Source organism: Acinetobacter guerrae (assembly GCF_009372255.1).
GTDB lineage: Bacteria > Pseudomonadota > Gammaproteobacteria > Pseudomonadales > Moraxellaceae > Acinetobacter > Acinetobacter guerrae.
The window spans coordinates 1-57,671 of record NZ_LXGN01000011.1; the positions used below are offsets into that span (position 1 = coordinate 1).

Below are 57,671 nucleotides of genomic sequence, written 5' to 3' on the forward strand. Positions count from 1 at the left end.
TATATTATTCGGAATAGTTAAAACACCTTTTAAAAATCTGTTCTGATTTTTTAGGCTTATCCTGCTTCAAGTGATAAGCCTTTTTTTTTATTGCATTTTTTAACATTTTACTTACAAATAAAAATCGTTATCTTAAATATATTATGAGTAAAATTTAACGATCCAAATTGTTCTGGATGCCACAATTAAAAAGGAAATACACAATGAATAAGTTAACGATGATTATCGGTCTTGCTGCGACCGTTGCCCTTGTCGGCTGTAAGAAACAAGAAGCGCCAGAAACTGGAGCAACTACAGGTGAACATATCGAAAATGCTGCAACACAAGCAAGTCATGATGTTGAACATGCAACCTCAGATGCTGCTGCAAAAATTGATGCTGCAACAGATAATGCAGTTGCGAAAATAGACGCGGCAGCTGACCATGCAGCAGCGACCACCGAAAATGCTGCTGATAAAGCTGAAGCTGCAACACGAGAAGCTGCTCACGATGCGGCGGCTTCTGTTGAAAATACAGCGAAAAATGTGAAAGAAAGCACTCACAATTAATTAATGAACAAATAAATCCCGCTCATTAAAAGCGGGATTTTTTATTAGGGAGATAATATTTTATATAGAACATGCATTTGTAAAGGACTTTTCTCTGCCCAAAATCCCCACCCTGTTGTTCAATCAACTTAAAAACTCTGAATGCAAGTACGTCACTTTCAGTACGAGTCAAAGGATGAGGAAAATATTTCATCACCTCTGGATCTGAATTAAGCACAAAAAAAAGCTCAAGATCAGTTTCAATCTTCCATTGTCTTAAAATCAAGCGTTCAGTTTCAATTTTTTGAGTAAACAGATCATAACTCATTAATATGAATAGAACTATTTTTGTTCATCGCGTTTAAATACCAGTTCAGATTCTGTAGAATTATCTTTATCAAAATAATAACCATCGCTATTAAATGCCTTTAAGTCTTGCGCTTTTTCCAGTTTATTTTCAATGATAAACCTTGCCATTAAACCTCTGGCTTTTTTGGCATAAAAACTGATGACTTTGTATTGACCATTTTTCTGATCTAAAAAGACAGGCTTGATGATTTGTGCATCAATACGCTTTTCATTAACCGATTTATAGTATTCATCTGAAGCAATATTGACCAAAATATCAGTTTTGGTATGTTCAAGATCTTTAATAATCAATTGAGTAATTTGATCATCCCAAAATTCATACAAATTATGCCCACGTGGATTTTGCAATTTCGTTCCCATCTCCAGACGATACGGCATCATCAAATCTAATGGACGTAGCAGTCCATATAGACCCGATAACATGCGCAGATGGCTTTGGGCAAACTCAATATCTACTTGTTTTAGGCGATATGCATCTAGCCCAGTGTAAACATCCCCTTTAAAGGCATAAATGGCTTGCCTTGCATTAGCAAGTGACAAATCAGAAGTCCAGTCATGAAAACGATCTGCATTGAGATTTGCAATCTTTTCACTCACACTCATTAGACTGGCAATTTGCGATGCCGATAATTCACGACAAACCTCAATCAATTGCTCAGATTGATCCAGTAATCTTGGTAAAGTATGTTTATCTGTTGGTAATGTTGTTTCGTAGTCTAAAGTCTTGGCTGGAGAAATGACTGAAAGCATAAAAACCTCAATAAACCTGTGAATTCATAAGAGGTTAGACTATAACACTTTCACGATGAAAGCCAATTTGCGATTTTGCTTGTCATAATCGTTTATATAAATCCGAGCCTGCCAGTTAAGAAATAAGCCTCTACATGGTTCTGGATAATCAATATCAATTACCCAGAATGATCTATACTATTTCATACTTTGCAAAGCGGTGACTAATAACGTCCAGCACTTTTCTACTGTATCCACTTTGACTCGCTCGCCGGGTGCGTGTGCGCCCTGAATATCTGGTCCAAAAGACACCATTTGCAAATCAGGATAATGTTCAGCAATGATGCCACATTCCAACCCTGCATGAATCACTTTCAAATGTGGCTCAATATTAAACGCCGTCTGGTAAGCCTGCTGTAAACATTTTAATGCCTCAGACTCAGGATTGGGTGTCCATCCAGAAACCAATGGGGTAAATTCGGATGCAATGCCTAATTTGCTAAAATGTGCTGCGATCTCTTGAGCAAAAGCCTCAGCTTCACTATTGACCATTGAACGCACCATAATTAAGGCTTTGGCTTGTTGTCGGTTAAGTTGAACCACACCAATATTATTAGATGTTTCGACCACATTATCCAAAACATCGCTCATGTTTTTGACACCATAAGGGCAAGTTGCCAAAGCACTTAACCATGAACTTTGCTGCTGTGGATGAATGACTTCTGTTAATGTCTGGTCTTTAAGTTCAATCGTTATTTTTAAAAAATCATCGATCCCTTTTAAATTGTCCAAACAATGCTTTTCATAACTTTGCACATATTTTTGTAGAGATGCTATTTTACTTTCATCGATCACAATCAAGGCACGAGCTTCACGAGGAATCGCATTACGTGCACTTCCGCCACTGAACTCGACCAGATAAGCATCTAACTCAAATAAACGCTTATGCAAAAACTGACTCAAAATAACATTGGCATTACCACGCCCTAAATGGATATCGACCCCAGAATGGCCGCCTTTCAGTCCAGAAATTGATATTTCGACTGTTTTTAAACCAGATCTAGGAACTGCAATATAAGTCAGCTGTTGTTGTGCCTCAACATCCTGACTGCCTGCACAGCCAAGATATAATTCACCCCATTCTTCGGTATCAATATTGAATAACCATTTACTTTGTAAAATACCACTTTGCAATAAACGAGCACCACTCATGCCTGCTTCTTCATCTACAGTGAGTAAAACCTCAAGTGGGCCATGTGAAATATCATTAGACTCGAGTACTGCCAGAGCTAGTGCAACACCAATGCCATTATCAGCACCTAATGTCGTATCTTTGGCGATCAGCCAGCCTTCTTGCAATATAGGTTGAATCGGATCTTTATTGAAATCGTGGATCGTATTTGAATTCGCTTGCGTCACCATATCCAGATGCCCTTGCAAAACGACCCCTGTCACCTGCTCTTTACCCTGACTCGCAGCTTTACGAATAATCAGATTACCAACTTGATCAATATAAGTTTCCAAGTCTAATCGCTCTGCCCATGCTTGCAGATGATCACGTAGTTTTTGTTCTTGCTTGGATGGTCGCGGAATCGTGCACAGCGTCTGAAAATGTTTCCAGACCAATTTTGGAGAAAGTTGAGTAAGATCGACAGATTGCATGTATTTATAACTCTGAAAACATCTATAGATACATGAAAATATACACCTCTGGTTATGTAGGGAGTAGCATTTATTGTGGTATTAATTTTTCCATTCAAATGCTGTAAACGTATGATCTGACTTCAAGCTATTTTCAACTGCCTGTGCCAACTGGCGAATCACACTCTGAGTTTCTATTTTTTCAAACCAGTCTTGTTCTTCTTTGGGATTTGCAGTGATTTCACACATCAATTGACCGTCTTCATTTTTTTGTGAACAAGTTACAGACAAAGGAAGTTGATGATTTTCTATATTGACTTCAACTTTTTGATGTTCGTGCGCAATATGCTGTGCCTCAAAGCCATACTCACCAAGTTGCTTGAACAAAAGTGCAGCAACATATTCCTGAGTAATACGGCACTCATTGACCTCATGCCCTTCGTAGTGATTAGGACAATTTGCAATAAATTGAAGTTTTCTCATGTTGCGCATCCTGCATTTATAGTTATTACTGCCATTTAGCATAAATCAATAAACAAACAGCAGCCAAGCCGAAACTTCGCTGCTGTGTCGCTTTTATGTTAAGCAGTATAGCTGAGGATACGTTTTAACTTATTGGCTGACCTGAATGCTTAAGCCTGCACGATTAGCCAACTCGGTAAATGTTGGAAAACTTGTCGCAACCGTTTCTGTACCTACAATTTTAATTTCTTCAGAGGCACGTAATCCCGCCATACTAAAACTCATGGCAATACGATGATCATGATGCGATTCAATTTGACCGCCAGTAAAAATAGCGGACCAGTCGCCTGCTTTTCCTTTGCCTTCAATGATGATCCCGTCATCCGTAGGAGTACAATCGATGCCCATGATTTTTAAACCGTCTGCCATAACTTGGATACGATCAGATTCTTTAACACGCAGTTCTGCCGCGCCTGTTAAAATCGTTTGACCCTCTGCACATGCAGCAGCAATAAATAATGCAGGAAACTCATCAATCGCAAGTGGTACTTGATCTTCAGGCATATGAATGCCTTTTAAAGTACGTGTCCCCTTGATATGAATATCTGCAATTGGCTCGCCACCTGCAATACGTTCATTTTGTACGCTAAGGTCTGCACCCATCTGTTTTAAAATTTCAATCACACCTGTACGCGTTGGATTAATCCCCACCGCTTCAAGAACCACATCTGCACCTTCGGTAATGGCAGCACCGACCATGAAAAATGCGGCTGATGAAATATCGGATGGTACTTGAATATTTGTGCCTACCAATTTACCACCACCGACCAGTGAAATCCGATTTTCTTCAGTTTTTACCTCATAACCAAAAGCACGTAACATACGTTCAGTATGATCACGGGTTGGTTCAGGTTCAGTCACAGAGGTTTCACCCGCTGCCCACAGACCTGCGAGTAAAATACCTGATTTGACTTGTGCAGATGCCATAGGTAAATCGTAATGGATTCCCTTTAATGCTTGCGCACCTGTAATGCTCACAGGAGGTGTACCTTTTTCACCCGTCGTCTGAATTTGTGCACCCATTAAACGAAGTGGCTTCGCGATACGCTCCATTGGACGTTTTGATAGTGAAGCATCGCCTGTCATCACCGAATCGAATTTTTGTGCAGAAAGCATCCCTGAAAGCAGACGCATACTGGTTCCCGAATTCCCCATATACAAAGCACCAGCAGGGGCTTTTAAGCCTTGCATACCAACCCCATGGATGGTCACTTCACCATTTTTAGGCCCTTCAATGCTTACCCCCATATCTCGGAAAGCTTGTAAGGTGGCTAATGCATCTTCGCCTTCCAGAAAACCCGTTACATGTGTCGTTCCTTCTGCAATCGCACCAAACATAATGGAACGATGTGACACAGATTTGTCACCCGGTACGGTAAATTTACCTTGAAATGATTTTTTCCCCGGTAGAATACTAAATTGCTGTGTCACCTTATTTTTCTCCATAAAGGGTTTCTGGGCTAGCATATGATTAAAGTGTTGACGAGCTGCCTGAGCATGTCCGAGTAACCCCATCAATGCATGTGAATCTTCGCTTTCAATCAGTTGTCGCAGTTGAGTCAGTTGTTGTTCAAAACCATCTACGGCTTTGAGTATCGCAGTTTTATTGGCAAAGAAGATATCATGCCACATTTGTGGATCACTGGCAGCGATACGTGAGAAATCCCGAAAACCACCCGCCGCATAGCGGAAAATATCCAAATTGTCTTCACGATTGGCCAATTGCTCAACCAGATTAAAAGCCATGAGATGTGGTAAGTGACTGGTATGTGCAAGCACTTCATCATGCTTTTCCACATCCATGCAAATGACTTCAGCTTTAGCTGCTGACCAGAGCTGAATCAATTTCGCAACCGCCCAATCAGCACTACTTGGGAGCGGTGTTAAAATGACTTTATGATTGGCAAATAAATCAACTTTACCTGCATGCACCCCTGTATGTTCACTGCCTGCAATCGGATGTCCTGGTACAAAACCTGTTGGTAAATGATCACCATAAACAGATTTGGCAGCAGCAACCACATTGCCTTTGGTGCTTCCTACATCAGTTAAAACTGTATGTTCACTTAAATAGGGTTTGATCTGTTCCAAAATATTTTGTGTGGCACGAACTGGCAAAGCTAGAACCACTAAATCAGCTCCCTGCACAGCCTCAACTGGATTTTGATACCCGCTATCAATCAAGCCTAATGCTTTAGCGTCATCCAGTGTTTTTTGAGAACGCGCCGAAGCAACAACCGACTTTGCCAGATTTTCTGACCGAATAACACGTGCCAGACTCGAACCAATCAAACCGAGCCCGATAAATGCAACTTTATGAAATAAGGGTTGAGATATCATGTGCTTTAACTCTGAATCTGTGGTGCAATATAGAAAAGTACAACGTCATCCAAATGTAATGACAAAACTATAATACTGCCACAGGATAAGAGCCCAATACACGCAGTTCTTTGACTGTTGGACGAATATCATTTAATGCTGCTGCAACATTTTCTTGCTCGATATGCCCTTCTAAATCGATAAAAAATACATAGGCCCATTTTTCAGGCAATGCAGGACGCGTTTCAATACTGGTCAAGCTTATACCGTGTTTGGCAAATGGCGCCAAAATATCCAGTAAAGCACCAGCACGGTCATGTGCAGAAATTAAAAGTGAAGTTTTATCATTGCCACTTTGTGGAATTTTTTCACGACCAATTACTAAAAAACGAGTCGTATTTTCTGGGTTGTCTTCAATATTGCTATGTAAAATTTCAAGATTATAAAGTGAGGCTGCAAGATCTGACGCAATTGCAGCAGAATGCCATTCGTTACGAATACGACGAGCAGCTTCCGCATTAGAGTTTAATGCCACACGTTCAACACCCGGATAGTGTGCATCCAGCCATTGACGGCACTGTGCTAGTGTTTGCTGATGTGCATAAATCTGTTTAATGCTGTCTTTACGAGTATTTTCAGACACTAAAAACTGATGGTGAATGCGAAGCTCTACTTCACCAATCACATTAAGCTGTGAAGTTTTAAAACAGTCTAAGGTGTGATTGACTATCCCTTCAGATGAGTTTTCAACAGGAACCACACCATAGTGTGCACTGCCTGCTTCCACTTCACGGAATACTTCATCAATTGTCGGTAACGGGCGCACAATGGCATCTTTACCAAAATGTTTAAGTACCGCAGATTGGGTAAATGTCCCTTCTGGACCAAGAAATGCAATACTTTGAGGCGCTTCCAATGCCAAACAAGCCGACATAATTTCACGAAATAAGCGTGCCATTGTCGTATCAGAGAGTGGGCCTTTATTACGCTCCATGACTTTACGCAGAACCTGTGCCTCACGTTCTGGTCGATAAAACAACGGATTTTCTTCGGCCGCAAATTTTGCTTTAGCAACCGCTTCAGCCAGACTTGCACGACGATTAATGAGTTCCTGAATCTGTTGGTCTACAGAATCAATATCATTGCGAATTTGTTGTAAATCGAGAGAAGTTGACGAGTTCTGATCATCATGGATCATTGTAATGCAGCCTCTGCAAATGGTTTGCAACAGTATATCAAGACTTGTCATGTTTGCTATAGCATCAAGATCAGTCAGATGGATAAAATCCTGATTTTCACTTCACATCTTTCTTTTTTATGCTTTAATACAAATGATTAAGAATCAATCTCATTTAATAATTCATTATGCTAAAATCTTTCGTTTGTACCTTACTCACCCTATCACTTTGTGGATTCAGTGCAGTTTCTTATTCACAAACTAATCTCTCTACTTCTGCAAAAATGACGCAGGCACAAGGACCACGTCTGGATTTACAGCGTAAAGGAACCACTCAACAATTTACGATGAAGTCAAAATATACGCCCAATGAATATTTTATTCAGGTCTATATTCCTTATACTCCTGCTCCCAAAACGGGCTACCCTGTTTTATATTTGCTAGATGGCAATGCTGTATTTAACAGCGCCAGCAGCATCGCTCAATCGATTGGTGGCGGTTCTGAAAAAATGGGACTTGATCCAGTGGTTATTGTCACCATTGGCTACCCCACGGAAACACAGTTCTCTGGTCAACAACGCGCACTAGATTACACACCTCTCCCTAAAGACTCTCCAGAAAAAGATGAAAGATACCAATACGGTGGCGCAGAAAACTTTCTGAAATTTATTCAAAATGAATTAAAACCGCGCATCCAGCAAAGTATCCAAATTAATACTCAACAACAAACCTTATTTGGGCATTCCTTTGGTGGTTTATTTACACTCAATACTTTCTTTCAACATCCACAAAGTTTTAATCGTTATGTCGCAGCAAGTCCGTCTTTGTGGTTTGATCAAAATGTATTAGCGAAACAATTACAACAACTCAAACAGAACAAGGCTGAGTTCAAATCACCTATATTAGTGATGACTACGGTTGGGACAGCAGAAGGACGTGGTCGCCCGGCTAGAGGTTCTCAACCAGAAAATAGCAACTCCAACTTTTTTGCAGATTTTGAAACCTTAAAATCAGCTCAACTTAAATATTGGCATTTTAGTCATCCTGCCGAACAACACATCACCAATATGTATGCAAGTTTGCCTAAAGCAATTTTATTTGCGGCATGTAACAGCACTGAAAATTGTGAAAAATTATTTAATGAAAATTAAACCATGAAAGATCAATAACTTACATTTCAAGTTTACAATTAATGACGCTTTAACTACAAAGCGTCAATGTTGTTTTTTTAATCAAACCGTATTGTAATAAGTTCCTATAAAAACCTTCCTGAAAAAAGGGAGTTGAACAATGTCAAAAACAATTGCCACTTTAGTGACTCATGATTTTGAAGATCTCGAATATTGTGAAACCGTACACGCCTACCGTGCTGCGGGTCATAGCGTCATTAATATCGAGCATCATGAAGGTAATATTGTTTATGGCATTCAACGCAAAACATCAACCACCATTGATTTAGGAATTGATGATAGTGATGTGCATCAGTTTGATGCTTTGCTCATTCCAGGTGGTGAGTCACCAGAACTGCTAAAAAATGATGAAAGATTTGTGTATTTTGTTCGTCGTTTTGCCAATCTGCAAAAACCCATTTTTATCTGTTGTTATGCACCACAACTATTAATGCATGCAGGTGTAGTGAAAGGGCGAAGAATTTGTGTGATTCAAACCATTTTAAGCGATTTAGAAAATGCAGGTGCCGTCTGTCTTGACCAAGATGTCGTAAATGACAATAACTTATATGTTTCTTCTCGCAGCCCAGATTTATTTCCTCAATTTGTTGATGAAACATTGAAAGTGTTACGCCTGTAATTGCGTTTAAAAATAAAAAAAACGGCAATCTTCTTGCCGCTTTTTATGGACTAGCGTTTAGACCTACGCCTTACCAATGATTCCACGAGCAACAATCTCTTTCATAATTTCGTTGGTTCCACCGTAAATACGCTGAATACGGGCATCAACAAAAAAACGTGAAATCGGATACTCTGTCATATAACCATAGCCACCAAATAATTGTAGTAAATTATCGGCAACTTTCATTTGCATGTCTGTACTAAAGCATTTGAGAGCTGCTGCTGTTTCTACATCCAGTTTGGCTTGTTGATACAAAGCAAGATTCTGATTATAAAAAGCAGCCGTTGCCAATTCATCAATTTTCGCCTGTGCCAAGACAAAGCGTGTGTTCTGGAAATTCGCAATCGGCTGACCAAATGCTTGACGTTCTTTGACATAAGTCGTTGTAACATCAATTGCACCACGAATTGCACCGAGCGCTGTAGCCGCAATTGCAGTACGCTCACGTGGTAATTCCTGCATGAGATAGGCAAAGCCCTGACCGGGTTGCCCTAAAAGTTGATCTTTAGGAACTTTCACATTGTCAAAGAAAAGCTCAGACGTATCTTGCGAATGTAACCCGATTTTATCAAGGTTGGTACCTTTCTTAAAACCGTCCAGATGAGTATCTACCAACAGCAAAGAAACCCCTTTGGCACGTGCTTGCGGATCTGTTTTAACCGCGAGTACCACTAGATCTGCATGCTGACCATTTGAAATAAAAGTTTTAGAGCCATTTAGGACATAATGATCATCTTGTAAAATTGCACTGGTACGAATTGCTTGTAAATCAGAACCTGCACCTGGTTCAGTCATCCCAATTGCACCAACAACTTCGCCACTGACCATTTTTGGAAGCCAATACTGTTTTTGCTCTTCACTGGCTATATGCAAAATATAAGGTGCTGCAATCTCTGAATGACATGAAATTGCAGTGGATAAAGCACCATAACCCGCACGTGCAGATTCTTCTACCAACATTAAAGAGTAATGTGTTGGAACACCATAGCCTCCATAGCTTTCAGGTACATCAACACATAGATAACCATTTTCACCCAATGATGACCAAACTGAACGTGGCATGATGCCTTCTCGTTCCCATTGATCATAATGTGGTGCAATATGCTCATTCATATAACGTTTAAAATTATCACGAAATAATTCCAGATCAGCATCATAAGCTAGCATTCATACTTCCTTTTCGATGTTGTTGTTCTATCTTTTAACGTAAAGATGCTAATAATTTTTACACTAAAAATCATGATCTATTGTTCTACAGTTGAGAACTTTACAGTCAGATGTTTATCAAAAATATGATTTCTTTCTAAAATGTCAAATAAATCAATGTATTTCATTGCTATTATAAATAAAAAATCCCTGACTCATTTTTTATGTATCAGGGATTTTTTTCAGGTTTGCTTATTTTTTCTTACGTATTTTTTGATATTCCTGATAAGACTCATCGGCAAAACGTCGCAATGAATCACCAATCGCTGCATATTGGTATTCATTTAAATTTGCCAAAGATGCACGTGCAGATGGATGCTGTACTCCAAAACCAGAACCCGGCAATAAAACTACACCTGTCTCATCCGCAACACGGAAAAGTAATTCTGTCGGATTCTTGGTTTTCATCACCCAATCTGCAAAGTCATCGCCATAAAGTTGACGAGACGTATTTTCCAGATTGACTAAAGTGTAATAATCGACAGCATTTGGATCTTGTGGAACGTCCACACCCAATTGGCGATATAGCGCAGCATCACGTTCACGAACCACAGATTTAACAGCTTTCTTATAATCCTGACGCGAATCCATCATGTTAAATAATGAAAATAACACCATCTGTACTTGTTGAGGTGTAGAAAGACCCGCAGTATGATTCAAAGCAACATTACGACTATCTGCAACGAGTCGATCAATAAATTTGATACTGGCAGGGTCAGTCGTCAATGAACCATAACGTTTTTCCAACTCAGCCTTATCTTTTTTTGATAATGCTGCAATTTTTTTATCCAGAACATTTTCTTTGGCGGTTGCAATCACCCCTAAACGCCAACCCGTTGCTCCAAAATATTTGGAATATGAATAAACTAAAATAGTATTTTCGGGACAAATTGCAAACAAAGATTTGAAGTTATCTGCAAATGTGCCATAGACGTCATCTGTCAGAAGAATCAAATCGGGACGTTTTTTTACAATATCTGCCAAAATAGCCAAGCCCTCATCACTCATTTTGACCGAAGGCGGATTACTTGGATTGACAAGGAAAAAAGCTTTAATTGATGGATCTTCAAGTTTACGCAACTCAGATTCAGGGTATTGCCATCCAAGATTTGGATCCGCATGAATCAGCACTTCTTCAAGCTGATAGTCATTTAACTCTGGAATTTCAAGATATGGCGTAAAAACAGGGACGCCAATTGCAATCTTATCACCATAATCAATCAGCTTATTTTCTTTTAAAGAATTAAAAATATAAGCCATTGCAGCAGTTCCACCCTCAACTGCAAAAAGATCCAATGATTCTTTTGGCATACCTTTAACGCCCATTTCACGCAAGATATATTCTTTTACAATGGATTCACTAATACGCAACATACGGTCAGGAACTGGATAATTACAGCCTAAAATTCCCTCTACCATTTCTAGCAAAAATTTGTCTGGATCTAAACCCAATTGATCCCGCACATATGAAACAGCCTTACCCAAGAACACTACGCCTGCCTTGTCACGGTTCTCAAGTACAAAATGATCAAAGCGCTGCTGTAAACCTACTGGTCGGGGAAATCCACCCAAACCTTCTGGCATGTAGGAAAATGAAAACTCTGATTCAGTGGCTGAAAATAAACCTAATTGAAAAAAAGCGCGACGTGGAATCGTTGCCAGAAAGTTAGGGTTACCACGACCAGCATTAAGCATCATACGGTCTGTTTTACTTTGTGCTAAAGCAATCAATTCATCTTTTAATTCAAATGGACTTAGTTTTGCATATTTAGAATAATCAATTTTTGCCATGAGGAAGAACTCCTTAATTTTTGTAAATCATTTAAAATTTTTAAGATTAGGTGATCAGGCCAAGCCAACAATCACTGGGCCGAGTAAAGTTAAAAATACATTTGCCAACGCGTAGGTAATCGCAAAGGGAACTGTAGGGATTGAGTTTCCAGCTTTATCCAAAACTGCGCCAAATGCAGGATTGGCACTTCGCGCACCTGAAAGCGCGCCAGCAAACACTGCAACATTGTCATATTTGAGAACATAGCGTCCAAAAAGCATGCTGAGAATGAGTGGAACCAATGTGACAACAACCCCAATCAGGAATAAAGAAAGTCCACTTTCTTTCACTGTCTGAATCGCTTGTAATCCAGATTGCAACCCAACTGCTGCGACAAATCCAGCAAGTCCAAGGTCTTTTAAAAGCTGTGAAGCTGCAAGGGGCATATTGCCGTGAATTTGGTCGCGACTACGTATCCAGCCAAAAACCAGACCTGAAAGTAACGCACCGCCACCAGCACCCAGAGTTAATGGAATATCACCAATACGAACAACAATAAGTCCGATAATCAAACCAATGGCGATCCCTGCTCCATGAAAAACCCAATCTGTTTTAAGGCTTTCTGGAAGTGCCTGACCTGCTTCTTTAATCACACGATTCAGATCACTTTGCGTACCATAAACAGTCACAACATCTCCACGATGAAAAACAAAATCATCGGTAAGTTCAACAGACTCGCTATTGCGTTTGATTCCTAAAATATAAATGCCATGTTTTAGATAAGGTGGCGTATTCGCTTTTAAATCACCAAGTGTACGATTGATATATTTAGAATTTTTCAGGATGACATCTGTCGTTTCCATGATTAATTCCATACCTTCTGAAGATTGTAATTCTTTACCTAGGCTACTGGCACTTTCTACAACACCTGTGCGTCGCCCTACCACCAGAACAACATCATTGGTTTTTAAGACAGTCTCGGCAGTAATATCAATCAATCGGTCATTACGCTTTACTTTTTCAATCGTAATATTATTTACTTTAGATTCGATATCTTGAATCGTTTTTCCATTGGCTTGTTCAACCTGATAAATACGGCTCACAATCTCTGGCATAGCCATTTCTTGCCCTGGGGCAAGTTCGACTGCACCTTTTAAAAGCTCAGATTGTGCCTTAATTGCATCATCACGTATTTCTCGTCCCATAAACTTAGGCAACAAATTTACGCAGACAATAATTGCACCAAGCGAACCAAAAACATACGTGACAGCGTAACCAATGGCTACGTTACTTTGTAATCTTTGAATTTCTGCTAAAGGTAAATCTAAACGAGATAATGCATCACCTGCTGTACCAATAATAGCGGATTGCGTCATTCCACCTGCGGCAAGCCCTGCGGCCAAACCTTTATCCAGATGGAAAATTTTTGCCATAACAAGAACAGTTACCAGACCACAAATTGCCATAAATGCAGCAAGTAAAATTTCCTTGATTGAACTTGGCCCTAAAGATTTAAAGAATTGAGGGCCACTTTCAAAACCTACGGCATAAATAAATAAAGCAAATAAAATTGATTTAACGCCATTATCGACCGATACACCAATTAAACTTAGTATTACAGCGACCAATAATGAACCTGCAACACCACCTAATTGGAACTTACCAACCTGAAATTTACCAATCCAGAAACCAATTGCAATAGATAGAAACAGTAAAATTTCAGGACTATGTTTTAATACGCTTTGTAACCATTCCATTATTTTGACCTCTCACTTTCTTTATTATTAAGTTTAAGAGTTACTGATTTTGTATTTTTAAACATCCCCAATCTTAATTAGGAATGCCTAATCATGAGAATAATCAATATTTTTATTTAGCTGATCTATCTTTTAAATTTTTTATTCTTTTAAGGATACTAGTAAATATTGACCAGTACCCATTTTCATTCTAATCAAAGAATAATGTCTAATTAGACAATAACATTAAGATCTACATCAATATTTCCACGAGTGGCATTTGAATATGGGCAGACAATATGCGCCGCATCAACCAGTTTTTTTGCCTCTACTTCATCCATTCCTTCCAGATGAATATTGAGTTTAGCTTCAATACCGAACCCTGTAGGAATAGGACCAATCCCCACTTCACCTTCAATATAAGCATCTGCTGGAATTTTAATTTTATCGCGATTTGCAACAAACTTTAAAGCTCCCAGAAAACAAGCCGAATAACCACCTGCAAAAAGTTGCTCAGGATTAGTTACCGCTCCACCAGCACCTCCCATTTCTTTAGGAACACCAAGTTTTACATTAAGGACACCGTCTGAAGAAACCACTTGTCCATCTCGACCACCTGTTGCCTTAGCTTTGGCACGATAAACTACTTTTTCGAGAGACATACTTATTCCTATCGTATTTTTATAAAAAGATCTATCTACTCTAAAACGAAAAGATTTAGTTTTTTTAATTTATGTTGTTGGAATACGAGCTTATTGTAAAAATAAGTTTTTCAAATACAGGAATAATGAATAGTTCTATGCATATTTTACTCAGCAAATAAGGCTTAATAATTAAAAAGTCATTTATCTTAAAATAGAGTCTGGTAAAATAGTTATTTCTTTTTAGAATATACATTTAAACGAGTTTATTCAAAATTTTGGAACATGTTTATGAGTCGTAAATTACTTACTGTAGAGGGGTATCAACGCTTACAAAATGAATTAAATGATCTTGTCCGTAAGGAACGTCCTGAAATTACCAGTATTGTCTCATGGGCAGCTAGCCTCGGCGATCGATCAGAAAACGCTGACTATCATTACAACAAAAGAAAGTTAAGAGAAATTGATCGTAGAATCAGATATTTAACCAAACTTTTTGAGGTCGCATATAAAGTTGAATATAGCCCTGAACAGGATGGCAAAGCTTATTTTGGTGCATGGGTTGAATTAGAAAATGACGATGGAGAAAAGATTAAATTTCGCATTGTTGGTGATGAAGAAATTTATGGACGCAAAGACTACATTTCACTTCAGTCACCTATGGCAAAAGCATGTTTAGGCAAATCTCTAGATGATGAAATTCAGGTGCAAACACCTCACGGTAAAAAAACTTGGTATATCGTTCAAATTTCTTATCCTCAGTAATATAACGCTTTTTTGGTTTAGTATTTTATTTAACACATTTCATTCTGAATTGGCTTAGCACCTTATTTAGTGAAATTTCATAAATCAATCCAACTAAAACACAACAGATGCCTTACAAGAATTATCAATTTATTCGTGATTTCGACATGTAAGAATTGTATAAATATATCTCTTTTTAAAATCATTAGTTTAGAGCGCATTCGGTATATTTTTTATGCAAAAAATTTGACATTCACTTTTAAGGTGATTATTATTCGCCCTGACCTAAATTTGGTCATTTTTTAAACTGTTTAGTTTTACTATATAGTGTCAGTTTTTCAATAGTCATTTTTTTGAATGACGTCATGACTGCCCACCCCTCTTGGATTTACCAACTTGTTGAAAATCTGGAAGCATTTTGTCTGGATTTTTAGGGCGTAAATTATCTGTAGCGGAGACAACATGCACAGTAGTTCAACCACTGAATCGAGGCCTGGCCTGAGTTCATTATTTCCTTCACTCCCATTTAAAGCCTTAGCATTGAGTACGGTACTGATTCCATTTCATAGTATCAATGCCGGTAAAACACACCAATACAATGCTGTCGTAGATAGTAATACCCTGACCGTTGTTGCAGTTGAATCTCCCACAACTGTATTTAAAAAGGGTCAGTTTTTACATGGTTTTGGCTATGACCTAACCCGTCAATATGCAAAGAGTTTAAATGTTAAGCTAAATTTTAAAACCGTTAAAGATAATGCAACAGCTTTAAATATGGTTGCTCAAGGTAAAGCAAATTTTGCCATGACCACTGCAACTTTTAAAACTGTCGAAAATAAGCAATTGATTTCATTCTCAGCAAGCTGTGGTGATGATGCCAATTTAGCTAAAAATGGTCTTAATACTCAGCTGAATTGGGTATTTAAATATGCTGATGATCCTCTTTCACAGACTGCCAGTGGGTTTATTTGCCAAAGCAAACAAAATGGTGTTACAGGTCAATTGGCATCATTTTATAATCGTAATGTCGTCAAGCCTGAAGCATGGCCAATGATTAAGCGTGATCTAGACAATCGCCTGCCTATTTATAAGGCAAGTTTTAAGAAAACCGCTGAAAAGTATGATTTGGATTGGCAATTACTTGCTGCGATTGGTTATCAGGAATCTTATTTAAAACCAAATTCAGTTTCACCAACAGGTGTACGTGGACTGATGATGCTAACGAATAATACTGCACGTGCAATGGGTGTGACCAATCGCGTCGATCCTGCACAAAGTATTCAAGGCGGAGCAAAATATTATGACCTCATGCTCAGTGAATATCAGCATATCCCATACCCAGACCGTAATTGGTATGCTTTAGTCGCCTATAATATGGGGCCTGGTGCAGTCAGTCAGATTCAAAAGCGCTTACAAAGTCAAGGTAAGAATCCTAATAACTGGCTGGTATTTTATGATTACTTAAATCGTAATAAAGCGAGTAATGGTCGCTATCGTCAGGCTGTTCAATATGTAACGCGAATTCGGGCTTATGTAGAACATATTAAAACCAGTGAACGCTGGATTGATGTTTAATTGTTCGATTGCTTTTATTGTTCTTTTGCATAAAAAAAGCTTAGTCTTCAAAGACCAAGCTTTTTATTTACATTCAAATTATGCTGTATGTTCAAGCACTTTTTTGAACAAAGTTTTTTGTTCTTGACTAGGTTTAGCAGTTTGCAATGCCATCAATTGAGACATATCGCCCTGAACTTTGATTTTACCTGTCATAAATGCCTGCATTGCCGCAGCCATATCGAACTCAAGAAATACTTTACGAAGTGTTTCAGCATCCATATTCAATGTTGTTTTTGCATTTGATGACAAACCTTTTTGGATTTTTCCGCCATCTAAAGCCAATTCGCTATTACCATTTGCGTCTGTAACAACAAGATTAATTGCCAAATTTGCCAATGCTGGTGGTAAATTCAAGTCACCTGCCTCAGCAGTTAATTGGTCGACAGTAGAAAACCAGTCATCAGTTAAAAATGCAGGCATGTTCTTTCCTCAAATGTATTTGTTCAATTCCTTGTGTTGACTAGATCAAGCATAGACAACATCTTTTTGAAGCAATTTGCTTGTGCATTGTTATAGCACGTTCTTTTTATTTTGAGCTAACCTTTTTTGTACGCGCCATTCATTTTGGATAATCTGAAGACTTTATCGGGTAAAAAAAATGCTAACTTATAAATCAGTTAGCATTAGAATGGCTTATTCAGCTGCAAAACTTAGATTAACCACATCTAGACGTTTTTTAATTTCTTCGGGATCTTTAAAATCCAATTCACGTTGTGAATCAAGAACTTCAAAGTCAAACAATTCACGATCTGCCAATTGCGATGGTGATACATTTTGTAAAGCACCAAAAATACTATGTAAACGTTTTGGATATTGTTTATCCCAATCACGTAACATTTCATTGAGCATGGCACGTTGAAGATTTTCCTGAGAACCACACAAATTACATGGGATAATCGGGAACTGACGCATTTCTGCATATTTAATAATGTCTTTTTCTTCAACATACGCCAAAGGACGAATCAAAATATTCTTTTTATCTGAAGATAAAAGTTTTGGTGGCATCGCCTTCAAACTACCGCCATGAAACAGATTTAAAAAGAAGGTTGCGATAATATCATCACGATGATGTCCAAGTGCAACTTTGGTTGCGCCTATTTCTTGAGCAAAACCATAAAGTGACCCACGGCGTAAACGTGAGCAGACTGCGCAGTACGTTTTGCCTTCCGGAGTTAAACGCTTGGTAATGGTATAAGTATCTTTTTCCAAGATATAATATGGAATCTTATTTTCTTCCATATAGCGTGGCAAAACGTCTTCTGGAAAACCTGGCTGTTTCTGATCCAGATTCACTGCAACAATATCAAAATTGATCGGCGCGATGCGCTTAAATTGTAATAAAATGTCCAGCAAGGTATAGCTGTCTTTGCCCCCAGACACACATACCATGACTTTGTCGCCATCCTCAATCATCTTAAAGTCACGAATAGCATGACCCACCTGACGGCGAAGTTTTTTTAGCAAGCGATAATATGCTGAACTGGTCGGCAGCTCAGGTTTAAAATTAAATCCCTGATCGGACTCAACTGGCGAGTACATAGACACACGTTACCATAAGAAAAATACCGCACAATTTTATCTGATTCATCCATGAAGCGCACCTAAAGAATTTTTAATTTCTCTGCTTTGTCATTTTTACGATTTATACTGGTCTGCTTTAAAGAAAAAATTAAGCATGATTGTGTAAGATTTCGCCAAGATGCTTATATTTTGGACTTTTCCACAGTTTTCCACAAAACCTGTGGATAAAATTGTGGATTTCTTTAGGCTTGACAAAGTGTTCTGATGTGAAAATAAGGCTTTTGTTTAAATTGTTCATTTTTTGATCAATTATTTTTATATATAATTTTCAATAACTTATTTATGTCAAGATGACTTTTCTAAAATATTTTTTTAATTTTTTTTGATTAGGATTCAGACAAAATAACTTGATTTTATTTGTCAAACAGGTTTAAAAAAACTTTCATCAAATCTAGTTAATTTACTTTTTTTTGTTACACTAGGTAGCGTGGCATTATACATTTTGATAAAGCGAATAATTTACAATGAAAAAGAGTGTGCATTTTTCTTTACATTTTATTTTGGGGTCAGTTATTGCAGGCGTAATGACTGTATCAAGTCATGCTGGTCAAATGTATGTTTATAAAGATCGAGACGGTGGAACGCTACTGACCAATCGCAAAAGTTCAGATCGTTCCCTCACCAAAGTAAAAGCCACTTACTATTCAGACAGTAATATCCACGCTTATCGTAATTGGGGCAATTCTGAAGCTGCAGTCCTGCCCAGTTATAGTAAAAATAAAAATGCCTTTGATCATATTATTCGGCAAGCTGCTCAACAACATGGCGTTTCTGAAGGTTTAATTAAAGCAGTCATGCATACTGAATCGGGTTTTAATACCAATGCCCGCTCTCCAGTTGGAGCGCAAGGGTTAATGCAATTAATGCCTGCAACAGCCAAACGTTTTAATGTTTCTAATGTTTATGATCCTTACGAAAATATTTTTGGGGGAGCCAAATACTTAAGCTGGTTACTTAAACGCTTTAATGGCAATACACAATTGGCTTTAGCTGCTTATAATGCAGGTGAAGGTAATGTAGATAAATATGGCGGCATTCCTCCCTTCCGTGAAACACAGGATTATGTACAACGTGTGACCAGTCGCTTGAACAATCTTTATGCCTCAGGTGCCAATACGAACTCCACAACACCGACAGCTCCACAAATCATTGCTCAGTCGGCCAATTACACTTCTACAACAGCGTCAAACACGCCTACCGAAAGTGCACCAAAATACAATCGTCAAATTATTTCTGTTTCCAATAATAGTTTTACTGATGCACCGGGAACGTATGTCACTGATAACGCAACAGCCTATGCGAGAATTCACTTTGCAAATTAAAGGTTTAATTTACCTACAATAGTTAACTTAAAAATTCCTTAAATAAAATAATATGTCTTGAAATTTTGAGAAAAGGCCCTCATATTTAGCCTAATGATTTTAGGATCATGTTCTATTTTATTTTAATACCCTGAAAGAGGATTTACTCAATGATGCGGATTGGTTTGTTTTTGCTAACCAACCTCGCGGTACTGGTTGTAGCTGGCATTATATTGTCACTCTTCGGTGTCGGTAGTTACCATGGCGCGGGTGGCTTAAATCTAGGCAACCTCTTGGTCATCTGTTTTGTGTTTGGTATGGTTGGCTCTCTTATTTCGTTATTTATGTCTAAATGGATGGCGAAGAAAACCACTGGTACAGAATTGATTGACCCGAATGCTCCACGCAATCAGGCTGAAGCATGGTTATTGCAAACGGTTGCGGAACTTTCGCAACGTGCAGGCATTCAAATGCCAGAAGTCGGAATTTTCCCTTCTTACCAGTCCAACGCATTTGCGACAGGTTGGAATAAAAATGATGCACTCGTGTCAGTTTCTAGCGGTCTACTTGAACGTATGAACAAAGATGAACTTCGTGCAGTATTGGCGCATGAAATTGGACATGTTGCCAATGGTGACATGGTTACTCTTGCCCTCATTCAGGGTGTAGTCAACGCATTCGTCATGTTCTTTGCCCGCGTGATTGGCGATTTTATCGACCGTAACGTATTTGGTCGTCAAGACGGCGAAGCACCAGGCATGGGCTATTTTGTCGTGACGATTGTACTAGATATTGTGTTTGGTATTTTAGCGTCAACTATTGTACTTTGGTTCTCACGCCAACGTGAATATCGTGCTGACGAAGCAGGTGCGCGTTTAGCTGGCAAACAGGCAATGATTTCTGCATTATTACGCTTACAGGCCGAATCTGAACTACCAGATCAAATGCCAAAAGAAATGAAAGCTTTTGCGATTGCAGAAGGTAAAGAGCAAGGCTTTAGTCTCGCTGCTTTGTTCCATACGCATCCAACAATTGAACAGCGTGTAGCTGCATTACAACAGTTGAACTATCCATAAGTGTTGTAAAGTCAATGTTAAGCAAAATGCCAGTCGATCATGATTGGCATTTTTTATGCCTTAGAATTATTGATAAGCTTGATAGAGTGACCATAAATAATGCACGCCCATCCATAGTGCGGCTGCAAAAAGCACAATAAAGACAAGTCCAATCAGATCAGGTAAGTGTAACCAGATCCAGCTCACTACAGGATTTCGCCAAAATGCAGACTGTTTTTGTTTTTGTTCCAGATGTTCATGCAAATAAGGGTGAATCACATGGGATTGGCTCTGAATCTGATATTCTTCACGAATATGATCATGTACGATATCCAACGCCTTACGACTAGGTCGAATAAATACATCGAATACTGTACCTGCGACTGGAATAAAACCAACCACCGCATCAATCGCAGCCAGTTTAATCACTGGATTGAGTTTATGTTGAGGTACACCAATTTGCTTGGCTTTATAAACTGCGTAACAGGTCAATACAAATCCAGCCACGTCTCCAGCAAAGGGAATAGTGCTAAGTGCAGCATCTGCTCCAATGCCTTGTTTGGTAAAGGGAATACGAACCAAACTATCCATGACATTGGCAAACTTAGCCAAATCCCGTTCTAGTTTAATTACTTCGTGTTGTGTTAATTTTTTTTGTTCTGGCATAGAAACTCTGATTCCAAAGGCTTCCTTCTATTTTAATGAAATCTCACTCTATTTCTTTGACTTTATCTATTTCTTTACACGTTTACATTACTCAATAACTGAGCAGCAATAAATAAATAGATGATCACTCCTGTTGCATCACAAATCGAGGTAACCAATGGCGCAGAGGCACTAGCAGGGTCTAAACCTAGTTTATCTAAAATAAATGGCAAACTCATTCCTATAATACTACCGATCAACACAATTCCTATCATGCTCAAAATAAGAACTAATGCGACCATAGCATCGCCACGAATATAGCCTAAAATTGCGACTGCAATCGCCATGGTAATTCCTAAACCCAATGCGACTAAACATTCTCGACTCAACAATTTAAACCAGTCTTTCATAACCACGTCACCTGTGGCCAAAGCACGAACCATCAATGTTGAAGACTGTGAACCAGCATTCCCTCCGCTTCCCACCAACAAGGGTAAAAAAAAGACCAACACAATATTAGCCTCAATCACAGATTCAAAATGCGAGATGCCTAAACCAGACAATAAACTGCCAAAGACCAGAATTACTAACCAGAATACCCTTTTTCGATAAAGTAAAAATAATGGTGCTTCCTTGATATTTAAAATAGGCGCAGAAGCTTCTACTCCTCCGACTTTTAAAAAGTCTTCACTGGCCTCTTCACTGGCAACATCCATTGCATCGTCATAGGTCACGATACCTAGTAAAGCCCCCTCATGATCAATTACTGGTAGTGCAAGTAAATCATAATGCGCTATTTTCTTGGCAACATCATCTTGGTCATCGTCCACATATGCACTAATCACATCTGTACTCATCAAATCTTGAATTCGCTGATGCAATGGTGCCAAAACCAGTTCATGTAAAGATACGACTCCAATCAAATGACGGTTTTCATCAATAATATAAGATTCGTAAATGGTTTCAGCATCGGGGGCTTGTCGTCTTATAGTATCCATCGCTTCAGCCACAGTCATATCCTGTTTTAATGTGACGTATTGCGAGGTCATAATCGCACCCGCTGTCTCCTCCTGATAAGTCGAAAGACGGCGTAGATCTTCGCGTTGCGCCTGAGCTAAAGCTGGAAGTAAGGCTTCTTGTTCCTGAGGATTTAAACGTTTAAATAAGTCTGTTCGTTTATCCGAGGGCATTTCAGACACAATTTCTGCCAAACTTGCTCTGGAAAACTCATGGACGAGTTTGGCTTGATAATCTGGATCAATTTTGGCAAAAACTTTGGCTCGGCGTGGTAAATGTTCTAAAAGCTGACAACTGGCCTGTGCGGGCATTTGTTCCAACACATCAGCAATATCCGCTTTTTTCAAATCAGCCAGTAGTTTAACCGCCCGCGCAATGTCAAATTGTGTAATCGCGTCTATGACTAAAGACGAAAGAGGAGCGTTCATGATATACCCTCAAAAATGGAAGCAGTGCTTCAAACTTGATCTGTTTATGTTTATAAAGTACGCCAAGACGAGAATCGCTAATATACAATTCTGTCTAGCTTGGTTTTACTTTTACTCGAATTGGCTCACCAAATACATATGAAAAAAGTAACTGTAATTTGAAAGACTGTTAAAATGCTAAACCGTACAGTCCAACTCCTCTGAGTGTAGATTCATATTTTAATTCTCATTTAGTTATTTCATTTAAATGCTTGGCTGGCTTGTATTTAAACAATGAGCGAATCAATACATACATAAATGGAATAAAAATTAATACCAGAATCGTTCCAAATAAAACCCCACCAAATACGCTATACCCAATCGCTTGACGACTCAATGCACCAGCACCAGTCGAAAACATTAGCGGTACGACTCCAGCACCAAAAGCCAATGAAGTCATTAGAATTGGGCGTAAGCGTAGACCTGCGGACTTTAAAGCTGCATCTGTTGCATTTGCCCCCTGTGCTTGCAAGTTTGCGGCAAATTCGACCATCAGAATTGCATTTTTACAGGACAAACCAATCGTGGTGAGTAAAGCGATTTGAAAATAGATATCGTTGGCAAAATTAAACCAGTAACTAAACAGAATGGTTCCACCAATTCCTAATGGAATCGCCATCATCACGACAGTTGGAATTGACCAGCTCTCATACAGTGCGGCCAAACATAAAAAGATAAATGCAATAGAGATAATATATAGCCAGATCGCTTGATGACTTGATTGTAATTCTTGATAAGATAATCCACTCCATGCCAAACCAATATCAGGCATGTCTGCAACCATGCGGCTAATTTGTTGCATCGCTTGACCTGAACTCGAACCATTGGCCGCATCAGCTTCAAGTTCAATCGCGGGATAACCCATAAATCGTTCTAATAACGGTGGTGCGCCTTGCCATTGCACCGCACTAAACTGATTAAAAGGAATCATTTCGCCTTGGGTATTTTTGACAAACCAGTAACTTAAATCTTCAGGTTTGGAACGATACTGTGCATCTCCTTGCAGATAAACTCGTTTGATACGACCACGGTCAATAAAGTCATTGATATACGTCCCACTCCATGCAGTCGATAAGGTTCGATTAATATCATTAACATTTACACCATTTGCCATTGCGATTCGATGATCAATTTTAATGTTCAATACAGCTTGGTCATCGTTACTTTTTTTATCAAGATTGCTGACTTGTTGAGTATTATCGCTCTGCTGTTGCAGATTTTGAAAAGAAGTGATCAACTGCTCACGTCCTAAGCCTTTCACATCCTGTATCCAGAAATCAACTTTATCTGAATTGCCTAAACCACGGATCACTGAAGGCATCAATACGTTAATTCGTGCCTGATTATTTTTTGAAAAATATTTAGAGGCTCTGGCACGAATCTGCTGTGCACTATTTTCATTGCCCTTACGGTCATCCCAATGTTTCAGGGAAACATAAGCTTGCCCCAGATTTTGACCTGTACCTGAAAAATTACGGCCATTAATGACCATAATGCCATTGGTATTGTTTTTTTCAGTATCTTGAAAATAATCAGAAATTTGCTTCCCTATTTCTTCAGTTTTACTCAATGGCGTACCTTCGGGCAAAGTAAATTGAACCATCAATGCGCCTTGATCTTCCTGCGGCAGAAAACTTGTCGGTAAAGCACGGTAAATCCAGATAAAACTTAGAATGAGTACAATAAAAATAACACCAGAAATATATTTAAAATCGAGGGATTTTTTAGAGAGAACAAGATAATTCGTTTTAAGTTTTTCCAGACTCGTATTAAACCACTGCGCCCATCGAAACTGTTTCTTTTGTGGTTTTAGCAAAACAGCACATAATGCAGGAGTTAAAATTAATGCCACCATCAAAGACAACGCCATTGCTGCGACAAGGGTAATCGAAAACTGTCGATAAATAATACCTGTTGCACCACTAAAAAATGACATTGGAATGAACACTGCGGTCAATACCAATGTAATCCCAATCAATGCTCCCCCAATTTCCTGCATCGATTGAATACTGGCTTGTCGAGCATCAATATGTTGTTCATGCATAATGCGTTCGACATTTTCAACCACAACAATCGCATCATCGACTAACAAACCAATGGCAAGAACCATCGCAAATAAAGTCAATGTATTAATGCTCATCCCTAAAACTGATAATATTGCAAATGTCCCTAAAATGACGACTGGTACGGTAATTGCGGGAATGAGAGTCGCTCGCCAGTTTTGTAAAAACAAAAACATGACCAATACCACCAGTACAATGGCTTCAACCAATGTAGAGACCACCTGTGCAATCGACTCTTTAACAAAAGGCGTATCATCGCGGGGATAAATAACAAAGTAACCTTCTGGTAAATTTTTCTTGAGTGTATCTACCTCTGCATAAACTGCTTTTGCGGTTTGCATCAGGTTGGCTCCAACCGCAAGTGAAATTGATAAACCCGAACCAGGATAGCCATTAAGTCGGTTAAAGACCTGATAATTTTCAGCACCGACTTCGACTCTTGCCACATCTTTAAGATAGACAAAACTGCCATTTTGATTGGCTTTAAGGATAATATTTTCAAATTGATCTGGTGTTTTTAGAAGCGAACCCGATGTAACTTTGGCGTTAAGATATTGATCATTACTGGCGGGTAATTCACCAATTGCGCCTGCTGCGACTTGGGTATTTTGATTTTCCAGCGCGGTACGAACATCGCTTACCATCAGTTGATATTGTCGAAGTTTGATCGGATCTAACCAGATTCGCATCGCATACTGTGAGCCAAAGACATTGACCTCTCCTACGCCTTCAATCCGACTTAAATTCAGCTCAAAGTTATTGCTCAAATAATCTGAAATATCAATATTGCTTGAACGACCTGAACGATCCCCCAAACCAATCACCATAAATGAATCACTCAAGGATTTTCTAACCGTAATACCCTGACGCTGTACATCATCTGGAAGCCGATTTATCGCGCCATTCACTGCATTTTGAACTTGTACCTGAGCTTCATCTGGATCTGTGCCTTGAGCGAAATACAGGCTGATTCGACTGCTACCATTGGCATCACTACTTGAACTAAAATACAGTAAATGATCAATTCCCTTGATCTGTTGCTCCAAAACTTGTGTCACACTGTCTTCAACTGCTTGCGCATCAGCACCACTATAAGTTGCTGAAACAGTAATACGTGGTGGTGCAATATCGGGATAACGTTCAACAGGCAAATTTAAAACTGAAAACAATCCCACCGCCATAACAATAATAGCAAGTACACAAGCAAAGATGGGACGATCAATAAAAAATCTGGAAAACATGGCGCTTTACTTCCAATGTAAGAGAGCGAAAATGTAAAGTAAAAATATTCGGTTGCACTGATGACCAACCTTAATAATTCATTGATAATCAATGAGTCTTTACTTAAATTCAAGCATTTTTATGATTAGTTTCAAATGTCGCAAAAAAAGGGATAAATCATGGAGATTATGTATAAAGACTGCGATTTTTAGCACTTTTCTTCATCAAAAAAGACTTAAATCGTCATCACATTGTCAAATAACAAGATGATGCTTCTCCTAGACAACACGTTTTAAAATCTGACTCTTCAAGATCGAAAAGAATTATCTATCGTCCTCATTTTGTCTTAAGCAAAATTCTTTAATCTTCAAACTATATTTTGATAATGGTAAATTTCCATGAAAACCACGCCTTCCTCCCCATTTAAAGGTCAAAACGGCATAAAGCGCATTCTCAATGCTACAAGCTACTCAATTTCTGGTTTCAAAACTGCCTTTAAACTCGAAGCGGCATTTAGACAAATTATATTGCTCAATATTATTTTATTGATTGTAAATTTAAGTCTAGATTTCATTCCAATTGAACGGATTTTACTTATTGGCGTTGGTTTTATTGCAATTATTGTAGAACTTTTTAATTCTGCGATTGAAGCTGTGGTCGATCGAATTTCACTTGAGAAACATGAACTTTCTAAAAATGCCAAAGACATGGGGAGCGCAGCTCAATTTGTTGCTTTAAATCTAATCGCGATTACTTGGTTAATTATCTTATGGGCATAAAAAAACCATACTCTTTTGTGATGAGTATGGCAAAAAGGAAAATACAAGCTAGCTTGCTTAGTATTTAAAATAATTGTGTGAACTTAAAATTAGATTAACTTTTAAACAAAAAACCAGCCCACTGGTTTTTGATCTATTAGAAAGATCTAATTTGATATAAAGAACTTTATTTCAATTCAGAATTTGACATGGGGTAAAGTGAGGGATGAAATTATAGACAAAAAAATAAGCTCTTGCATGAACAAGAGCTTATTTAGATATTTGGCGGAAGCGGTGAGATTCGAACTCACGGAGGACTCACACCCTCGTCGGTTTTCAAGTTATTGGGACTTACACTTTACTAGGCTTTATTAACATTTAGTAAGCCATGTATTCCTTTACAAAACAATGCCTTGAAGCTATATTTTGTTTTATGTAGCTTGTTTATGCTTTCCCTGTATCGCTTACAAATTGCTTACGAGTTACAGTGCAAAAAAGGCAAGCGACTACGCCAATAGCCCTTGCCTGTGGTTATATCCCTACTAGGAATCAACAAATGAATCATACTACATTTATCGCCAACTACAATGTCGGTGAGGAGTTCTATCATGCCTAAGTTGACTAAGAGCTTCATCGACAAATACCCTGCACCAATCAGCAAAGATAAATTTGAATGGGATACTGAATTAAAAGGTTTCGGTATTCGAGTTACCCCTAAAGGTCGTGTTAGCTTTATTGTGCAAAACCGTGTTAATGGTCGCTCGGAGCGTATTACTATCGGGCAGTATGGTGTCTTTGCCCCTGACCAAGCACGTGACATTGCCCGCGAGCATTTACGCACAATGCGCATGGGTACAAGCCCAACAGCGCAGGCAAAAGCACATGCATTAATGTCTATTACGTTACGCGAAGTTTGCGACTCTTACATTAAAGACAGGTCGCTTAAAGCAAGTTCACAAAGTGAAATTCGTAGACATGTGACCACAAGTTTTGAAGCATGGCAGGATACTCCTATTGCAGCAATTAACCGTGAGGATGTGAATAAACGCTACAACCAACTTAAAGAACATGGTTTACGTGGTAATGCCCCTGCACCTGCCCAAGCTAATCAAGCATTCAGCGTATTGCGAGCATTAATTAATTACGCAATGGACGAATATAGAAAGGAAGATGGCACACCATTAATCCAAGAGAACCCAGTTAATATTCTTAAAAAGAAAATGGTGAAATTAAAACCTCGTACCAGTCGTATTCCTGATTCTAAGGTAAATGATGTTTGGAAATACCTGTGGTCAACAAGGGAAACCGCTTTTAACCGTGAAACTCTAGCAAGCATTGATTTAATCATTTTCTTAATGCTTACAGGCGCACGATTAGGCGAAGCTCGTTCTTTAACTTGGGATAGGGTCAATTTGGAGGAAGCATGGTGGCATATACCCGACCCTAAAAACCACAATCCAGTCTATTTACCCTTATCAACTCAAGCAATAGAGCTACTCAAAGCTAGACCTAGAACAGACGGCTCACCTTTTGTTTTTGCTTCATGGTCAAAGTCAGGACACATTATTGACCCTAGAGATTCATTGAAACGTATGAGTGAAGTTGCTGGAACACCAATTACAGCACATGACCTTAGACGAACGTTTACCACAATAGGAGTGGCACATTGTGGTATTGATTTAAACAAGGTTGAATTGCTGACAAACCATGTGCCTAAAGGGGTTACAGCAATTCATTATTTAGAAACTACGCACTTGCAATATTTACGTCCCGAAGTTCAGCAAGTGGCTGATTGGATTGATAAAAGTAAATCATAAAAAAATCATTTGTGCATTAACATAAAACATAATATAGTTGTTTTTAACTGCAAACACCTCGCTTAATATTTACGTAACATGGGTTACATTATTAAGCTTGTATCTATCATGGGATAGAGGCTTCAAGGTTAATTTAAACTTGAGCTATCTGTCCCTTTTTTATTGCATGTCAGATAGCTCATTACTAAAGGAACTTTTGACATGACTATTTCAGCAAACAATCATAAAGATTTACTGACGACTAAAGAAGCCGCTTCATTACTTGGCTTTAAAAAGAATACCCTTGAAATATGGCGTACTAAAGGTAAAGGACCACAATTTATTAAAGTGGGATCAGATACCCAGTCACGTGTCCGCTATTTACGTTCAACCTTAATGGCATGGCTTGAAGCACAAGCCCATTCAAGTACGTCTTCGTATTCAGTTCAAACCTCCGACAAATAATTAATTTTCTGTTCTAAACCTTAAACGTATTGCGCTTATTGAAACCTGTGTCCAACACCTCTCCCGACCTAAGCCTATCGTAAACATACAATCAAAAAAAAGACTGCCGTAGCAGTCTTTTTGATAGGAATAAACTGGCATGAATAGCTTAAACCATACCCCCATTTTACCACAGCAAACTACACAAGGCAGCCAAGCCCAACAGCAATCCTCTGCCATTATTAATAATTCAAATCAATGGGTTAACCTTCCCGACGAGCTAAAAGAGCGTGCTCAATGGGTTGTAGCAGACAAGAATAAAACTCCATATCAATGTAATGGACGTAAAGCAAGCCCAACAGACCCATCTACATGGACAGATTTCCATACTGCCTGCACATACGCAAAACAGCATGACTTTAATATTGGGTATGTCTTATCCGCACATGACCCATTCACATGTATTGACCTAGATATTAAAGCAGATACCCCGCAAGAACAGCTTGATCGTGCAAGCAGTATTATAAAAACTTTTAATAGCTATACTGAGTATTCTCAAAGTGGAAAAGGCTTCCATATATGGGTTTATGGTAATATTGGAAAAGGACGCAGACGTGATAATGTAGAAATATATTCTCAAGAACGATTTATTATTTGTACTGGTAATACTTTAAAAAGTGAACCCATTAAGTATAAGAAAGACATATTAGATAATATCGTTTCACAGCTACATGATGACAAAGGACAGTTCGAACCATTGCCTGACCAACCTCAAATTGAATCGGATGAATCAATTATAGAAAGAGCTTGGAATGCGGGAAATAAAGAAAAATTTCAAGCATTATGGAATGCTGAATTAGATACAGATTTACAAGTTATTGGTCGTGACCACAGTCAAGACGATTTATCTTTGATCCAAATGCTTGCATTCTATACCAACAATAACGAACAACTTATTCGCCTGTGGCATCTGTCAAATCTTGGGCAACGCGAAAAAGCAAAGATTAATTCTTATATTGAATCAACAATTAGAAAAGCACGACAATTTCAAGCGCATGATGAGTATGAGGCACAGATTGGTAAAAAAATAGCTGACAACCTACTCGCAAGATATAACTCTCAAAAGCCTATCCGTACAAATAAATTTGTCCCAACTAATCTGTCAGATGTAATGAAACGACCTCCTATGGAATGGTTCGTTCATGGGGTATTACCTAAAAAGGGTCTAGCCACAATATATGGCTTACCTGCTACTGGAAAATCATTTCTAATGCTTGATTTACTTTTTGCAATTTGCAAAGGTGAAGAATGGTTTGGAATGAAAACAAAGCAGTCTAAAGTTGCCTATATTAATCTTGAAGATATACATGGTATGGGAAATCGCTTACATGCTTATCAGGAAAGAAAAGGTTTAATCCCTGATAATGACTTTTTAAACTATGAAATTTCTTTAAACTTTAAAGAGAAAGACCATGTAGAAGAATTAATTAATTCTATTAAAGAATATGCACCAAATTGTGGTTTAGTTTGTATAGATACCCTAGCTCAATCAGCAAATGGAATAGATGAAAATTCATCTACTGACATGGGTATGGTTATCGGTAAACTTAAGAAATTATCATCTGAATTAAATTGTTTAGTCCTTATCGTACACCATTCAGGCAAAATCCAAGGAAGTGGAATGCGTGGTCATTCCAGTTTACTTGGTGCTGTAGACTGTGCAATTGAAATATCATCTAACGGTTCTACAAAAAAATGGAATATTGCAAAATCCAAGAATGGTGCAAATGATATTGAACGACAATTTCATTTAGAACCTATTCCTTTAGGTATGGATGAAGATGGAAACCCCATTTCTTCAGCAGTTGTCACGCCAGTAATTGATATTCAGGCAATGAATAACCACAATAAGATACTAGAAGATCAAAATGAGGAAGAAAAAAGGATTTTACAAGTCATTTATGATAATCCCAACAGTAAGCAAAAAGACTGGGGAGAAATACTTGGATTCGAAAAACCATACCAAATGACAAGAACGAAAGATGCTCTGATTAAAAAAGGCTTTTTAACTGAAAATGGTAAAACAGTTACTTTGACACAAAAAGGACTAGATTTACTTAAAATATAATTATAAAACAACAAGTTGCAGAGTTGCATTAATTTTGCAACTTTCCCTTAAAAGTTGCAAGCATTTTTACCGAGTTGCAGTTGCAACTTGTACTTGCAACTTTACTATTAAACCATTGTTTTTCAATAAGTTGCATTGCAACTTTTATTTGCAACTTATTTAAAAAGTTGCAAAGTTGCACATATACCCCCCCCCTTTAGGGGGGGTTATGCTAATGCAACTCACGCTAACCACAGCAACAGCTCTTTATATTCACATTCTTCTGTTTATATAATTTCCTTCATTTCTATAACTTTTTCTTAGCTCAATAGATTACATGTTTAAAGCAATAATTATTAATACTGTGGTTAAAAATACGAATACTTGCTGATAATTAAATTATTAAACCCTTTACCCCTAAATACAGGTTTAAACATAGCGAAATTAGCACGACTTTCAGGGGTAAATAGCCTCTTTAAGCACTCGGTTGGTACAAGGGTACTGGCCACCCTAAAAACTCGCTTAAAACGGCTATTTTTGGCACTATAAAAATGCTTGTTTGTACCCCCATATAATTTGTTATTTGCTGTAAATAATTTGTATCTATTTGATTTCGTCGCCATTTTAATTTGTTTTTCGTATGTTGTAAGCAATAAGTAATTATGCAACCAGTATGCGAGTTCAAAATGTCTATATATCCTCTAATTACACCATCACTACATCCCGACAATATCAAGCACCTTCAAGGCTATGATGAAGAAACGGCTTCTTATGTTCACATTGCTGCACAAGCATTGAGTGAAGCCTACGAGGGTATCAATGATATTCATAAAGCACGTGAAGCAAGTAAGCGAAATCCTGTTTGGAATGAAGCAGCTCAATTAATCCAAACTGATGATTTTGCAACTAAGAAGCTTCTTAAAATTACTAAATCTATTGATTCTGCAAATGCAAATCTAAGTAAAAGCATTGCACATATTGAAAAGGAACTAACCACACCTTTGACAGCAGGTGCTAATGACCCTGTGGCTAATGAAATCCGCTCGCATGTTAAAAATATGAATAACAGCAAGCGTCGCAAATTCATTGAAGAAGCACAGCAGAAAAAAGACTTGCAGACACTTCAAGCCCTTTTAGGTGCTCCATCATACCTCTCAGGCTTAACAGATATTGAAGTTCAACATTACACACGTCAGCTCCATGAAATTCAAAATCCTGCTTTAGCTAAGCGATTAAAAGTCATGAAGAATGCAGCAACGTTACTGGGTGAACGTGGTGGCTTGGTATTTAGAGAAGTAGAAAAAGCAGTGGGTAAACCATCACATGTTATTCAAAAACTTCGTAAAGCAAAAAACGAAGCAGAACAAGCGTTCATTTTAAAAGACCAACGTGTCGATCTTTGAAATTGATAATTAATAGTTTAGATCAAGGAATTGTAATGACCACAAATTCAAAGACTAAAACAGCAGGAAATCCAAATTGGCGTAAGGGGATGAACTCCCCTAACCCACAAGGTCGTCCAAAAGGGATTATTGATAAGCGAATGAAAGTAAATCAATCCCTACTAGCTGATGCTGATGATATTGCCAAAGTAGTGATTCAATCCGCTCTTTCAGGCGATATGCAAGCGGCTAGCTTAGTCCTTTCCCGTATTGCACCAACACTTAAAGCTCAGACTGAAACAGTCCAGTTTGAATTAGATGCCACAGCAAGTGTAACCGAACAAGCACAATCTGTTTTACAGGCTATTGCAGACGGCAATGTTGCGCCTGATGTGGGTAAACAAATTATTGAAGCGATTAATGCTTTAAATGGTATTCGTCAAATTGATGAATTAGAACAACGTATTAATGCATTGGAGAAACACTAATGAACCTGCCTACACGAGAAGAATATGAATTTTTACGTTTTAAATTTACACAGGATATTGCACATGGCTCACCAAGTGAACGTTTGGTTGCAATGCATAATCTAATGCACATCATGGCTTTATATGCTTCTAGCGATGAACTTGAAGAAGTATTTATTAAACCGCTATTTGCAAAGCTTGAAGAAAAGCTAAATAGCCCATTACACCCATTTAGCGATTATGTACCCCCTACAGTACCAGTAACGGTTAAAACCATGCTACAGGGGCAACCGTGGGCACAATACCCTAACCCTAATTGTGGTCATACCGATAATGGCTAAGGTATTAAAAGACTTCCAAAAGCGTTTAGCTAAAGTCGAAACCCACAGAAAGAACAAAGCGACTACTATTAAATTAGTAGCCGCTTTTCCACCTATTTTGTCTTATGACGAGTGGGAAGCTATTGCTGTACCACATCAACAACAATTAGTTGATGATACTAGGAATTAATATGTTTTAGTTTTCACTCTATTTAACTCCTCAAGAAAGGCAGTAACAACATCACCATTAATTGATAAAACTTTTGACTGTTTACCCATTAATTTAATTTCAAAACCTTTCTTATGGTTTTTTAAGAATTGCTCAGTTACATCCACTCCAATTGTTTCTGTTAGAACACAACCCAAAACTTTAGATTTACAATCAACATTTGTATCAATTCTAGTTACTTTGTGGACTTGTGAATCAGTATCTTTAGAAGATGAAATATTACCCCAATCTCCAATAAATGTTAGGTCTGTATAAATTTGTATGAAGTCAACTTTTTTCACACTTGGATCATAATAACCACGTATTAAATATTTATCGAAATACTCTGTTTTAATTTCAACTCTTTTTTCAAATTTGTCATATTGAGAAGAAACACCTATGGTCTTTTTCTCAATAGCTGCCCCTAATAAATCAAAATAGTCTTTTTTGCCAATAGGTTGACCATCAGTTCGTTTAATTTGATATTCAATATCTTTTAATGTTAATCCTGGGTCCAAATAAAACTTCTTACAGTCAGAAGTAATTACTTCGGTATTAAAAGATTTATCTAAATTATATGCAGTGCCATCTAAATCAATATTTCTAAATCTATAAGAGGATAAGAAACTCTGTAAATATCTTTCACTTGGTAATGTTCTAATTCCAGTGTTGAGGATTTTAAAACTATTTTCGTTCAAAGATTGATAATCTCTTATTGAACCTTGGCTGTAATCATTCTTCTTTGGAAAAGCATCAAAACTATTAGTAACATACTTCTTAAATTGATCTGTAATTTGATATTCCGTACCAGTTAGTTCTGAATAGCCACAATCGTTTCCTGCATATACTATGCTCGTTACTGTGGAAAATAAAAAAGTTAGCAAAAATTTTGACTTCATAAGTCCCCCTAGTTGAAATTTATTTCAAATTACTTTTAATCTTGTCTGCTAAATCTGCTTCAATTAAACCTTTTGACAAGCAAGTTAGCGTCACATCAAATGTTGTGCTTCCAACTTTATATTCACCTTGAATATTACTTTTAATACTTAAAGAATTGTCATCAATAATAATATTCTGTGCTACTGTGGTTTTTGTTCGCTTATCTTTAAGGTAATCAATACCCATTACCTTACCACAATCAGCATAACTTGGATCTATTCTATAGTCCTTAGAAGCTGTGGTTATCACACCTGCATCCAAGTCTGAACTTGTTATCTGGTATCCTTCTAAAGCCAAAGCACGTTTAGAAGCTTTAAATATTTCTTCTTTAGTTGCCTCTACTCCCACCGAAACACTCTTACTCTCACCTACTGGTGGTTTATAAGCCATTGATAAAGTCGAAATGGAAAAAGCTAAAATACTCACAATTATTTTTTTCATATCATTTTCTTTAGTCTAAGAAATATACACAGTAAATTACCACAGAGAAGAACTTCAATACACTGATTTAATGAAAGATATTTATTTTTTAATTTTGTTTTTTGCTTACTACAGGCTTACGTTGCATAAACCCCAAAAACAACAAAGCCCCGATTATCGGGGCTAAGTCATTGATATTTGGCGGAAGCGGTGAGATTCGAACTCACGGAGGACTCACACCCTCGTCGGTTTTCAAGACCGGTGCATTAAACCGCTCTGCCACGCTTCCATGTGCGTAAGAATACAAAGACACTTCATTTTATTCAAGAAAAATTTTACGCTTGATATTCAATTGGATATTGTTTCATCAAAAATTAAAGTTGGGCAGCCAATTCTGCACCTTCCCTAATGGCACGCTTGGCATCCAGTTCAGCTGCCAACTTTGCACCACCAATAATATGATAATGCGCCAGTGTCGTTTCATTCTGATTCGGCATAATATCTTTAATCGATTCCTGACCTGCACACACAACGATTGTATCTACACGCAATAGCTGATCATGTCCATTTAACTCGACCCATAGCCCTTCATCAGTAACCGCTTTATATTGCACACCGCGCATCATACGCACCGCATGTTTTTTCAGTTGTGCACGATGCACCCATCCAGAAGTTTTGCCTAGACCAATGCCTAATGGAGTCGTCTTACGTTGTAATAGATAAACCTGACGAATGGGTGCTTCAACTTGGGCAGGTTGTAAACCACCTTCTGTGATGTAATCTGGCTGAGGATCGATACCCCATTCACGTTGCCAATCGGCTAAGGGTTGTGGCTGCGGCTGATGAATTGGTTTCAACAAAAACTCTGAAACATCGAAACCAATTCCCCCTGCACCAATTACTGCAACTTTATCACCTACTGGAGCACCTTTCAGCACCTCCGCGTAAGATAATACTTGAGGTAAATGACTTCCTTCTATTTTTAGTCGACGAGGAATCACACCCGTTGCAACAATCACTTCATCAAAACCTTCACGCTCTAACTGCTCACGATTGACTCGTGTGTTTAAGCGTAAATCCACACCCGTTTTTTCAATTTGAACTTTAAAATAACGAATGGTTTCATGAAATTCTTCTTTGCCTGGCACGACTTTAGCCAGATTAAATTGACCGCCAATTTCAGAATTTGCTTCAAATAACGTAACTTGATGTCCACGACTTGCCGCAACAGTTGCCGCAGACATCCCTGCAACCCCTCCACCCACGACCGCAATTTTCTTCGGTTTTTTTGTTTTTACATAAACTAATTCTGTTTCATAGGCTGCACGTGGATTAACCAGACATGTGGCTCGTTTATTTTTAAAAGTATGATCTAAACAAGCCTGATTACACGCAATACAGGTATTAATTTCATCGACACGATTGGTTGCGACTTTAGTTACCCAAAATGCATCAGCAAGGAGTGGACGTGCCATTTGGATCATATCCGCTTTGCCTGCTGCCAAAATTTCTTCGGCTGTATCAGGCATGTTAATACGATTTGACGCGATCACAGGAATTGAAACATGTTGTTTAACGTACGCCGTATAATCAACGAAGGCAGCACGTGGCACAGAAGTTACAATCGTTGGAACACGTGCTTCGTGCCAACCAATTCCTGTATTTAAAATTGTAACACCTACTTTTTCCAATGCTTGAGCAATCGTAATTACTTCTTGCATGGTATTGCCATCATGCACCAAATCAAGCATCGATAAACGAAAGCTGATGATGAATTTTTCACCTACCTTCTCACGAATGGCTTTCACAATCTCAACGGCAAAACGCATCCGATTTTCAACACTACCACCCCAACGATCTGTACGTTGATTGACATGGCGACTTAAAAATTGATTGAGTAAATAACCTTCAGAACCCATAATTTCTACACCATCATAACCTGCCTTTTTTGAAAGACTGGCACAACGTGCATAATCCTCAATGGTTTCGAGAATATTATTTTCCGACATTTGACGAGGCTTAAATGGAGAAATAGGTGATTTAATTGCACTCGCTGATACTACAAAAGGCTGATATCCATAGCGACCCGCATGCAAAATTTGCATCAGGATTTTACCGCCATGTTTATGCACCGCATGTGTGACCAATCGATGATGCGGAATATCTGCCAATGAATTCATGGTTCCGCCCGCAGGTAATAACCAGCCTTGACGGTTAGGTGAAATTCCTCCAGTAATGATTAAACCCACACCACCTTTTGCCCGCTCGCCAAAATAAGCAGCTAACTTTGGATAATTATAAAAACGGTCTTCTAGCCCCGTATGCATAGACCCCATCACAACACGATTTTTAATTGTGGTAAAACCCAAATGTAATGGTTTTAAAATATGTGCATAGCTAGTCATAGGAAATCCTTGTTGAATTTGGCGGTGCAACTTGTTGCATAATACTTTAATACTTTTTTGCGGTGTTGGGATGACCTGTTCTCTTTTTTTAGAGGTTGAAATTGTCAATGATGAATAAATCATATCTTATTTTGTTGAGTAGATAATCATTTGCTAAAATCGCCCCCTTTCCCCATCATTTAATTTGACGTAATTAAAATGGATTGCCACTATCTGAGCTTACATACTAACTTTAATATATAAGTTCAGACATAAAAAAAGCCATATTCAATATGGCTTAACATGTTCAAAACGAGGTAAAGATAAAAAAGTTTACTGAGATTGTTTCGTACAATAAGCTAGTGGTGCCTTTTTTGAATTAAATTTCAATGAACTTGCAATAATTCCTGAGCAAATCAATGCAGCACCAATGAAAATATTAACGGTTAATGATTCACCCCAGATTATTGCACCAAAAAACAGACTCAAAACAGGAATGCACATAATTGAAATTGAAGCAATAAACGTATCAACCTGACTCACAATCCAATTCCAAAGCACAAAAGCAAAACCTGTTCCAACCACCGCGATGTAAAATAACAATGATTCATTTAAGGGATCTTGCCAAACTGTTTTATCCACAGTTTCAAACATTAAAGCGCCAATAAAAATAGCAATTCCACCAATCAAAAGCTGCCAAATCGTCAACTTTATTTTGTCATAAGTTGCAAAATTTCTTTTGATATAAATGGTTGCCATTGCCCAGAAAAAGCCCGATCCAATTAAAAAGAACTCTCCAACTAAAGATAAATTGAGGTGTAAATGCTGCAATTGTGGCCACAAAATTGCAATCAACCCAAATGTGCCTAAGATCAAGCCTACAATTTTTTGCTTATTTAAATGCTCATTTAAAAAATAATGTGCTAATACACCAATAAAAATTGGCATGGTAAATACTAGTACAGCAGACAAACCAGAATCTACAAACTGCATCGCAAAAGTTTGAGTTGCATAAAAGCCCAAACAAACCATTGCACTTAAAATAATCAAAGGCTTCCATTCACCAGTTTTAGGTAAAATCGATTTTTTGAGAATAAATTGAACCACCACTAAAGTCAGAGCTGCCAAAATCAATCGAGTTGAAATAAACAGAAATGGTGGAAAAACTTGTAAGCTATGTTTGACTAAACCCCACAGAGATCCCCATACCAGACATAGTAATGCGATAGCACTGACAACCCGAATATTCACGAGCTTCTCTCAACAAATCAAATAACATGAGAACAGTATATAAAATAAATGACATCATGAATAATGTTATGTTTTAATAGGTGCATCATTTTTTTTAATGTCTTTTTAAAAGAGTATTCATCTCTTTTAAAAAAAATTGGCTAATTTAAATAGTTGAGGCATATCTATGAATATTGACATTAGCGATATCAGATCATTTGTCACGGTTGCCGAGCTAAAAAGTATTACCGCAGCAGCACATAAGCTCAATTATTTACAATCCAATATGACTGCCAAGATCAAGAAAATTGAAAACCATTACAAACGTCAACTTTTTATTCGTAAACCCAAAGGTGTTGAACTGACAGAATCTGGACTGAACTTATATCGCCAGTATAAAAAAATGATTTTTACCTGGGAAGAAACTGAACATAAAATCTATCAACAAGAAAATAATTTACGTTTTGGCACCAATACCAGTTTGGGAGGGATGCGCTTTTATCCATCATTTAGTCAACTTTATGACGCCTACCCTGACTTATCCATTACCATGAAAACAGGCGCAACTGGATTTATTGAAGATGAAATATTAGCGGGAAATCTCGATATCGCTTATGTGCTTGGACATCCTAAACAAAAAAATCTTCAGTATATTCAAAAAGCTGAAGATCAACTTGTGATCATTGGCAAAAATGTCATTAACCATGAAAGTCTTGAAGACTGCTTAAATAATCAAAATATTTTGTTGGCATCTGAAGAATGCTGTTACGCCACAATGCTTAATAAAATTTATGCAGATTATGGTCTAAACAAAAGTGAATTCACCCATATTTATGATCATGAGGCTTTAATCCATTTCACACAACTTGGAATGGGTATCTCTATGCTTGCAAGATCGCTTATTGAGAAATTTAAGATTCAATATTATCGTGAAATACCTGAACAATATCGGAATATTGGTTTATATCTGATTGCAAGAGCTGACCACATATTTACGCCAATTGAAAAGCAATTTATTGGATTAAACGACTCACTTCAAAATACGCAAACATCGGCTCAGATCAGGGTTGCCTCATGACTTGAATTGAAAAATCTGCCTTGTAGGAAAATATCGCTATAGATTTTGTATTTTTCAGGGGGATATTGAACGATCAGAAAAAATAAAATAAAAAAAGTGCTACAATATCTGCCATTCTGAATTCTCAAGACCATCGTTTTAGGTCTTTTTATAAATGTTAGTTAGGATTAGCAATGACTGATAACGCAACCATTTTGCAGCATGTACCAGTAGGCAAAAAAGTGGGTATTGCCTTCTCTGGTGGTCTGGATACTTCAGCAGCTTTATTGTGGATGAAGCAAAAAGGCGCAGAGCCTTATGCATACACTGCAAATCTTGGTCAACCTGATGAAGATGACTACGATGCCATTCCAAAAAAAGCTGAACAATATGGCGCGATCAAAGCTCGTCTAGTCGATTGCCGTTTACAACTTGCTTTAGAAGGAATCGCGGCAATTCAATGTGGCGCGTTTCATATTAGTACTGGTGGTGTACCTTATTTTAATACTACACCACTAGGTCGTGCTGTAACTGGAACTATGCTAGTTACTGCCATGAAAGAAGATGATGTCAATATTTGGGGCGATGGCTCTACTTATAAAGGTAATGACATTGAACGCTTCTATCGTTATGGTTTATTGACTAATCCAAATTTAAAAATTTATAAACCGTGGTTAGACCAACAGTTTATTGATGAATTGGGCGGTCGTGCTGAAATGTCACAATTCCTGATCGATAACGGCTTTGACTATAAAATGTCAAAAGAAAAAGCGTATTCGACTGACTCGAATATGTTGGGTGCAACCCATGAAGCCAAAGATCTTGAATATCTGGATGCAGGTATTAAAATCGTTGATCCAATTATGGGCGTTGCTTTCTGGAAAGACGATGTTGAAATTCAACCAGAACAGGTTGCCGTGACTTTTGAAGAAGGCATGCCGGTTGCGCTCAATGGTCAACGTATTGAAGATCCTGTTGAATTTATTTTAGAAGCAAACCGTATCGGCGGCCGTCATGGTCTCGGTATGTCTGACCAAATTGAAAACCGTATTATCGAAGCAAAATCACGCGGTATTTATGAAGCTCCAGGTATGGCATTGCTTCATATTGCTTATGAACGTTTAGTTACTGGCATCCATAATGAAGATACGATTGAACAATACCGCATTAACGGTTTGCGTTTAGGTCGTTTGCTTTATCAAGGTCGCTGGTTTGATTCACAAGCACTTATGCTGCGTGAAACAGCGCAGCGTTGGGTTGCTAAAGCGATTACAGGTACAGTGACACTTGAACTTCGTCGTGGTAATGATTACACCATTATGAATACTGAATCTCCAAACCTGACTTATGAAGCAGAGCGCTTGACGATGGAGAAAGGTGATTCAATGTTTAGTCCTATGGATCGTATTGGTCAATTGACCATGCGTAATCTGGACATTACCGATACTCGTGCCAAACTTGGCATTTATACCAATACAGGTTTGTTGTCGATTGGTCAGGGTTCAGCAGTTCCTCAATTGGACACCAAAAAATAATTTTATCTTTAAACAAGCAACAAAGCGTATTGAGTTATTCAATACACCAATAAAAAAGAGGTTCAATTGAACCTCTTTTTTATTGCCTTAAATTAATGTCGACGACGATAAAGTACTAATCCCACCAGTCCAAGTACAGTAAAAATGCCTAAACTACCACCACCGCTACTGCTTTGATTATTTGTAGTAGCCGCTGTATTTTTTAACGTTACAGTCGTTTCTTCAGACTTAGTTCCGTCAGCATCGTAAACTAAATAACTAAATTTATAGTCAAATACGTTAAAATTATTTTTTACCTGAATGCTAAGGTTACCACCATAACAGGTTTCTTTTTGATCTGGGTAAGGACATGGACCACTACGTTCAGGCGTAATCGTGATACCCGAAGGCACAGTCGTTGTTCGTATTGGAAGTTCAATGCCATTTGAATCATGATAAAACGCAGGTTTGTTTGGTTTAGTTGTCAATTCTGAAACTGGCCCATCCCCATCATCAGAATCATTGCTCAATAAATTCACATTAATCTTCTGATCAGTTCCATATTGGATGGTGTATTCATCAGCTTTTGCGATTGGAGCAATATTAACAAAGTTCACCTGCATCAAACCTGATGATTGTTTATCAGTATTGAGTGAACCATCTGCATTTTTTAAGGTTAAAGTATATTCGCAGAAGTTATATTCACCTGCCTGAGTAATACCATCGTCCAGACGATAAACCATAATTCGTTTAAGGTCAGATTTCCATTCGCATCTCAAATTTTCATCTGGTCGAGCATCAAGTTTAGCAGTATCACCACTACCAGTAATCATCCCCACACCTAAAGGTTTTACAGATACAGCATAGGTATCTGTCGTCAAATGCTGGATTTGGCGACCTCCGTCCGATAATACAATTTCATCTGGTAAACTAAATTTAAAAGGATCTACATAGACTGCTCGATATTTTGCATTGGCTTTGGTATAGGTAATTAAATCCTCATATTCTTTAATACGTTTATTGTAATAAGGTAAAAAGTCGGGATTAGTATTTGAATCTGCAACTAATCCTTTAAAGAAATCAAGTTCTGATTGATAACTGTCCAATAAGGTCACAAGAGAGCTGTTTACAACCCCATTAATATCACCTGCGGTTAAACGCATGACTTCAGTAGAACCAATATCACAAGTATTACGTCCTGTCGGATTTAAAATGAGGGTTCCATCAGTGATACGGTTGATTCCTCGTTGATCCTGTGTACTACAACCATCCGTTTCCACATCAACCAAATCTGTATCTAGTTTATTATCCTTAGGGAAATAGAGCGGCAAGAAACTGGTATATTCTGATGGTGTCTGCAAGCTACTTAATACACTTGAAAGAGTAGTGTTACTCATATCGATATTGGTATTGGTATTGGTATTGGTATTGGTATTGGTATCCTGTTCAGGAAATACCTCACTTGCAACATCACACTGACTTTGACTTCCAGCAGCCCAACTTATCGCATTATAGGCTAAACCAATACCCGTATCTTTTTGATCTTTTGCTTCGCCAAGCAAATAACGGCATGAGCGATTGCTATTGAATGCAAGCACGTTAAATGACAAAACCTTAATTCCGATTTTGTCATATAAAAAAGTACTGAACGCATTATTTTCTACAATCGTGTTACTCACCATTTGCAAAGTACTTGCTGTACTTAACTTGTTTACATCTGTATTTACGCGGCTATCCCCGGTAAATTTTATGATACTCCCGTCATTCGAGTTGACTGTATTTTGGGCGATTGTATTGGCAGTTAAAGTCGTAGAAGGCTCGCCACAAAATTCAAGTGTACTTTTACTATCAGTTGAACCATTGTTGATAAAACTGTTATTGGTAAACGTCAAAGTACGTTTATTATAAGCCAAATTATCCAGACAACTCATTGCTAGAACATCGCCAATATTGTCTACATCGTTTGGGTTTTTCTTAAAGGTTTTATTGCCCTGATAGATACTACTGGTCAAGGTTAATGAAGAATTATTACCTTCAAGATAAACAGCAGCACCCTGATTTGCTGTTGAATTTAAAATTGAAACACCTGTTAAGGTAGTTGCAGCCCCTAAATAAAGTGCACCACCTCGACTGTCACTTTTACCATTTTGCAGTTGAACATTACTGACTGTGATAGAAGCTTTACTATTGCTTGTGTTGATTAATCTAGACTTTCCCTGACCATCAATAATACTAATCAAGGCAGTTTTAGCCGGATAATCATTGGTAATAACATCAATCTTGCTATAGTCCTGAGGAATCTTACCCATCAGGGAAATGGATGATGCTGGAGTCAACTCCGAATTGAGCTTGTATGTCCCTGATTCAAGCTGAATATAATCAATCGCTGAAGCGGCGATATTTCCTGCACCACATCCACCATAAGATCGATTCAGTTCAGCAGCTTTTAACGCCATCCGAAGTGAACATTTACTACTACCCTGATCATCAATATCATCAAAAGTATTTACATAAATGGTTTTATCCTCTGCCGCCATTAAAGACATAGCAGATAAAACCATCAGTGTAAGCAGTCCTTTTTTATAATTTTTCATGACTTAATCCCTTATATATCCCTATCCCTACTTTTTAAATCGTCTTAAACCTACAAGTCCCAATAAAGCGATTAACATTCCATAGCCAAAGCTACCACCACTGGTTTTTACCTTTTTACTTTCAAAATCATTTGGTGGATCCTGCACAATTTTTCCAGGAATATCGATATAACGATTTCCAATAGAATCACTAAAGCGAGTAATCGTGGTCATGACACGAAGTTTAAATTCATCAGAACCATGCCAGTTTCCATTTGGCACATAAGTCACATTACCTTCCTGATCGAGTGTTAATGTACCTTTAGATGGCGTGTGGGTTTGCACGATTTGCAAACAACCTGCCTGCCATGCTTTACCGTCTTCTCGTTTGCCCAATAAACCTTCACATTCACTGGCTGGAAGTAATTCACCATCTGCTAACTGGTCGGCAATCGAAAACTTCGCAGTTTCACCATACAGAATATCCTGCCCCACTGGCGTAATAGAATCGGCATCAATGATCAATTCAATTGCACCAATATCACAAAGTTCTTTGGTACTGCGTGTCTTACCGCGCTGATCACTTGCTTCACAGCTCGATAAACTAGTAATGTTCGTTCCATCACTTAACACACGTCCACGATTCACAATCAGTGAATCAGTTAAAGTGTTGTAAGACATTAACAGGCGTGGTTTAAAGAAGCCCAAAAATTGCTTTTCAGGTAAGTAGTATGGACAAAGCAAACCATCGGCTGGTGCAGCATCACACTTGCCTTCTATCTCTCCGGCCAATAATTTATTAGCGCCTACATTCACATTAGGGTCAGTCGCAGTGCCGCTACCACAATCACTCGTATTAGTCAGATTGTTAATCAGACTGGTTTTATCACCCTCTGCAAATACGCAGTTCGCTGAACCATTTTCAACAATAATGCTATTAGATACATAGGCATCACCTTTTGGTCCTTGTAAATATAGACCTGAGTTATTTCGGATCATGGTGATATTATTAATAATCATGCCATCACGTACATTCGCGATATAACCTGTATTATTAAAAATAGTACTGTTTTTTAAACCATATAGACGAGAACTTGCATTGCCACTGGTTGAATCATCATCAAATGCTGTCGCAGAATATAGCAATGTAGGCTTGTCTACACCTGTGGCTTTATTGTCGCGCAACACCGTTTGATAAAGTTGAAATCTTGGTAATTCACTATAAATAACTGCGCCTTGCGAAGCTGTATTATTTTGGAAGAAGACATTGACTGCTGTAATATAACCTGCACTCTTGTCTGTAGAAACACCCTCATTATAAATAGCACCTCCATTAACCGTAGCATGCCCATTTATCAGTTTGACATACTGTAAGCCTAAGACTTCACGGTTAAAGATCAATCCCCCATTATTGATGGTACTGTTCGGATTACCCTCTAAATTGACTTCGAGAAGTGCGACATTATATTGTGCGCTATCAGTATTATCGTCATAAACATAAAAGATTCGGTCATTGCCTACCATTTTAATGGTAGCATTATTTAAACCGTACTGATTTTCACCGACACTGGTGTCATAGGTTGTTTTAAGCTGAAGGGCTTTTTGAATTTTAATTTGGCTGTTTAATTCATAGGTTTTTTGTTTTTCTAGCAACACAACGGCTGTAGAATCTTTGCCCCCACATCCGTTATATCCAGCCTCTGGCATTCCCTGATTGATATACTCAATTGCTTCGCGCAAAGAACAGAGACTATCGTTCTTAACTTCGTCTGCTGTTGTATTGACTATAATTTCGCCTGCACTATATGCATGACCAGCAACTAACAACAGCCCAACGCCTATACCCCGCTTGAGCATATCTTTCTCCTTCATTTCCATTTTCATTATTTTTTTAAAGTCACCAATTCCTAGCAACTTTTCAGTTAATTTGCGTACTTTCGCATAGCTTGAGTAATTACTCAAGATTTTTCACGTGACTACCGATACTCATCAATTAAGGCATATATTTGCCTTAAAGTTGCATTAGAAAGCTTGGTTTTTTCACCTTTAAGTAATTTTTCAAGCTGTGCCAATGTTTGTAATAGTAAAGAGGCTTGATGCGGTCCATGCAATAACAAATATTCAATTATTTGCGGATCAAAATGCAAACCGCGACGTGCTACAGTCGATAAAACTAACGCTTCACGATCTGCATAAAGACTCCCACTCGGCACTTTAACACTTACTGCCTGAGTTAATCGTGATTGCAAATCTGGAAGTTCAAGTTTGAGTTCAATGGGTGCAACACGAGATGAAAATACCAGTTGCCCACCCACTTCATTATTATAATTAATCAGATGAAAAACTGCCCTTTGCCAATGTGGCACACCACTAATTGCTTCAATATCATCTAACGCGACCAGATCATAACGCTCTAACGAAGTAATGGCTTCGATCGGTGCATCCAGAAGTTCAAGTAAAGAAACTTTTATTGCAGATTTACCTATTTCTAGATAAGAGTCACAAATTGCTGAAAGTAAATGACTTTTTCCAGAACCTGCACCACCATAAATATAGAAACGATTGACTAATCCTGCATGTAACTGCCGAACGGCATCAACAACATGTCCCCAACCTGGCCCAGAAAAATCACTAATTCGGGCATCAAGTTGAGGTTCAATATCTAGCTGTAGTTGACGCATACTATATTATAAACCTCGTGAGCAACCTCTTGGCTATTTGGGTGAAAAATCGTTTGGCACATCAGTATCTTGCGGTTTTTTTATTTCAATATCAAGATCAACGCTTTCAGTTTCTACACTAATATGCTCGCCGCCGCCATGTTGCACCACAACCGTTTGAGCACCATATAGTTGACTATGTTCATAAGCTTCACGAACATGCCGTAATAAAACCACAATAACTGCGGCAACAGGCAACGCGATCAACATTCCCAAAAAGCCTGCAAGTTGGGCACCTGCCAGAACTGCAAACACAACAGCCACAGGTGAAAGTCCAATTTTATCACCCAATAGAAAGGGCTGTAAGATATAACCTTCAACTGCTTGCCCGATCATAAATACAACACCAACTAAAACAAGCTGTGTCCAGTCCACACCAAACTGAAACAATGTCGCGATAACCGCAGCAATAATCCCTACAGCAAAACCCAAGTAAGGAATAATACTGGCTAATCCTGCCACAATCCCAATAATGAGTCCAACTTCCAAGCCAATAAGTTGTAAGCCAACTGCATAGACAATACCTAATAACAGCATTACTAAAAATTGACCTTTTACAAATGCCCCTAAAACACTGTGACATTCCCTTACGATACGCATAGTACTTTGCTCATAAGGTTTTGGAATAAGACGATGCAGACTATGTAACATCCGTTCCCAATCCAACAGGAAATAAAATGCAATCACAGGGATTAATACAATTGTACCGCCAATCTGAATAAAACTCAGTCCAGATTGGGCAAGACGCAATGCCATGCTCTGGATACTATCGGCACTATAATTGGTCTGAATATATTCCATTACAGCAGTTGAAATTTGATCGGTATCAATTTCCATACGCTCGACATTAAAGGTGTGTGACACCCACGGCAGAAAAGTTGCATTGATCCAATGAATGCCTGATGGAATACTATCGCGGGCATAAATCAATTGCTGCCAAACCAACGGAACGACAAACCAGATTGCCCATGTGAGTAAAACACCGATACCAATAAAAACAATACTAATAGATAACCAGCGTGGCAAACCAATTCTGGACAGTTTCTCGACCAATGGACTAAACAGGTATGCAATTAAAAAAGCACCAATAAATGGAATCACAACGGGTTTAAGTAAATAAAGTACCCAAAGTAAAAGTGCGATACCTGCTAGGATGAAGATACGGCGAAGCGTACGATCTTGCATAAAATCTAGCCTTTTTTTAATGTATTCATTATAGATGTAAAAATATTTCATTAAAGATAGCATTTTCAAGCATAAATAACATAAGAGTTTCGTATATTCAGGTTATAATCTGCCGCCAATGCGGAGACTTCACTATGAGCAACTCAACTTCTACCCCAAATACTGGTTTAAGCTATAAAGATGCGGGCGTCGACATTGAAGCGGGCGACGCACTGGTCGATCGTATCAAATCAGTCGCAAAACGCACCTCTCGTCCTGAAGTCATGGGCGGTCTTGGCGGCTTTGGCGCACTTTGCAAAATTCCTAAAGGCTATGAAGAACCAGTTTTAGTTTCTGGTACAGATGGCGTAGGTACAAAATTACGTTTGGCACTTAACCTTAATCGTCATGACACTATTGGTCAGGATCTGGTTGCTATGTGTGTCAATGATTTATTGGTTTGTGGCGCAGAACCTTTATTCTTCCTCGATTATTATGCAACAGGCCATTTAAATGTGGACGTTGCAGCCAATGTTGTCACAGGGATTGGGAAAGGCTGTGAGCTTGCAGGTTGTGCACTTGTAGGCGGAGAAACTGCTGAAATGCCAGGTATGTATGAAGGCGAAGATTACGACTTGGCTGGTTTTGCTGTAGGTGTTGTTGAGCAAAGTAAAATTATTGATGGCTCAAAAGTGAAAGCAGGTGATGTATTGATTGGTATCGCTTCAAGTGGTGCTCATTCAAATGGTTATTCACTGCTCCGTAAAATTCTTGATGTTAAAAATGTTGATTTGACTCAACAAATCGATGGGCGTTCATTGGCTGATGTAGCAATGGAACCAACTCGAATCTATGTTAAACCTGTGCTTGAACTATGCAAACAGGTTGATGTACATGCGATGGCACATATTACAGGCGGTGGCTTACCAGGTAACTTACCACGTGTACTTCCAAATGGTGCTCAAGCAGTGATTGATGAAGCATCATGGGAATGGCCAGAGTTATTCAAACTGCTTCAACGCGAAGGTGGTGTAGAACAGTTTGAAATGTATCGTACCTTCAACTGTGGCGTTGGTATGGTCATCGCTATAGATGCTGCTGATGCTGCTAAAACAATCGAATTGCTGAATTCACAAGGTGAAAAAGCATGGAAAATTGGTCACATTCAGGATAATGCTGAATCTATTGAAGGCGCTGACGAAAAAATTCGTGTGATCTTTGCATGATTAAAATAGCAGTACTGGTTTCAGGAAATGGCAGTAACTTACAAGCTCTGATCGATGCCCAACTTGGGCAACATTTGTCAGGCAAAATTGTAGGAGTCATTTCCAACAAAGCAGATGCATATGCACTAGAGCGGGCCCAACAAGCACAAATCGAAACGCGAGTGATTGAACATAAAGCTTATCCTAAGCGTGAGATTTTTGATGATGCCATGCATCAACAACTTTTAGATTGGGATGTAGACCTTGTAGTACTCGCGGGTTTTATGCGTATCTTAAGTGAAAAATTTGTACGGGCTTGGGAAGGGAAAATGATTAATATCCACCCTTCCCTATTACCGCTCTATAAAGGTATGCATACCCATCAGCGGGTTTTAAATACAGGTGACATGTTTCATGGCTGTACGGTTCATTACGTCACAGCGGAACTTGACGCAGGCCCTGCACTGTTGCAAGGTGTACTCAAAGTTAACCAACATGATAACCCCACAACCCTTGCAAAACGTGTGCATGAACTTGAACATGTAATTTATCCGCAAGTAGTTGAGTGGATTTGTACACAAACGATTCAATATCAAGCGGGTCAAGTTTTATATAAAGGTCAACCTCTTACTAAGCCGCTACAGTTTTGCCAGATTTAAATAAAATAAAATTTTAGCCACAAAAAAGCGCGTTTATTACGCGCTTTTTTGTTGAGATTGCTCAACAATCAATTGTTTAATCTGATCCGATGTTTCCAATGGGTATTCCAATGGGAACATATGTCCACCTTTAACTACTGTATAAGGAATACCTAAAGTCTTTTTGGCTTTTTGTGGAAAACCGCGTTCGAGAAAATTACTTTTTTCACCAACCACCAGATGTACAGGTACGTGTGGAGAATGACGTGGCGTTAACCACCACCAAGATGGATTTTGACGAAAGATTTCCACTTCGTCGGCTTTAGGAATGGTCAATGTCATCCCACCACGCATCGGGTCTGGACTTAAACCATACTCAATATAAGCCTGAAAACATTCAGGATCAAAATGCTGATAAAACCCTTTAGGACGTAACAGTTCTGCAGCCTGCGCTTTAGATGCCCAATGATCTCGACGGCGCGAAGACAAACCCGCTGGTGTCATTTGATCCACTTTTTTCGGACTGAGCAGCTTTGCCATATGAAACGCAAATGAATATCTACCTAAAATTAAGGGTGGATCTAGCATAATCACTTGCTTAAAAAGCTCTGGTCGTTGATAAGAAGCCATCAGCGTTAAAACTGAACCTAAAGAATGTCCCAGACCGATTACTTTACGCCCTTGCGCCTGCTGCACAATACTATCAATGACTTGATCTACTAAATGTGGCCAATGATTGGTAATCGGGTAGCGTTTATCTGGCCCAATCAAAGGCACATAAATAATGTCATAGTCATCTTTAAGTGCATTGAAAAGTTTTTGATAGACTTTAGAAGGCACGCCGTTGGCGTGCGCAAAGTGGATTAATGGTTTATCAGATATCATATTTACGAACTCGATTACTTGAATTGCGCCTGCTGTTCCGTCTGCAATTGCTGAGAAATCGACTGGCTAATTCCCTGACCTATTTGTGAACCCATACGTCCAACCAAAGATTCGAATGGACTGCGTTCAATGGTATAGTTTACTTTAGTATCAAGTTTTAGCTCACGCATCAAACTATCAATGTTACCTGTGCGGTCAGCAATCCCTAACTTAATCGCTTGTTCACCTGTCCAAAATAAACCTGAGAAAATGGCAGGATCATCGGATTGCAGACGTTTACCACGACCTTGTTTTACTGCATCGATAAAATGCTGATGCACATTATCCAATAAGGCCTGAATATGTTCACGTTGCTGTGGGTTTATTGGTTTGGTCATGCTAAGGATATCCTTATTGGAACCCGAAGTCATGGTACGGTCTTCAATTCCTAGCTTTTGAGCAAGTCCATTAATACCGTAATTTGGCATAATTACACCAATTGAACCCACTAAACTTGATGGGTTTACAATAATTTCATCTGCCGCAGACGCGATATAATAAGCACCAGACGCTCCCATATCACCAATCACGGCATAGACTTTTTTATCTGTATGCTGTTGTTTTAAATAACGGATTTGCTGCCAGATTTCATCTGATTGAACAGGTGATCCTCCTGGTGAATTAATATTTAAAACTACTGCTTTACTTGATTTTGCCTCAAATGCTCGCTTCAGTGCTTTATTAGTGTCTTCACTGTTCACTGACTGATTACCAGAATCAATCGTGCCAATAATATTAACGACAGCCAAATGCGCTGAGCTTGAAGTAGTCGCACTACTCTCTACGCTTGAACAGCCACGCCCCAAAACGACGATGATGAAAATTAAGTAAAGAAAAGTGAGTAATTTAAAAAATATTCCCCAACGTCTGGCTCGACGTTGCTCTTCAACAGAGGCTAGAACAGCTTTTTCCAAAATTTGCCATTCCTGTCCAGCCTTATTATTGCTATTCGATGGTTCATTTTGTGGTTTTGGTGGCCAATCGGACATAAAAAACAACCCAAAAAGTTAAAATCTCTGCCATTATATACACTGAATCGGTAAAAACTATTTAATCGATATGATTTAACTTATAATATTTTTGTCCGATGATTTTTTCCTTACTTTATTTAATGCTTTTTTGATAATGACGACACCTGATACTCACAGCTTCAATTACCGTCTTTTAAGGTTCGTTAGCCGACAGCCTATTCAATTTTCACGTTTTATTGCGCGTATGCTCGCAGGCTTAGTCAACTCTCTGAAAATTACAAAAACATCCAGAACGATCCAGTTAAACCTACAAATTGCCTTACCTTATTTAACTGAAGATGAACGTCACCAGATTACGCAACAGGCAATTCGTAACGAACTCACGTCATATTTTGAGTTCTTTAGTGTGTGGGGCGCGTCTAATGAAAAAAATATTTCCCGTATTCAAAATATTACAGGTGAACATTATTTCCATGAAGCCTTAGCTGAAAATAAAGGTCTGGTTTTGATTGTTCCCCACTTTGGTACATGGGAAGTGATGAATGCGTGGTGCGCACAATTTACACCCATGACCATTTTATATAAACCTGTAAAAAATGCAGATGCAGATACTTTTGTGCGTGAAGCACGTAGCCGCGAACAAGCAAATCTGGTTCCAACCGATGAAAGTGGTGTACGTCAGATTTTTAAAGCTTTAAAAAAGGGTGGAACCACCGTCATTTTGCCAGATCATTCACCACATGCTGGCGGTGAAATGGTCGATTATTTTGGTATTCCACTTATATCTAGCAATCTAAGTTCGAAATTGATTCAAAAAACTAAAGCCAAAGCCTTGCTTCTTTATGCAATTCGTAATGATCAAGACGGTTTTGATATGTTTATTGAACCGATAGATCCTGCGATTTATGAAGGATCAGATTCACATGGAACTTTGGTCATCCATCAAGCAATTGAGAATCTGATTCGTCGATATCCTCAGCATTATCACTGGAGTTATAAACGCTTTAAAGCGAATCCTATGCTTGATAATATTTATAAATTTGATGAAAGTGAAGCTCTTGAAAGAATAGAACAAGTGAGAAGTAAAGTCCCACTAGATACTATTGTGGCTTCGGATTCATCCACTTAAAAGCTTGTCGATATTGCTCTAGTTCTACGCGATTATCCTCAATACGAAAGGTGATGTTCCCAGACTGTATCGTGGTATAAAGTGGAATGTTTAAAGCTTCTAATCTTGATATCGTTTGCATGCTTGGGTGCCCATAACGATTGGTATATCCAACAGATGCAACCGCAATTTTTGGCCGATAATGCCTTAAAAAATCATAAGATGAGCTATACTTGCTGCCGTGATGTCCCAAAATCAAGACATCTACTTTCAAATCTGGATATTTCTGTAAAATTTGATATTCAGTCAGCCATCCAGCATCACCCATCATTAAAAATCGATGTAAACCATTTGCCTTTAACAGTTCAAGATAGACCACGCAGGAATTTTCATTTCGATCGTATCGAACCTGTTGATCATGCATGCTTTCTGGAGACAATATTTGCAAGCGCATATCAACTGTTTGCCATGTTTGACCTGCATGACATTTAGAAAAAGAAGCATCTTTTAGCAAAGATAAAGTTTGCTGCGGCAGTGTTTCATTCGCCATTAAATGGCTGACTTTTATTTGCTGCAAAACAGCATCAAGCGCCCCACTATGATCCTGATCCAAGTGAGAAAGTAAAATACGATCAAGTTGTGTTACACCTTGCGATTTTAAATAAGGAACCACAACCTTTTGACCCATGCTAAATTTGCTTTCATCATAATAACCACCTGTATCAATCAGCATACGCATTGATGAATCCTGTATAAAAATAGACTGTCCCTGCCCCACATCAATGACCGATATGTATGTATCACGCTTCCCCCATGGCAGTAAAAAAACTGGGCAAATACATAAAAATGCCCATGATCTTGGGATACTGCCCTTAGGTAAAAACAACATCAAAATACCTAAGCCAATACTCAACAAAAGCATAGGTGTTAAAGAAAAAGTATGCAGTACGGGATGAAAAAGGTGATCTAGTCCATTCAAAATAAAAAATAAAACACCGATCAGTAAATCATTGATATGAAAAAGTAGCTGCCCCAAAGACGGAATGATCAAGGAGATACAAGCTGCAATAATGCCTAGCGGTACAATGACCCCGCCTAAAAATGGGATCACAATCAGATTGGCAATGGGTGCAATCCAAGAAACTTGATTAAAAAAAATAAGTACCAAAGGTAATAGTGCAATAAAAATTTTCCATTGAGATTGGATTAATACTTGAATGTTTTTCCAGATTTTTTGCGTCAAATTAGGGACTGAATCTGAATGGCGATGTATGGACTGATAAATATTCAACAGAATAAAACAAGCGCCATAAGATAACCAAAATGCAGCCGACAAAATACCAAAAGGATCAATCAATAAGCTTAAACTTGCTGTATATAACAGCAAATTGAAAGGTCGAATTTCATGTTTAAGAAGTAGAAATAAACTTGCGATAAGAGTCAATAATAATGTGCGTAATGCTGGTATTTCAAAGCCGACAAAAGCTGTATAGACGAATACACAACCACAAAATGGTACAATCAGCAAAATCTGACGAGGACATCTTAAATAGATTTTTGGCTTAAACTTATGAATAATACGTGTCATCAGCCATGCAAAGATTGCCGCTAAAATCAGAACATGTGGGCCTGATATCGCCAGTAAATGTGAAATACCAAATCGCTGAAAAAGCAGTTCAGTATTTTGATCCAGTAAACTGCGGTCACCTGTCAACAGCGCCAGTATCAATGCCTTATATTTCAGAGGTTGCTGTTGTAGATCAATTCGAAAATTAAGTCTTAATTGCTCAATACTTAGGCTAAATCTTGACCAAAGTGTCTGTTGTTGTTTTAGGTGTTTCTGAAATCCTAAACGATAAACGTCTTGGCTTGAAAGTGGCACTATTTGTTTTACTTGCAAGCTAGACATCCAGTTTTGCTGAATAAACCATTTTTCCTGATCAAAGCCTCCCGCATTGGCATAACTATGTATAGGCTTAAGCATCCCCTGTACCTGATAATATTGCCCAAGTGCTAAACTTTTATTTTTGATCTCAATACTTTGTAAAATCGAATCATCAATATACGCGACCCAAACTACAGGAGGCTTATTTTGAGATAAAATTTCAATTGGCTGTTTAACCCCCTGTTCTGTGTTTTCTCCAATTTTTCGAACATAAACCACTTCGGATGTCGTTCTTGGCAAGATTTCTTTGTGCTTTAGACGCTCAATCAAGGCATGATCTGCATACACATAGCCCAGTATTAATGTGCAACATGTAGAGCCGATCATTAAAGATGCTTTAATATATGTATTCTCGCTCCACTTATTTCTTTTTAGGCAATAAATTCCCCAAAAGATCAGAATAAATGGAACAAAATACCAACTCATCGATATCAAGTTTGGAAAGGAATATCCCATCATGGCAATGCCAAGAATCCATCCCAACAATATAATTTTTAACATGTAATTTTATATAGCTTCTTTTTCGGGCAAAATTAAAGCCCATTTGTATGGGCTTTAAAAGGATTATTTTAAAAATTTTTAGATTATTGAATTGAATCAACCCAAAGTCCGTCTTGCATGTGCAAAATTGAGTCTCCAGATTGAGCCAATTGTTCATCATGAGTCACAATAAGCATAGCCATATTCAACTCTTTTTTTAGATCCATCAATAACTCAAAAATAGTCATTGCTGTTCTACGATCCAGATTCCCTGTTGGCTCATCTGCCAACATTAGAGCGGGTTTTGTCACCAAAGCTCTCGCCAGAGCCACACGCTGCCTTTCACCACCAGACAACTCACCTGGTTTATGTTCCAGACGATGAGACAGCCCTACACGCTCCAATAAATATTCTGCACGCTGTTTCACATCTTTAAAGTTGCTACTGCTACGTAACATAAGAGGCATTGCTACATTTTCCAGTGCAGTAAACTCTGGTAACAAGTGATGAAACTGATAAACAAAGCCTAAATATTCATTCCGCTTAAAACCGCGTTCGGCTTCACCTAAGTTATCAAAACGCTGACCATTTAAAAATACTTGGCCTTGCGTTGGCTGATCAAGTCCACCCAGCACGTGTAGCAAGGTACTTTTACCCGAACCACTTGCGCCGACGATAGAAACAAATTCGCCTGCTTTTATCTGCAAAGACAGTCCCTTGATCACTTCAACCTTAGATTTTCCATCAGTAAAGCTTTTATAAATATCTTTGGCTTCCAGAACGATTTTACTCATAACGTAAAGCCTCCGCAGGCTGAATTTTTGCAGCACGTAAAGCTGGGTAAATAGTCGCCAAGAAACTCAAAATTAATGATACTGAAACGATTAAAACCACATCTTGCCATCTTAAATAAGACGGTAAATAGTTAATAAAGTACGCATCAAACAAATGCCAACCAAAGGCAGTATTTAACCAGTCAATCACATTACTAATACTGGTCGCTAAAATGATACCCAAAATTGCACCTGCGACTGTTCCAATCACACCAATCACAGTGCCCTGTACCATAAATATTTTGGTAATGGTTGCTGGAGAAGCACCTAATGTTCTTAGTATTGCAATATCGGATTTTTTATCGGTCACGACCATAACTAACGAAGATACAATATTAAATGCAGCCACCAAAACAATCAGAAATAAAAGCAAGCTCACCATCGCTTTTTCCATCTGAATCGCACTGAATAAGTTACCGTGGGTATAAGTCCAATCAGATGCATAAAAGTTAGGGGGTAAGGTTTTCACAATATCATTCGCCACTTGAGGAGCTTGAAAAATATTGTCCAATTTCAGTCGAACACCTTGTGCACCATCGGGTAAACGTAGCAAAGTTGAAGCATCATTCAGGGCGATATAACCCATCATTGAATCAACTTCTGCACCAATACTAAAAATGCCCACAATTTTAAAACGTTTAAAACGCGGAACCACACCTGCTGGCGATGGTGTGGCTTCTGGGAGCACCAAGGTAACATTGTCATTCAATCCAAGACCTAATGCATCCGCCATTTGTTTACCCAGTACAATGCCAAACTCACCTTTTTGCAGGCTATTTATATTCCCTGCAACCATATGATCTTGAATAATAGAAACCTTTGGTTCATATTTAGGATCGATCCCCGTCACCATAATTCCGGCAACCTGACCATGTGCAGTAAGCATGCCTTGTAACTGAGTAAAAGGAGCAACCCCTGTGACATGCGGATGTGCTTCAATTTTTTTTGCAAGTTCTGGCCAATCTGTTAAAATTTGTGTTGAAGAAACAGTAGCTTGAGGTATCATGCCTAAGACACGGTTTTTCAACTCACGGTCAAAACCATTCATGACCGATAGCACGGTAATGAGTACGGCGACACCCAAGGTGAGACCAATCATGGAAACCAATGCAATAAAAGAAATAAAGTGATTACTACGCCGTGCGCGAGTATATCTCAACCCGATATATAACGAGATTGGTTTAAACATACCATCTAAATCCGAGGTAATTTCATTATGGAAAGTTCACAGCATTCGAGTGGAACATCTGAACGCCGTGTCATGTCTCGCATAGATGCTGCGTTAAGAATCAACTATCAGGTTATTTCTGATGCTGTTGCCCTTAACGATCCTTACGATCCAAGTTTTGTATTGCCGCGCTATTTTCTACTACTTGCTGAATTAGATCAAATTGATCATGCGTTTAGCTACGAATTAGAACAATTAAATCAAAAAGATCAACAAATTGCTCGTATCTTATCTTTATTTAATCAAAAATTGAATTTAATTACGGGTTCTCTGTACGACTCTATCGTTCAATCTATCTTACCAAGTACAGAGCAGGTTAATGTTTCTGAAACTGGACTCAGTTTTTATACTTCAGAGTCTTTAAAAGAAGGAACATATATCCATATTACCCTAAGCCATCCTGAAAATTATTTTCATATCGCTGTCACTGCTCAAGTGGTATATAGCCACGCCGAAGACGATCATAAATTTAGAACGGGTGTTTATTTTATTACCTTGCATCCGCATGATCGAGTGAAGTTGGCTGAATGTATTGCTGAACAAATATAAAATGGCTCACTTTTTGTCTTTGTTAGGGTGAGCTATCCACTTTCAAACTAATGTTCAACATGTTGCTGTTTTAAATGGGCTTGTAATCTTCGACTCGCTTGTAAGTC

50 protein-coding genes and 1 tRNA gene (1 of these 51 running past the window's edge) are annotated in these 57,671 nt (G+C 38.3%); 21 read left to right on the top strand and 30 right to left on the bottom strand.

Annotated features, from left to right (window positions below):
- The first annotated feature begins 203 nt into the window (after window positions 1-203).
- Window positions 204-548, top strand: coding sequence for a hypothetical protein (locus A7A69_RS07690; RefSeq protein WP_152876802.1), 345 nt, complete (start codon window positions 204-206; stop codon window positions 546-548).
- Window positions 549-573: 25 nt separating this feature from the next.
- Here A7A69_RS07690 and A7A69_RS07695 read toward each other — a convergent pair whose 3' ends face one another.
- The 6 genes from A7A69_RS07695 to pheA all read right to left on the bottom strand — a co-directional run bounded on the left by A7A69_RS07695 (window position 574) and on the right by pheA (window position 7,305).
- The gene (locus tag A7A69_RS07695; protein ID WP_152876803.1) at window positions 574-855 is read right to left on the bottom strand and encodes a GNAT family N-acetyltransferase; all 282 of its coding nucleotides are present in this window, start codon (window positions 853-855) and stop codon (window positions 574-576) included.
- 14 nt (window positions 856-869) lie between these two features.
- Window positions 870-1,646, bottom strand: coding sequence for a peroxide stress protein YaaA (gene yaaA, locus A7A69_RS07700; RefSeq protein ID WP_152876804.1), 777 nt, complete (start codon window positions 1,644-1,646; stop codon window positions 870-872).
- 177 nt (window positions 1,647-1,823) lie between these two features.
- A complete protein-coding gene (locus A7A69_RS07705; protein ID WP_152876805.1) occupies window positions 1,824-3,287 on the bottom strand; it encodes an aminoacyl-histidine dipeptidase in 1,464 nt (487 codons plus the stop codon).
- An 81-nt stretch (window positions 3,288-3,368) separates the two neighbouring features.
- Window positions 3,369-3,749, bottom strand: a complete 381-nt coding sequence (locus tag A7A69_RS07710) for a hypothetical protein (RefSeq protein WP_120371004.1) — start codon at window positions 3,747-3,749, stop codon at window positions 3,369-3,371.
- Window positions 3,750-3,878: 129 nt separating this feature from the next.
- Window positions 3,879-6,125, bottom strand: coding sequence for a bifunctional prephenate dehydrogenase/3-phosphoshikimate 1-carboxyvinyltransferase (locus A7A69_RS07715; RefSeq protein ID WP_187349198.1), 2,247 nt, complete (start codon window positions 6,123-6,125; stop codon window positions 3,879-3,881).
- 70 nt (window positions 6,126-6,195) lie between these two features.
- Window positions 6,196-7,305, bottom strand: coding sequence for a prephenate dehydratase (pheA, locus tag A7A69_RS07720; protein WP_120371002.1), 1,110 nt, complete (start codon window positions 7,303-7,305; stop codon window positions 6,196-6,198).
- Between the two features lie 167 nt (window positions 7,306-7,472).
- On the opposite strand from pheA, the gene A7A69_RS07725 reads away from it, so the two are divergent.
- The gene (locus tag A7A69_RS07725; protein WP_152876807.1) at window positions 7,473-8,435 is read left to right on the top strand and encodes an alpha/beta hydrolase; all 963 of its coding nucleotides are present in this window, start codon (window positions 7,473-7,475) and stop codon (window positions 8,433-8,435) included.
- Window positions 8,436-8,574: 139 nt separating this feature from the next.
- The gene (locus A7A69_RS07730; protein WP_120371000.1) at window positions 8,575-9,093 is read left to right on the top strand and encodes a DJ-1/PfpI family protein; all 519 of its coding nucleotides are present in this window, start codon (window positions 8,575-8,577) and stop codon (window positions 9,091-9,093) included.
- Between the two features lie 63 nt (window positions 9,094-9,156).
- Here A7A69_RS07730 and A7A69_RS07735 read toward each other — a convergent pair whose 3' ends face one another.
- The 4 genes from A7A69_RS07735 to A7A69_RS07750 all read right to left on the bottom strand — a co-directional run bounded on the left by A7A69_RS07735 (window position 9,157) and on the right by A7A69_RS07750 (window position 14,510).
- Window positions 9,157-10,302: an acyl-CoA dehydrogenase family protein gene (locus A7A69_RS07735; protein WP_120370999.1), complete on the bottom strand. Its 1,146-nt coding sequence runs from the start codon at window positions 10,300-10,302 to the stop codon at window positions 9,157-9,159.
- 231 nt (window positions 10,303-10,533) lie between these two features.
- Complete coding sequence (locus A7A69_RS07740) at window positions 10,534-12,132, bottom strand: bifunctional aspartate transaminase/aspartate 4-decarboxylase (RefSeq protein WP_120370998.1); 1,599 nt, start codon at window positions 12,130-12,132, stop codon at window positions 10,534-10,536.
- 54 nt (window positions 12,133-12,186) lie between these two features.
- Window positions 12,187-13,872: an aspartate-alanine antiporter gene (gene aspT, locus A7A69_RS07745; RefSeq protein ID WP_120370997.1), complete on the bottom strand. Its 1,686-nt coding sequence runs from the start codon at window positions 13,870-13,872 to the stop codon at window positions 12,187-12,189.
- 209 nt (window positions 13,873-14,081) lie between these two features.
- Window positions 14,082-14,510 carry an organic hydroperoxide resistance protein gene (locus A7A69_RS07750; protein ID WP_120370996.1) on the bottom strand — a complete coding sequence of 143 codons (429 nt, stop codon included), beginning with the start codon at window positions 14,508-14,510 and terminating at the stop codon, window positions 14,082-14,084.
- A 270-nt stretch (window positions 14,511-14,780) separates the two neighbouring features.
- On the opposite strand from A7A69_RS07750, the gene greB reads away from it, so the two are divergent.
- Window positions 14,781-15,254, top strand: coding sequence for a transcription elongation factor GreB (greB, locus tag A7A69_RS07755; protein ID WP_120370995.1), 474 nt, complete (start codon window positions 14,781-14,783; stop codon window positions 15,252-15,254).
- 441 nt (window positions 15,255-15,695) lie between these two features.
- Complete coding sequence (locus A7A69_RS07760) at window positions 15,696-16,808, top strand: MltF family protein (RefSeq protein ID WP_151980143.1); 1,113 nt, start codon at window positions 15,696-15,698, stop codon at window positions 16,806-16,808.
- 78 nt (window positions 16,809-16,886) lie between these two features.
- Here the strand turns inward: A7A69_RS07760 and A7A69_RS07765 are convergent, their stop codons facing one another.
- Window positions 16,887-17,270 (bottom strand): SCP2 sterol-binding domain-containing protein, encoded by a 384-nt coding sequence (locus A7A69_RS07765; protein WP_120370993.1) that lies wholly within the window; start codon window positions 17,268-17,270, stop codon window positions 16,887-16,889.
- Between the two features lie 213 nt (window positions 17,271-17,483).
- On the bottom strand, window positions 17,484-18,389 hold the full coding sequence (gene ttcA / locus A7A69_RS07770; protein ID WP_152876838.1) for a tRNA 2-thiocytidine(32) synthetase TtcA: 906 nt from the start codon (window positions 18,387-18,389) through the stop codon (window positions 17,484-17,486).
- Window positions 18,390-18,895: 506 nt separating this feature from the next.
- Here ttcA and A7A69_RS07775 point away from each other — a divergent pair.
- Window positions 18,896-19,753 (top strand): lytic transglycosylase domain-containing protein, encoded by an 858-nt coding sequence (locus A7A69_RS07775; RefSeq protein ID WP_152876809.1) that lies wholly within the window; start codon window positions 18,896-18,898, stop codon window positions 19,751-19,753.
- 149 nt (window positions 19,754-19,902) lie between these two features.
- Entirely contained in the window at window positions 19,903-20,808 is a 906-nt protein-coding gene (htpX, locus tag A7A69_RS07780) for a protease HtpX (protein ID WP_120370990.1), read from the top strand.
- 66 nt (window positions 20,809-20,874) lie between these two features.
- Here htpX and A7A69_RS07785 read toward each other — a convergent pair whose 3' ends face one another.
- The 3 genes from A7A69_RS07785 to A7A69_RS07795 form a co-directional block, all read right to left on the bottom strand.
- Window positions 20,875-21,453 (bottom strand): DUF4112 domain-containing protein, encoded by a 579-nt coding sequence (locus tag A7A69_RS07785; RefSeq protein WP_152876810.1) that lies wholly within the window; start codon window positions 21,451-21,453, stop codon window positions 20,875-20,877.
- A gap of 74 nt (window positions 21,454-21,527) precedes the next feature.
- Window positions 21,528-22,877, bottom strand: a complete 1,350-nt coding sequence (gene mgtE, locus A7A69_RS07790; protein WP_152876811.1) for a magnesium transporter — start codon at window positions 22,875-22,877, stop codon at window positions 21,528-21,530.
- A 226-nt stretch (window positions 22,878-23,103) separates the two neighbouring features.
- Window positions 23,104-26,220, bottom strand: a complete 3,117-nt coding sequence (locus A7A69_RS07795; protein WP_152876812.1) for an efflux RND transporter permease subunit — start codon at window positions 26,218-26,220, stop codon at window positions 23,104-23,106.
- Window positions 26,221-26,598: 378 nt separating this feature from the next.
- On the opposite strand from A7A69_RS07795, the gene A7A69_RS07800 reads away from it, so the two are divergent.
- From A7A69_RS07800 to A7A69_RS16575, 8 genes are all read left to right on the top strand, one after another.
- Complete coding sequence (locus A7A69_RS07800) at window positions 26,599-26,979, top strand: diacylglycerol kinase (protein WP_152876813.1); 381 nt, start codon at window positions 26,599-26,601, stop codon at window positions 26,977-26,979.
- A 587-nt stretch (window positions 26,980-27,566) separates the two neighbouring features.
- Complete coding sequence (locus A7A69_RS07805; protein ID WP_152876814.1) at window positions 27,567-28,775, top strand: tyrosine-type recombinase/integrase; 1,209 nt, start codon at window positions 27,567-27,569, stop codon at window positions 28,773-28,775.
- Window positions 28,776-28,976: 201 nt separating this feature from the next.
- Window positions 28,977-29,219 carry a helix-turn-helix transcriptional regulator gene (locus A7A69_RS07810; RefSeq protein WP_000155629.1) on the top strand — a complete coding sequence of 81 codons (243 nt, stop codon included), beginning with the start codon at window positions 28,977-28,979 and terminating at the stop codon, window positions 29,217-29,219.
- Between the two features lie 139 nt (window positions 29,220-29,358).
- Window positions 29,359-31,326, top strand: coding sequence for an AAA family ATPase (locus A7A69_RS07815; protein ID WP_152876815.1), 1,968 nt, complete (start codon window positions 29,359-29,361; stop codon window positions 31,324-31,326).
- A 665-nt stretch (window positions 31,327-31,991) separates the two neighbouring features.
- Window positions 31,992-32,708 carry a hypothetical protein gene (locus A7A69_RS07820; protein WP_151813683.1) on the top strand — a complete coding sequence of 239 codons (717 nt, stop codon included), beginning with the start codon at window positions 31,992-31,994 and terminating at the stop codon, window positions 32,706-32,708.
- Window positions 32,709-32,743: 35 nt separating this feature from the next.
- Window positions 32,744-33,175, top strand: a complete 432-nt coding sequence (locus tag A7A69_RS07825) for a DUF5681 domain-containing protein (protein WP_004998933.1) — start codon at window positions 32,744-32,746, stop codon at window positions 33,173-33,175.
- Window positions 33,175-33,495: a hypothetical protein gene (locus tag A7A69_RS07830; RefSeq protein ID WP_086264178.1), complete on the top strand. Its 321-nt coding sequence runs from the start codon at window positions 33,175-33,177 to the stop codon at window positions 33,493-33,495. The genes A7A69_RS07825 and A7A69_RS07830 overlap by 1 nt, the downstream gene beginning before the upstream one ends.
- A complete protein-coding gene (locus tag A7A69_RS16575; RefSeq protein ID WP_004987258.1) occupies window positions 33,488-33,664 on the top strand; it encodes a hypothetical protein in 177 nt (58 codons plus the stop codon). Before A7A69_RS07830 ends, A7A69_RS16575 begins: the two co-directional genes overlap by 8 nt.
- Here the strand turns inward: A7A69_RS16575 and A7A69_RS07835 are convergent.
- From A7A69_RS07835 to A7A69_RS07855, 5 genes are all read right to left on the bottom strand, one after another.
- On the bottom strand, window positions 33,661-34,581 hold the full coding sequence (locus A7A69_RS07835) for a hypothetical protein (protein ID WP_151813682.1): 921 nt from the start codon (window positions 34,579-34,581) through the stop codon (window positions 33,661-33,663). The genes A7A69_RS16575 and A7A69_RS07835 overlap by 4 nt on opposite strands.
- Window positions 34,582-34,600: 19 nt before the next feature.
- Entirely contained in the window at window positions 34,601-35,062 is a 462-nt protein-coding gene (locus A7A69_RS07840; protein ID WP_151813681.1) for a hypothetical protein, read from the bottom strand.
- A gap of 178 nt (window positions 35,063-35,240) precedes the next feature.
- Window positions 35,241-35,330: transfer RNA gene (locus A7A69_RS07845), tRNA-Ser, on the bottom strand.
- A gap of 85 nt (window positions 35,331-35,415) precedes the next feature.
- Window positions 35,416-37,446 (bottom strand): NADPH-dependent 2,4-dienoyl-CoA reductase, encoded by a 2,031-nt coding sequence (locus tag A7A69_RS07850; protein WP_152876816.1) that lies wholly within the window; start codon window positions 37,444-37,446, stop codon window positions 35,416-35,418.
- 312 nt (window positions 37,447-37,758) lie between these two features.
- On the bottom strand, window positions 37,759-38,676 hold the full coding sequence (locus A7A69_RS07855) for an EamA family transporter (RefSeq protein WP_187349197.1): 918 nt from the start codon (window positions 38,674-38,676) through the stop codon (window positions 37,759-37,761).
- A gap of 166 nt (window positions 38,677-38,842) precedes the next feature.
- On the opposite strand from A7A69_RS07855, the gene A7A69_RS07860 reads away from it, so the two are divergent.
- Together A7A69_RS07860 and argG are read left to right on the top strand one after the other, a co-directional pair.
- Window positions 38,843-39,733, top strand: coding sequence for a LysR family transcriptional regulator (locus A7A69_RS07860; RefSeq protein ID WP_152876817.1), 891 nt, complete (start codon window positions 38,843-38,845; stop codon window positions 39,731-39,733).
- A gap of 173 nt (window positions 39,734-39,906) precedes the next feature.
- The gene (gene argG, locus A7A69_RS07865; protein WP_120370979.1) at window positions 39,907-41,247 is read left to right on the top strand and encodes an argininosuccinate synthase; all 1,341 of its coding nucleotides are present in this window, start codon (window positions 39,907-39,909) and stop codon (window positions 41,245-41,247) included.
- A gap of 92 nt (window positions 41,248-41,339) precedes the next feature.
- Here argG and A7A69_RS07870 read toward each other — a convergent pair whose 3' ends face one another.
- The 4 genes from A7A69_RS07870 to cxpE all read right to left on the bottom strand — a co-directional run bounded on the left by A7A69_RS07870 (window position 41,340) and on the right by cxpE (window position 47,704).
- Window positions 41,340-43,820, bottom strand: a complete 2,481-nt coding sequence (locus tag A7A69_RS07870) for a CSLREA domain-containing protein (protein ID WP_152876818.1) — start codon at window positions 43,818-43,820, stop codon at window positions 41,340-41,342.
- Between the two features lie 27 nt (window positions 43,821-43,847).
- A complete protein-coding gene (rbtA, locus tag A7A69_RS07875) occupies window positions 43,848-45,656 on the bottom strand; it encodes a rhombotarget A (protein ID WP_152876819.1) in 1,809 nt (602 codons plus the stop codon).
- 119 nt (window positions 45,657-45,775) lie between these two features.
- Window positions 45,776-46,480 carry a DnaA regulatory inactivator Hda gene (hda, locus tag A7A69_RS07880; RefSeq protein ID WP_120370976.1) on the bottom strand — a complete coding sequence of 235 codons (705 nt, stop codon included), beginning with the start codon at window positions 46,478-46,480 and terminating at the stop codon, window positions 45,776-45,778.
- 33 nt (window positions 46,481-46,513) lie between these two features.
- Window positions 46,514-47,704, bottom strand: a complete 1,191-nt coding sequence (gene cxpE / locus A7A69_RS07885) for a chloramphenicol efflux transporter CxpE (RefSeq protein WP_152876820.1) — start codon at window positions 47,702-47,704, stop codon at window positions 46,514-46,516.
- Window positions 47,705-47,838: 134 nt separating this feature from the next.
- Between cxpE and purM the strand changes: the two genes are divergently transcribed.
- Window positions 47,839-48,909, top strand: a complete 1,071-nt coding sequence (gene purM / locus A7A69_RS07890; protein WP_120370974.1) for a phosphoribosylformylglycinamidine cyclo-ligase — start codon at window positions 47,839-47,841, stop codon at window positions 48,907-48,909.
- Complete coding sequence (gene purN / locus A7A69_RS07895) at window positions 48,906-49,547, top strand: phosphoribosylglycinamide formyltransferase (protein WP_152876821.1); 642 nt, start codon at window positions 48,906-48,908, stop codon at window positions 49,545-49,547. Before purM ends, purN begins: the two co-directional genes overlap by 4 nt.
- 36 nt (window positions 49,548-49,583) lie before the next feature.
- Here purN and A7A69_RS07900 read toward each other — a convergent pair whose 3' ends face one another.
- Both A7A69_RS07900 and sppA read right to left on the bottom strand, forming a co-directional pair.
- Window positions 49,584-50,408, bottom strand: coding sequence for an alpha/beta fold hydrolase (locus A7A69_RS07900; RefSeq protein WP_187349199.1), 825 nt, complete (start codon window positions 50,406-50,408; stop codon window positions 49,584-49,586).
- Between the two features lie 17 nt (window positions 50,409-50,425).
- On the bottom strand, window positions 50,426-51,439 hold the full coding sequence (gene sppA / locus A7A69_RS07905) for a signal peptide peptidase SppA (protein ID WP_120370972.1): 1,014 nt from the start codon (window positions 51,437-51,439) through the stop codon (window positions 50,426-50,428).
- A 136-nt stretch (window positions 51,440-51,575) separates the two neighbouring features.
- On the opposite strand from sppA, the gene A7A69_RS07910 reads away from it, so the two are divergent.
- The gene (locus tag A7A69_RS07910; protein WP_120370971.1) at window positions 51,576-52,550 is read left to right on the top strand and encodes a lysophospholipid acyltransferase family protein; all 975 of its coding nucleotides are present in this window, start codon (window positions 51,576-51,578) and stop codon (window positions 52,548-52,550) included.
- On the opposite strand, the gene A7A69_RS07915 is transcribed toward A7A69_RS07910, so the two are convergent.
- The 3 genes from A7A69_RS07915 to A7A69_RS07925 form a co-directional block, all read right to left on the bottom strand.
- On the bottom strand, window positions 52,522-54,975 hold the full coding sequence (locus tag A7A69_RS07915; protein ID WP_152876823.1) for a DNA internalization-related competence protein ComEC/Rec2: 2,454 nt from the start codon (window positions 54,973-54,975) through the stop codon (window positions 52,522-52,524). The two genes, A7A69_RS07910 and A7A69_RS07915, sit on opposite strands and share 29 nt — an antisense overlap.
- Before the next feature lie 83 nt (window positions 54,976-55,058).
- Window positions 55,059-55,748 (bottom strand): lipoprotein-releasing ABC transporter ATP-binding protein LolD, encoded by a 690-nt coding sequence (gene lolD / locus A7A69_RS07920; RefSeq protein ID WP_120370969.1) that lies wholly within the window; start codon window positions 55,746-55,748, stop codon window positions 55,059-55,061.
- Window positions 55,741-56,976: a lipoprotein-releasing ABC transporter permease subunit gene (locus A7A69_RS07925; RefSeq protein WP_120370968.1), complete on the bottom strand. Its 1,236-nt coding sequence runs from the start codon at window positions 56,974-56,976 to the stop codon at window positions 55,741-55,743. The genes lolD and A7A69_RS07925 overlap by 8 nt, the downstream gene beginning before the upstream one ends.
- 27 nt (window positions 56,977-57,003) lie before the next feature.
- Between A7A69_RS07925 and A7A69_RS07930 the strand changes: the two genes are divergently transcribed.
- Window positions 57,004-57,564: a PilZ domain-containing protein gene (locus A7A69_RS07930; protein WP_120370967.1), complete on the top strand. Its 561-nt coding sequence runs from the start codon at window positions 57,004-57,006 to the stop codon at window positions 57,562-57,564.
- A 47-nt stretch (window positions 57,565-57,611) separates the two neighbouring features.
- On the opposite strand, the gene A7A69_RS07935 is transcribed toward A7A69_RS07930, so the two are convergent.
- Window positions 57,612-57,671, bottom strand: partial view of a DMT family transporter gene (locus A7A69_RS07935; protein WP_152876824.1) — the end only. Its footprint extends 861 nt past the window's final position; only the last 60 of its 921 coding nucleotides appear in the window; its start codon lies beyond the right edge, outside the window — the gene reads right to left on this strand; it ends in the stop codon at window positions 57,612-57,614.

Coding starts and splice junctions, on each gene's coding strand:
- A7A69_RS07690 (WP_152876802.1), top strand. CDS start 204: ATGAATAAGTTAACGATGATTATCGGTCTTGCTGCGACCGTTGCCCTT.
- A7A69_RS07695 (WP_152876803.1), bottom strand. CDS start 855: ATGAGTTATGATCTGTTTACTCAAAAAATTGAAACTGAACGCTTGATT.
- yaaA (WP_152876804.1), bottom strand. CDS start 1,646: ATGCTTTCAGTCATTTCTCCAGCCAAGACTTTAGACTACGAAACAACA.
- A7A69_RS07705 (WP_152876805.1), bottom strand. CDS start 3,287: ATGCAATCTGTCGATCTTACTCAACTTTCTCCAAAATTGGTCTGGAAA.
- A7A69_RS07710 (WP_120371004.1), bottom strand. CDS start 3,749: ATGAGAAAACTTCAATTTATTGCAAATTGTCCTAATCACTACGAAGGG.
- pheA (WP_120371002.1), bottom strand. CDS start 7,305: ATGATCCATGATGATCAGAACTCGTCAACTTCTCTCGATTTACAACAA.
- A7A69_RS07725 (WP_152876807.1), top strand. CDS start 7,473: ATGCTAAAATCTTTCGTTTGTACCTTACTCACCCTATCACTTTGTGGA.
- A7A69_RS07730 (WP_120371000.1), top strand. CDS start 8,575: ATGTCAAAAACAATTGCCACTTTAGTGACTCATGATTTTGAAGATCTC.
- A7A69_RS07735 (WP_120370999.1), bottom strand. CDS start 10,302: ATGCTAGCTTATGATGCTGATCTGGAATTATTTCGTGATAATTTTAAA.
- A7A69_RS07740 (WP_120370998.1), bottom strand. CDS start 12,132: ATGGCAAAAATTGATTATTCTAAATATGCAAAACTAAGTCCATTTGAA.
- A7A69_RS07750 (WP_120370996.1), bottom strand. CDS start 14,510: ATGTCTCTCGAAAAAGTAGTTTATCGTGCCAAAGCTAAGGCAACAGGT.
- greB (WP_120370995.1), top strand. CDS start 14,781: ATGAGTCGTAAATTACTTACTGTAGAGGGGTATCAACGCTTACAAAAT.
- A7A69_RS07760 (WP_151980143.1), top strand. CDS start 15,696: ATGCACAGTAGTTCAACCACTGAATCGAGGCCTGGCCTGAGTTCATTA.
- A7A69_RS07765 (WP_120370993.1), bottom strand. CDS start 17,270: ATGCCTGCATTTTTAACTGATGACTGGTTTTCTACTGTCGACCAATTA.
- ttcA (WP_152876838.1), bottom strand. CDS start 18,389: ATGTACTCGCCAGTTGAGTCCGATCAGGGATTTAATTTTAAACCTGAG.
- A7A69_RS07775 (WP_152876809.1), top strand. CDS start 18,896: ATGAAAAAGAGTGTGCATTTTTCTTTACATTTTATTTTGGGGTCAGTT.
- htpX (WP_120370990.1), top strand. CDS start 19,903: ATGATGCGGATTGGTTTGTTTTTGCTAACCAACCTCGCGGTACTGGTT.
- A7A69_RS07785 (WP_152876810.1), bottom strand. CDS start 21,453: ATGCCAGAACAAAAAAAATTAACACAACACGAAGTAATTAAACTAGAA.
- mgtE (WP_152876811.1), bottom strand. CDS start 22,877: ATGAACGCTCCTCTTTCGTCTTTAGTCATAGACGCGATTACACAATTT.
- A7A69_RS07795 (WP_152876812.1), bottom strand. CDS start 26,220: ATGTTTTCCAGATTTTTTATTGATCGTCCCATCTTTGCTTGTGTACTT.
- A7A69_RS07800 (WP_152876813.1), top strand. CDS start 26,599: ATGAAAACCACGCCTTCCTCCCCATTTAAAGGTCAAAACGGCATAAAG.
- A7A69_RS07805 (WP_152876814.1), top strand. CDS start 27,567: ATGCCTAAGTTGACTAAGAGCTTCATCGACAAATACCCTGCACCAATC.
- A7A69_RS07810 (WP_000155629.1), top strand. CDS start 28,977: ATGACTATTTCAGCAAACAATCATAAAGATTTACTGACGACTAAAGAA.
- A7A69_RS07815 (WP_152876815.1), top strand. CDS start 29,359: ATGAATAGCTTAAACCATACCCCCATTTTACCACAGCAAACTACACAA.
- A7A69_RS07820 (WP_151813683.1), top strand. CDS start 31,992: ATGTCTATATATCCTCTAATTACACCATCACTACATCCCGACAATATC.
- A7A69_RS07825 (WP_004998933.1), top strand. CDS start 32,744: ATGACCACAAATTCAAAGACTAAAACAGCAGGAAATCCAAATTGGCGT.
- A7A69_RS07830 (WP_086264178.1), top strand. CDS start 33,175: ATGAACCTGCCTACACGAGAAGAATATGAATTTTTACGTTTTAAATTT.
- A7A69_RS16575 (WP_004987258.1), top strand. CDS start 33,488: ATGGCTAAGGTATTAAAAGACTTCCAAAAGCGTTTAGCTAAAGTCGAA.
- A7A69_RS07835 (WP_151813682.1), bottom strand. CDS start 34,581: ATGAAGTCAAAATTTTTGCTAACTTTTTTATTTTCCACAGTAACGAGC.
- A7A69_RS07840 (WP_151813681.1), bottom strand. CDS start 35,062: ATGAAAAAAATAATTGTGAGTATTTTAGCTTTTTCCATTTCGACTTTA.
- A7A69_RS07850 (WP_152876816.1), bottom strand. CDS start 37,446: ATGACTAGCTATGCACATATTTTAAAACCATTACATTTGGGTTTTACC.
- A7A69_RS07860 (WP_152876817.1), top strand. CDS start 38,843: ATGAATATTGACATTAGCGATATCAGATCATTTGTCACGGTTGCCGAG.
- argG (WP_120370979.1), top strand. CDS start 39,907: ATGACTGATAACGCAACCATTTTGCAGCATGTACCAGTAGGCAAAAAA.
- A7A69_RS07870 (WP_152876818.1), bottom strand. CDS start 43,820: ATGAAAAATTATAAAAAAGGACTGCTTACACTGATGGTTTTATCTGCT.
- rbtA (WP_152876819.1), bottom strand. CDS start 45,656: ATGCTCAAGCGGGGTATAGGCGTTGGGCTGTTGTTAGTTGCTGGTCAT.
- hda (WP_120370976.1), bottom strand. CDS start 46,480: ATGCGTCAACTACAGCTAGATATTGAACCTCAACTTGATGCCCGAATT.
- cxpE (WP_152876820.1), bottom strand. CDS start 47,704: ATGCAAGATCGTACGCTTCGCCGTATCTTCATCCTAGCAGGTATCGCA.
- purM (WP_120370974.1), top strand. CDS start 47,839: ATGAGCAACTCAACTTCTACCCCAAATACTGGTTTAAGCTATAAAGAT.
- purN (WP_152876821.1), top strand. CDS start 48,906: ATGATTAAAATAGCAGTACTGGTTTCAGGAAATGGCAGTAACTTACAA.
- sppA (WP_120370972.1), bottom strand. CDS start 51,439: ATGTCCGATTGGCCACCAAAACCACAAAATGAACCATCGAATAGCAAT.
- A7A69_RS07910 (WP_120370971.1), top strand. CDS start 51,576: ATGACGACACCTGATACTCACAGCTTCAATTACCGTCTTTTAAGGTTC.
- A7A69_RS07915 (WP_152876823.1), bottom strand. CDS start 54,975: ATGTTAAAAATTATATTGTTGGGATGGATTCTTGGCATTGCCATGATG.
- lolD (WP_120370969.1), bottom strand. CDS start 55,748: ATGAGTAAAATCGTTCTGGAAGCCAAAGATATTTATAAAAGCTTTACT.
- A7A69_RS07925 (WP_120370968.1), bottom strand. CDS start 56,976: ATGTTTAAACCAATCTCGTTATATATCGGGTTGAGATATACTCGCGCA.
- A7A69_RS07930 (WP_120370967.1), top strand. CDS start 57,004: ATGGAAAGTTCACAGCATTCGAGTGGAACATCTGAACGCCGTGTCATG.